58 protein-coding genes and 1 pseudogene are annotated in these 40,373 nt (G+C 62.7%); 56 read left to right on the forward strand and 3 right to left on the reverse strand.

The features are described from left to right. Positions 1-990: 990 nt before the first annotated feature. Positions 991-1,278 carry a hypothetical protein gene (locus JNC62_RS19875; RefSeq protein ID WP_374841230.1) on the reverse strand — a complete coding sequence of 96 codons (288 nt, stop codon included), beginning with the start codon at positions 1,276-1,278 and terminating at the stop codon, positions 991-993. A 30-nt stretch (positions 1,279-1,308) separates the two neighbouring features. Beyond that, a pseudogene (locus tag JNC62_RS19880) lies at positions 1,309-1,464 on the reverse strand (helix-turn-helix domain-containing protein); the annotation flags it as partial. A 177-nt stretch (positions 1,465-1,641) separates the two neighbouring features. Here JNC62_RS19880 and JNC62_RS19885 point away from each other — a divergent pair. After that, on the forward strand, positions 1,642-1,965 hold the full coding sequence (locus JNC62_RS19885) for a helix-turn-helix domain-containing protein (RefSeq protein ID WP_374841126.1): 324 nt from the start codon (positions 1,642-1,644) through the stop codon (positions 1,963-1,965). Next, positions 1,965-2,246 carry a hypothetical protein gene (locus JNC62_RS19890; protein ID WP_374841128.1) on the forward strand — a complete coding sequence of 94 codons (282 nt, stop codon included), beginning with the start codon at positions 1,965-1,967 and terminating at the stop codon, positions 2,244-2,246. The genes JNC62_RS19885 and JNC62_RS19890 overlap by 1 nt, the downstream gene beginning before the upstream one ends. Positions 2,247-2,386: 140 nt before the next feature. Here the strand turns inward: JNC62_RS19890 and JNC62_RS19895 are convergent, their stop codons facing one another. Continuing rightward, on the reverse strand, positions 2,387-2,635 hold the full coding sequence (locus tag JNC62_RS19895; RefSeq protein WP_374841130.1) for a hypothetical protein: 249 nt from the start codon (positions 2,633-2,635) through the stop codon (positions 2,387-2,389). Positions 2,636-2,756: 121 nt separating this feature from the next. Here JNC62_RS19895 and JNC62_RS19900 point away from each other — a divergent pair, with 121 nt between their 5' ends. The 54 genes from JNC62_RS19900 (at position 2,757) to JNC62_RS20165 (ending at position 40,283) form a co-directional block, all read left to right on the forward strand. Continuing rightward, positions 2,757-3,116 (forward strand): hypothetical protein, encoded by a 360-nt coding sequence (locus JNC62_RS19900; protein WP_374841132.1) that lies wholly within the window; start codon positions 2,757-2,759, stop codon positions 3,114-3,116. A gap of 2 nt (positions 3,117-3,118) precedes the next feature. Next, the gene (locus JNC62_RS19905) at positions 3,119-3,943 is read left to right on the forward strand and encodes a ParB N-terminal domain-containing protein (RefSeq protein ID WP_510186524.1); all 825 of its coding nucleotides are present in this window, start codon (positions 3,119-3,121) and stop codon (positions 3,941-3,943) included. Next, complete coding sequence (locus JNC62_RS19910; protein ID WP_374841136.1) at positions 3,940-4,398, forward strand: hypothetical protein; 459 nt, start codon at positions 3,940-3,942, stop codon at positions 4,396-4,398. Before JNC62_RS19905 ends, JNC62_RS19910 begins: the two co-directional genes overlap by 4 nt. Beyond that, on the forward strand, positions 4,398-4,625 hold the full coding sequence (locus JNC62_RS19915) for a hypothetical protein (RefSeq protein ID WP_374841138.1): 228 nt from the start codon (positions 4,398-4,400) through the stop codon (positions 4,623-4,625). Before JNC62_RS19910 ends, JNC62_RS19915 begins: the two co-directional genes overlap by 1 nt. Continuing rightward, positions 4,622-6,622 (forward strand): transposase domain-containing protein, encoded by a 2,001-nt coding sequence (locus JNC62_RS19920; protein ID WP_374841140.1) that lies wholly within the window; start codon positions 4,622-4,624, stop codon positions 6,620-6,622. Before JNC62_RS19915 ends, JNC62_RS19920 begins: the two co-directional genes overlap by 4 nt. Positions 6,623-6,686: 64 nt before the next feature. Further along, entirely contained in the window at positions 6,687-7,709 is a 1,023-nt protein-coding gene (locus JNC62_RS19925; protein ID WP_374841141.1) for an AAA family ATPase, read from the forward strand. Beyond that, entirely contained in the window at positions 7,709-7,993 is a 285-nt protein-coding gene (locus tag JNC62_RS19930) for a hypothetical protein (RefSeq protein ID WP_374841143.1), read from the forward strand. The genes JNC62_RS19925 and JNC62_RS19930 overlap by 1 nt, the downstream gene beginning before the upstream one ends. Then, entirely contained in the window at positions 7,990-8,241 is a 252-nt protein-coding gene (locus JNC62_RS19935) for a hypothetical protein (protein ID WP_374841145.1), read from the forward strand. The genes JNC62_RS19930 and JNC62_RS19935 overlap by 4 nt, the downstream gene beginning before the upstream one ends. Next, entirely contained in the window at positions 8,238-8,543 is a 306-nt protein-coding gene (locus JNC62_RS19940; protein WP_374841147.1) for a hypothetical protein, read from the forward strand. Before JNC62_RS19935 ends, JNC62_RS19940 begins: the two co-directional genes overlap by 4 nt. Continuing rightward, complete coding sequence (locus JNC62_RS19945) at positions 8,543-9,196, forward strand: DUF3164 family protein (protein ID WP_374841149.1); 654 nt, start codon at positions 8,543-8,545, stop codon at positions 9,194-9,196. The genes JNC62_RS19940 and JNC62_RS19945 overlap by 1 nt, the downstream gene beginning before the upstream one ends. A gap of 10 nt (positions 9,197-9,206) precedes the next feature. Continuing rightward, positions 9,207-9,698 carry a hypothetical protein gene (locus JNC62_RS19950; RefSeq protein ID WP_374841151.1) on the forward strand — a complete coding sequence of 164 codons (492 nt, stop codon included), beginning with the start codon at positions 9,207-9,209 and terminating at the stop codon, positions 9,696-9,698. 3 nt (positions 9,699-9,701) lie between these two features. Continuing rightward, the gene (locus tag JNC62_RS19955) at positions 9,702-9,896 is read left to right on the forward strand and encodes a hypothetical protein (RefSeq protein ID WP_374841153.1); all 195 of its coding nucleotides are present in this window, start codon (positions 9,702-9,704) and stop codon (positions 9,894-9,896) included. Next, positions 9,893-10,135 carry a hypothetical protein gene (locus tag JNC62_RS19960; protein WP_374841155.1) on the forward strand — a complete coding sequence of 81 codons (243 nt, stop codon included), beginning with the start codon at positions 9,893-9,895 and terminating at the stop codon, positions 10,133-10,135. Before JNC62_RS19955 ends, JNC62_RS19960 begins: the two co-directional genes overlap by 4 nt. After that, positions 10,132-10,782 carry a regulatory protein GemA gene (locus JNC62_RS19965; protein WP_374841157.1) on the forward strand — a complete coding sequence of 217 codons (651 nt, stop codon included), beginning with the start codon at positions 10,132-10,134 and terminating at the stop codon, positions 10,780-10,782. Before JNC62_RS19960 ends, JNC62_RS19965 begins: the two co-directional genes overlap by 4 nt. Then, positions 10,782-11,219 carry an ASCH domain-containing protein gene (locus tag JNC62_RS19970; RefSeq protein ID WP_374841159.1) on the forward strand — a complete coding sequence of 146 codons (438 nt, stop codon included), beginning with the start codon at positions 10,782-10,784 and terminating at the stop codon, positions 11,217-11,219. The genes JNC62_RS19965 and JNC62_RS19970 overlap by 1 nt, the downstream gene beginning before the upstream one ends. After that, positions 11,216-11,971 (forward strand): SAM-dependent DNA methyltransferase, encoded by a 756-nt coding sequence (locus JNC62_RS19975; RefSeq protein WP_374841160.1) that lies wholly within the window; start codon positions 11,216-11,218, stop codon positions 11,969-11,971. Before JNC62_RS19970 ends, JNC62_RS19975 begins: the two co-directional genes overlap by 4 nt. Positions 11,972-12,033: 62 nt before the next feature. Beyond that, positions 12,034-12,279, forward strand: coding sequence for a hypothetical protein (locus JNC62_RS19980; protein WP_374841162.1), 246 nt, complete (start codon positions 12,034-12,036; stop codon positions 12,277-12,279). Then, positions 12,276-12,470 (forward strand): hypothetical protein, encoded by a 195-nt coding sequence (locus JNC62_RS19985; RefSeq protein ID WP_374841164.1) that lies wholly within the window; start codon positions 12,276-12,278, stop codon positions 12,468-12,470. Before JNC62_RS19980 ends, JNC62_RS19985 begins: the two co-directional genes overlap by 4 nt. After that, positions 12,467-12,817 carry a hypothetical protein gene (locus tag JNC62_RS19990; RefSeq protein WP_374841166.1) on the forward strand — a complete coding sequence of 117 codons (351 nt, stop codon included), beginning with the start codon at positions 12,467-12,469 and terminating at the stop codon, positions 12,815-12,817. The genes JNC62_RS19985 and JNC62_RS19990 overlap by 4 nt, the downstream gene beginning before the upstream one ends. Before the next feature lie 110 nt (positions 12,818-12,927). Continuing rightward, entirely contained in the window at positions 12,928-13,770 is an 843-nt protein-coding gene (locus tag JNC62_RS19995; protein ID WP_374841168.1) for a peptidoglycan-binding protein, read from the forward strand. A 10-nt stretch (positions 13,771-13,780) separates the two neighbouring features. Then, positions 13,781-14,125, forward strand: coding sequence for a hypothetical protein (locus tag JNC62_RS20000; protein ID WP_374841169.1), 345 nt, complete (start codon positions 13,781-13,783; stop codon positions 14,123-14,125). Continuing rightward, positions 14,122-14,349 carry a TraR/DksA C4-type zinc finger protein gene (locus tag JNC62_RS20005; protein WP_374841171.1) on the forward strand — a complete coding sequence of 76 codons (228 nt, stop codon included), beginning with the start codon at positions 14,122-14,124 and terminating at the stop codon, positions 14,347-14,349. The genes JNC62_RS20000 and JNC62_RS20005 overlap by 4 nt, the downstream gene beginning before the upstream one ends. Beyond that, positions 14,346-14,675: a DUF2730 family protein gene (locus JNC62_RS20010; protein WP_374841172.1), complete on the forward strand. Its 330-nt coding sequence runs from the start codon at positions 14,346-14,348 to the stop codon at positions 14,673-14,675. The genes JNC62_RS20005 and JNC62_RS20010 overlap by 4 nt, the downstream gene beginning before the upstream one ends. Beyond that, the gene (locus tag JNC62_RS20015) at positions 14,672-14,974 is read left to right on the forward strand and encodes a VpaChn25_0724 family phage protein (protein WP_374841174.1); all 303 of its coding nucleotides are present in this window, start codon (positions 14,672-14,674) and stop codon (positions 14,972-14,974) included. The genes JNC62_RS20010 and JNC62_RS20015 overlap by 4 nt, the downstream gene beginning before the upstream one ends. 1 nt (position 14,975) lies before the next feature. Next, entirely contained in the window at positions 14,976-15,569 is a 594-nt protein-coding gene (locus JNC62_RS20020; RefSeq protein WP_374841176.1) for a DUF3486 family protein, read from the forward strand. Beyond that, positions 15,566-16,921 carry a terminase large subunit domain-containing protein gene (locus JNC62_RS20025; protein WP_374841177.1) on the forward strand — a complete coding sequence of 452 codons (1,356 nt, stop codon included), beginning with the start codon at positions 15,566-15,568 and terminating at the stop codon, positions 16,919-16,921. The genes JNC62_RS20020 and JNC62_RS20025 overlap by 4 nt, the downstream gene beginning before the upstream one ends. Beyond that, the gene (locus JNC62_RS20030) at positions 16,921-18,492 is read left to right on the forward strand and encodes a DUF935 domain-containing protein (protein WP_374841179.1); all 1,572 of its coding nucleotides are present in this window, start codon (positions 16,921-16,923) and stop codon (positions 18,490-18,492) included. The genes JNC62_RS20025 and JNC62_RS20030 overlap by 1 nt, the downstream gene beginning before the upstream one ends. A gap of 2 nt (positions 18,493-18,494) precedes the next feature. After that, complete coding sequence (locus tag JNC62_RS20035) at positions 18,495-19,715, forward strand: phage head morphogenesis protein (RefSeq protein WP_374841181.1); 1,221 nt, start codon at positions 18,495-18,497, stop codon at positions 19,713-19,715. A gap of 340 nt (positions 19,716-20,055) precedes the next feature. Continuing rightward, a complete protein-coding gene (locus JNC62_RS20040) occupies positions 20,056-21,129 on the forward strand; it encodes a phage protease (protein ID WP_374841183.1) in 1,074 nt (357 codons plus the stop codon). Then, positions 21,126-21,533: a hypothetical protein gene (locus tag JNC62_RS20045; protein ID WP_374841185.1), complete on the forward strand. Its 408-nt coding sequence runs from the start codon at positions 21,126-21,128 to the stop codon at positions 21,531-21,533. The genes JNC62_RS20040 and JNC62_RS20045 overlap by 4 nt, the downstream gene beginning before the upstream one ends. 12 nt (positions 21,534-21,545) lie before the next feature. Then, positions 21,546-22,442 carry a Mu-like prophage major head subunit gpT family protein gene (locus tag JNC62_RS20050; RefSeq protein ID WP_374841187.1) on the forward strand — a complete coding sequence of 299 codons (897 nt, stop codon included), beginning with the start codon at positions 21,546-21,548 and terminating at the stop codon, positions 22,440-22,442. A 107-nt stretch (positions 22,443-22,549) separates the two neighbouring features. Then, on the forward strand, positions 22,550-22,945 hold the full coding sequence (locus JNC62_RS20055) for an HI1506-related protein (protein WP_374841189.1): 396 nt from the start codon (positions 22,550-22,552) through the stop codon (positions 22,943-22,945). After that, positions 22,942-23,370 carry a gp436 family protein gene (locus JNC62_RS20060; protein ID WP_374841191.1) on the forward strand — a complete coding sequence of 143 codons (429 nt, stop codon included), beginning with the start codon at positions 22,942-22,944 and terminating at the stop codon, positions 23,368-23,370. The genes JNC62_RS20055 and JNC62_RS20060 overlap by 4 nt, the downstream gene beginning before the upstream one ends. Then, entirely contained in the window at positions 23,370-23,936 is a 567-nt protein-coding gene (locus JNC62_RS20065) for a phage virion morphogenesis protein (RefSeq protein WP_374841193.1), read from the forward strand. Before JNC62_RS20060 ends, JNC62_RS20065 begins: the two co-directional genes overlap by 1 nt. Further along, on the forward strand, positions 23,933-24,349 hold the full coding sequence (locus JNC62_RS20070) for a phage tail terminator protein (protein ID WP_374841195.1): 417 nt from the start codon (positions 23,933-23,935) through the stop codon (positions 24,347-24,349). Before JNC62_RS20065 ends, JNC62_RS20070 begins: the two co-directional genes overlap by 4 nt. Before the next feature lies 1 nt (position 24,350). Then, complete coding sequence (locus JNC62_RS20075; protein WP_374841196.1) at positions 24,351-24,488, forward strand: hypothetical protein; 138 nt, start codon at positions 24,351-24,353, stop codon at positions 24,486-24,488. A gap of 1 nt (position 24,489) precedes the next feature. Continuing rightward, entirely contained in the window at positions 24,490-25,416 is a 927-nt protein-coding gene (locus tag JNC62_RS20080) for a phage tail tube protein (protein WP_374841198.1), read from the forward strand. Positions 25,417-25,443: 27 nt separating this feature from the next. Next, the gene (locus tag JNC62_RS20085; protein ID WP_374841199.1) at positions 25,444-25,857 is read left to right on the forward strand and encodes a hypothetical protein; all 414 of its coding nucleotides are present in this window, start codon (positions 25,444-25,446) and stop codon (positions 25,855-25,857) included. Positions 25,858-25,955: 98 nt separating this feature from the next. Then, a complete protein-coding gene (locus JNC62_RS20090; protein ID WP_374841201.1) occupies positions 25,956-26,219 on the forward strand; it encodes a DUF1799 domain-containing protein in 264 nt (87 codons plus the stop codon). Then, entirely contained in the window at positions 26,219-28,909 is a 2,691-nt protein-coding gene (locus JNC62_RS20095; RefSeq protein ID WP_374841202.1) for a phage tail length tape measure family protein, read from the forward strand. The genes JNC62_RS20090 and JNC62_RS20095 overlap by 1 nt, the downstream gene beginning before the upstream one ends. After that, positions 28,909-29,547: a hypothetical protein gene (locus tag JNC62_RS20100; RefSeq protein WP_374841204.1), complete on the forward strand. Its 639-nt coding sequence runs from the start codon at positions 28,909-28,911 to the stop codon at positions 29,545-29,547. The genes JNC62_RS20095 and JNC62_RS20100 overlap by 1 nt, the downstream gene beginning before the upstream one ends. Positions 29,548-29,549: 2 nt before the next feature. After that, positions 29,550-30,173, forward strand: a complete 624-nt coding sequence (locus JNC62_RS20105) for a hypothetical protein (protein ID WP_374841206.1) — start codon at positions 29,550-29,552, stop codon at positions 30,171-30,173. Continuing rightward, positions 30,170-30,601, forward strand: coding sequence for a DUF6950 family protein (locus JNC62_RS20110; protein ID WP_374841208.1), 432 nt, complete (start codon positions 30,170-30,172; stop codon positions 30,599-30,601). Before JNC62_RS20105 ends, JNC62_RS20110 begins: the two co-directional genes overlap by 4 nt. Position 30,602: 1 nt before the next feature. After that, positions 30,603-33,515 (forward strand): phage tail protein, encoded by a 2,913-nt coding sequence (locus JNC62_RS20115; RefSeq protein ID WP_374841210.1) that lies wholly within the window; start codon positions 30,603-30,605, stop codon positions 33,513-33,515. A gap of 9 nt (positions 33,516-33,524) precedes the next feature. Next, positions 33,525-35,012 (forward strand): hypothetical protein, encoded by a 1,488-nt coding sequence (locus JNC62_RS20120; protein WP_374841212.1) that lies wholly within the window; start codon positions 33,525-33,527, stop codon positions 35,010-35,012. Further along, a complete protein-coding gene (locus JNC62_RS20125) occupies positions 35,009-35,248 on the forward strand; it encodes a hypothetical protein (RefSeq protein WP_374841214.1) in 240 nt (79 codons plus the stop codon). The genes JNC62_RS20120 and JNC62_RS20125 overlap by 4 nt, the downstream gene beginning before the upstream one ends. Positions 35,249-35,251: 3 nt before the next feature. Continuing rightward, a complete protein-coding gene (locus JNC62_RS20130) occupies positions 35,252-36,088 on the forward strand; it encodes a hypothetical protein (RefSeq protein WP_374841215.1) in 837 nt (278 codons plus the stop codon). A 15-nt stretch (positions 36,089-36,103) separates the two neighbouring features. Then, on the forward strand, positions 36,104-36,550 hold the full coding sequence (locus JNC62_RS20135; RefSeq protein ID WP_374841217.1) for a hypothetical protein: 447 nt from the start codon (positions 36,104-36,106) through the stop codon (positions 36,548-36,550). 11 nt (positions 36,551-36,561) lie between these two features. Further along, a complete protein-coding gene (locus JNC62_RS20140) occupies positions 36,562-37,248 on the forward strand; it encodes a hypothetical protein (RefSeq protein ID WP_374841219.1) in 687 nt (228 codons plus the stop codon). Between the two features lie 9 nt (positions 37,249-37,257). Continuing rightward, entirely contained in the window at positions 37,258-38,340 is a 1,083-nt protein-coding gene (locus JNC62_RS20145; RefSeq protein WP_374841221.1) for a hypothetical protein, read from the forward strand. Beyond that, positions 38,340-38,633, forward strand: a complete 294-nt coding sequence (locus tag JNC62_RS20150; protein ID WP_374841222.1) for a hypothetical protein — start codon at positions 38,340-38,342, stop codon at positions 38,631-38,633. The genes JNC62_RS20145 and JNC62_RS20150 overlap by 1 nt, the downstream gene beginning before the upstream one ends. 2 nt (positions 38,634-38,635) lie before the next feature. Next, on the forward strand, positions 38,636-38,965 hold the full coding sequence (locus JNC62_RS20155; protein WP_374841224.1) for a hypothetical protein: 330 nt from the start codon (positions 38,636-38,638) through the stop codon (positions 38,963-38,965). Between the two features lie 138 nt (positions 38,966-39,103). Next, a complete protein-coding gene (locus JNC62_RS20160; protein ID WP_374841226.1) occupies positions 39,104-39,901 on the forward strand; it encodes a DNA adenine methylase in 798 nt (265 codons plus the stop codon). Between the two features lie 97 nt (positions 39,902-39,998). Next, positions 39,999-40,283, forward strand: a complete 285-nt coding sequence (locus JNC62_RS20165; RefSeq protein ID WP_374841228.1) for a hypothetical protein — start codon at positions 39,999-40,001, stop codon at positions 40,281-40,283. The last annotated feature ends 90 nt before the right edge of the window (positions 40,284-40,373 follow it).

Raw genomic sequence — 40,373 nt, forward strand, 5'->3', positions numbered from 1 at the left:
TGTTGTTTGACACGAAGGACCGGAATTACCGGGAATATCTGGGATAAGGCGGGAACTGGCGCTAAAGCCCCGGAAATCAAGCGGTTCGGCGTGATCGAGGGTTGCGCCTGGCGCGGGGCGTTTTGACAGCGCAATCACCGCATATCGCTATGCACGGCGGCAACATCGTCGACGCGGCGGTCGGCTTCAAGGGACCGCTCAAAGATCACCAAAAAGCCTTTGAGGCGTCTTCAAACCATTGAAAACCAAGCAGACTGCTGCGGCCAATAAGTCGGCCCGGTTGACGCGGATCGCGGCTTTGGATCTCACCGAGACCAATTCTAGGTTTGACAATTCGTCAATCCTCCACCGGGAAACGGCGCAAAACGTTGAATTTCTTTGTCAATCTTCGAAAAACTAGCGTCGCTGTTCTCAAATCAGGTTTGCAGCCATCCGGCAATCTGCGGACGCTCGACAAGGTTTGCGCGAACAATTGGAGGTTTGCGCGTTAACCTCTCCTCTCTATAATTATCTTGGGCTTGAACACCCTGACTTCACATAGGCGCGCCGCCATAGCGGTGGCCGAACACATGCGCAGCTTGGCGGCTGGCGCATTCGCCGTGGCCTTTCGGCCGGGGGCGATGTGCCATGTCCAAGCTCCGGCTAAAAGCGCATCGGCGTGTCTGTGAAGCACGTGTTCAACCCCCGGCTCCGGCACTGACTGCCGGAACAACGCAGTGGGCCATGGCATGCAATTCGTTCCGTTGAACAGAGCTCGCGATCTCAGAAGCAACAAGACCGCTTGCCTTCAGATGGTGACGCGCCTTAGCCTTAACAGATACTTAATTGGCATTTGAGGCATTGTTGAAGTGATCGCATAAACCGTAACCGCCATTCATTTGGAAGCAGATTCTTCCTTTCCGACATCGTCGATGCTTTCCGCCTGGTTGGCCTAACCGGGACAGCTCGGCTCTGCGCCAGATTCCCCGAGGATCATACATGGTCTCACGATCATGAGGCCTCGCGTTTCCCGCTACCAGGCTTGGCATTAGCTACCCGTTCCTTGAAGCGCTCCCGCAAGACCGGGATCAACGCTGTCACCACCGCCTTGTCGCGGATATCCGCGACCATCCCCAGCAGCTGGTTATAAAGTTCGCCGGCCTCTGCAGTAACCGCCCTCGGCGGCGGCGTCTGCTTGCACTCGACGAAGACGGCCTGGACGGTGTCGTGCAGCTGCTGCAGTAGAACGATATCGACACCGGTGCTGGGCGCCGGCGCCTTCGACGGTTCGTCGAACATGTTCCCCTCCCCTGTAATCAGCCAGGTCAGGCTTACGCCGTATTTCGTCCGGTACGCAGACAGGGCGAGAGCGTCGGGAGTTCGGTCTCCTCGCTCATAATACCCGAGCATCGGCTCCGTTAGACCAACGGTTTCAGCGAAAGCCGCTCGTTGCTGAGGGAAACCCAGCTTTTCCCGAGTTTGCACGAGCCGGTCGCCCAGCGGTGTTTTCGACGGTTTCGGTTTCTTCCCCAATAATCGCTGATCTCACAAATTGGTATTTACTATCTACCAAATTGTGATATCCCTTTCTGTGTTCGCAGATTTCATCACCCCAAAAAAGGAGGCCGGCCAGGGCCTCCCATCTGGATCAAGGAATTATTTATGCATCGTGCCTCCACGAGCGACAAGACCGACCGTGCAGAACGCCGCCGACTTGAAGAGGTCGCCCGCATCCGCGCCCGCCTGACCCTTGCCAAACTCACCCTCAGAGAGATCGACAAGGCCTACAATCTTCCCGCTGGTACGGCGGGCAATGCCGTGCACGAACCGCACCTTGCCGGCGAGCGCGCCATCGCCGCGGCGCTGAAGACGCGCCCGGAATATCTGTGGCGCACGCGTTACCATTCGGACGGCCGGCGGATCACGCCGCAGCCTGCGGAAAACTATCGCCATGCCCGCCGCCAGCACGCGCAGGTGGCAGCATGATGCGTGACGCCGACAGGAACGCTGCTCTGGCCTTGCGCGACCTGCGCCGTAGGACCTCCGGTCCCGGCCGTCAGACCCGCTCTGCCGACGCCACACCCGAACAATCGCGGATCATGACCGCCGCCGATAGGGCGAAACGCACGGCCAAAATCGACGTCGTTCCTTTTGTGCCGTCGCACTCGGCTTTTTGCCGAAAGGCGGAAGTGCTTTTGCTTTGCGGCGTTCCGTTCGTCTCGTTATCCGCTGTGCTCGCCCTGGTCCTGCAGGGGGTGATGCGATGACGTTTTGCCAGCATGCAGACGAAGCATTGGCGAAGCTCATCGCCCTGCCCACCCAAGACAGTCTCGCGGCCCTCGTCGATGCTGCGCTCGCAGCCTTGGACTACAGGCAAGACGAGGAGATTGCCGCGAAGGTCCTGATCTCAATCCTTCTGCATGATGACCTTGCGGAGGCGATCGATGGCCGCCTCTAACTGCGCACCGCGCAACATGACGTCATCTGGATGCCGCATCTCCTGCAAGTGCGCGATCATGCTCTCCGGCGTGACCGCCTTTCCTTCGGCGAACAATTCCAACACCGCTTCGGCAACTGGATGCCGCCAGAACGTTGGGTCGCCTTTGAGCATTTCGGCCCGCATCTGCAGGATTTCCTCGGGTGATTTTCTCGCCATTTCAATCGTCTCCAGGTGGCTGGTTCGCGTGGGGATGACAGGTGCCGGGTCGGGTTGCCGCCCCGCCCGGCACCGCCAGCTTGTCATGAGTCGCGCGGCACAACCAAAGGGAGTTTTTCGCATGCGTAATCCCTATTCCCAGGACGAGCGCCTGACGGCGATGGTCAGCGCTGCTTTCCGCGCCAGCCGGTCGCACTTCAACCACCTTCCGATCCGCTTCCTCATCGATCCGCCAGTTGAGCTATTCGATGCCAAGCTCGCGCGGCAGATCACTATCCACATCCTGAATGTCGAGTTCGATATTCCGCGCCGCCGGCTGACGAAGCTGCTCGGCGTCGGCCGCGCCATGGTTTTGCAGTCGATCCGCACGGTCGATCAGCGCCGTCTCGAGCCGGTTTTCGAGCGGGCCTACGAGCGTATCGCAGCGCGTGCCAGGGACAATTTCTTGACGGCGCTGGCCGAAGCTTCGGAGGCCGCATAGCCATGGCCGAACTTATCCGACTGAACTTGAAGGACCTTTACCGCGGCGATCGCCTGCGGCCGGTGGACATGGACATTGCCGCCGCCATCGGCGCGTCCTTCAAAGAGCGCGGGCAGATATCGCCGATCACCGTGCGGCGCACGCCTGCGAAGAACAAGGGCGCTACGCCCTTCACCCTGATCACCGGAGGCCATCGTTGCGCTGCGGCCGATATCAACGGCTGGACGGAACTTGACGCGCTCGTCGTCGAGGCGGACGGCGCCGAAGCGCAGTTGATGGAGATCGCCGAAAACCTCTACCGCAACGAGTTGAGCGCGCTCGACCGCGCTATCTTCGTGCTGAAGTACCGCGAGCTGTGGGAGGAGCAGCACGGAAAAATAGAACGAGGCAAGTATTCCGCCGAAAAGGGCACCGAGTGCCCTTTTATATTCGCTCCTGGTCGCGAGCTTTCAAAGCAGGTTCAAGAGCGCCTGGGCTTCGGCGAAACCACCTATAAGAAGGTCACGCGGATTGGCCAGAACCTGCACCCGACCCTTCGCGCCGCCATCCGTGGCACCGAGGCCGAAACGGATCAATCGAAGCTCCTGAAGCTCGCCAAACTGCCGGCCGATGATCAGCTGCGCGTCGCGGCCTCTCTCAAGGAAAAGCCCGACCTGAAGCTCGCGCTGTCCTGGCTGAAGCCGGAGAAGCCGGCCGTCGACCCGCAAGAGGCGATCTTCCAGAAGGTTACGGCGCTGCTCGGCAAAGCCGATGACCTAACCCTGCTACGCCTTCTGAACCACATCGGCGACCTGCGCGACTTCTCTGAACTGGAGAAGGCGGCATGAAACACGATCCGTCCCAGCCCGATTTCTTCGCCGAGCCGGTCTTTCCGACCCGCTCACCCGTCGAGCGGATCGACATCGACCGTTTCCGCAGTCGCCTAAAGCGCGAGATGGCCCGCGCCATTCGGGAATGTCCTTACGACCGGCCGACCATCGCCGCCCGTATGGCGACGTATCTCGGCGTGCATTCCATCTCCAAGGCATCGCTCGACGCCTACACCGCCGAAAGCAAAGAAGGGCACGATGTCAGCCTCGTGCGCTTCAAAGCATTCGTGCGGGCGACCGGAGCGGTCTGGCTTTGGGATGTCATCGTCTCCGAGGATGGTCTCCTTCTTCTCCAGGGCGACGAAGCGCGACTGGCGGAAATCGAACGGCTTCGCCAGGAGCAGCGCGCCATCGGGGCCGAAATCCGCAAGTTGACGGCCACGCCCGTCCGGATCCGGAGAGGCGAACGCTGATGGCCGGGAAGATCTCCATCGTCGGTCAGATCGCCGAAGTCGACCGCGAAATCGCCGAGCGGGAAAAGCTCTATCCGCGCCTCGTTCGCGAGGGCCGGATGAAGGAAGAGCAGCGCGTCATGCTGATGGACCGCATCTTCGCGGTGCGTGCGACGCTGATGTTCTGCCGCGAGCACGAAGCCGACATTCGCGCCTACATGCTCGCCAAGAAGGACCGCAGCGAATGAAGGACTGGTTCACCCTCGCCGAACTCGACAAGGCCAAGCTTCCCGGCCTTCCCTGCGGCCTTCGGGAGATTTATCGGCATGCCGAGCGGCATGGCTGGCGGCTCGATCCCCGCAAGGTCCGCAAGCGTGATGCGGCAGGCGGTGGCCTCGAATTCCACTACAGCCTCCTTCCCGACGCCGCCCGCTCAAAGATCGCGTTCCTCGAGACCGCACCGACCCTTCCCGAGACGGCGGTCTCAAAGCTGCTTTGGAGACGGTTTGAGGCGCTCACAGACGCGCAGCGTGCAGTCTGCCAGAAGCGGCTCGACGCGGTGCTGGCATGGGAAGATATGCGCGCCGCCGGCATCAGCGCACGAGAGGCAACCGCCTATTGCGAAGCGAAGTTCGAAGTCGCTCGGGCTACCCTCTACGAGTGGCGGCAGATGGTGGAAGGCAAGGCCAGACAGGACTGGCTTGCCGCCCTCGCGCCAGACAACACCGGTGCAACCGGCGAAGACATGAAGGTCGAGTGCCACCCCGATGCCTGGGACGTGCTGGCATCGGATTACCTGCGCCCCGAAGCGCCGAAGTTTTCATCCTGCTATCGCCGCATGATCGACGTGGCCAATAAGAAAGGATGGGCACCGATCCCATCCGAGCGGACCTTGCGCCGCCACATGGACATCAAGGTTCCACGCGCGGTCCAGATCCTTTCCCGAAAGGGCAAGGAGGAGGCCATGAGGCTAATTCCGGCCCAGCAGCGTTCCGTCGCCCACCTGATGGCAATGCAGTATGCCAACACGGACGGCCACAAACTCGATCTGCACGTCCAGATGCCGGGCCGGGACAAGCCAACCCGCGTTTTCCTGATGGCGACGCAGGACATTTATTCGCGCAAGATCCTCTCTTGGGTGCTGACCGAGGCCGAGACCTGGGAGGCCGTGCGCACCATCATCGGCCGGATGGTCGAGGAGCACGGCATTCCCGAGCGCCTCTACATGGACAATGGCCGCGCCTTTGCCTCGAAAAAGATCTCGGGGGGAGCCCGACGCCGTAACCGCTTCAAGATCACGGAAGACGAAGTTGCCGGCCTCCTCAAGACGCTCGGCATCGACGGCCGCTTCGTGACACCGTACTCGGGTCAATCCAAGCCTATCGAGCGCGGTTGGGGCGACCTGGCCGAGGAGATCGCCAAGCATCCGGACATGGCGGGTGCCTATACCGGTCGCAGCCCGGAACATAAGCCGGAAAACTACGGCAAGTGGGCCGTTCCGATCGACCAGCTCGAAAGGCATGTCGCGGCGCGGATTGCCGAACACAATGCTCGCGCCGGGCGGAAAACCGAAACCGCCAAGGGCCGCAGCTTCGACGCCGTATTCGCCGAGAGCATGGCGGATCCGGCAAACCTCGTCCGCTTCGCGAGCCCGATGCAACGTTCGCTCTGGATGTTGACCGCCGAGACGGTCACCGCGCGCAAACCCTCCGGCGCGATCCATCTCTTTGACAACCGGTATTGGTCACGTGAGCTGAACCAGTGGATCGGAAAGAAGCTGACCGTGCGCTTCGATCCGTCTGATCTGCACGCGGCTGTCAAGGTCTACGACCCGCAGGGCCGCCTGATCTGCGAAGCAGAATGCATCGACAAAACCGGCTTCGATTGCCAGGCAGCCGCCCGCGAAACCGCTCGCGCCAAGAGCGAGTTTGCAAAGTCCGTCAAGGCACAGAAGGGCGCAGCGCGTCGCCTGAGCGATCTCCAGCTTCAGGAATTGATGGGCCGCGGCGATCGTGCGGAGACGCCGAAGGCGAAGCCAGACCGGCCAAAGGTGACGCGCCTCATCACGCGCCAGCAGGCCGTACCCTCCATGACCTCGGAGGCGATCGACGAACATGAATTCGAAGACAATTTCAGCCGGGGCCTTGCGCGCCTGGCCGGCGGCGAAGCCGCCATTCTCCCATTCCCCAAAGGGGATCGACCGGCGAGTGCAGCGTCCGGTCGCAAATGCAGAGCCGAGAAGTAAAGCGTTCGGTTCCCAAAAAAATAGCGGGCCGAAGCCCGCATCAGAGAAACTCAAGGAACCCTAAATGAAAAAGCCGATCACTACAATTCCAGACTGGAATTTTCCGACGCCCGCACAAGCGTTCGTGGACAAGCATGGCCCCGCCGAAGTGGAAAGATGGCGCAAGCTTTTGAGCCGCGTCATCGACATTGCTCGGGAGCACGGCTGGAACAAAGCCGAAGTCGGACGCCGCGCCGGCGTGAAGGATGGCACCTTCAGCCAATGGTCCAACGGGAACTATCCCGGCCTCCTTGGCAATGTAAACGACGATATCAGCAACTGGCTGGATGCGCTTGAAGAAAGCGCCGGCATTGCCGCCAGCCTCCCCGTCTCACCTAAGTTCATCCGCACCGCGACAGGCGCCGAGGTCTACAACGTCTTGCTGTATTCGCAGCTCTCGGCCGGCTTCACCATGGTGGTGCTGCCCTCCGGATCGGGAAAGACCACGGCCGCCCGGCACTTCGTCGACACCCGTCCGCATTGCTGGATTGCAACGGTCAGCCCTCACACGAAAACAGTCCATGGCCTGCTCGTCGAACTCGCAATGGAACTCGACGTCCAGGAGCACAATCCCGCCCGCCTTGTGCGCGCGATCGGCAGGCGACTGCAGCGGATCGGCGAAGGGTCGCTGCTCATCATCGACGAGGCGCAGAATCTCGTTCCGGACGCCATCAACCAGTTGCGGCACTTCGTCGATAACTACAACTGCGGTGTGGCGCTGATCGGCAACGAGGATACCGGGACGGCCTTTCTGAAGGAACGTGGGTCGATCGCCAGCCGCGCCCAGGTGGTCACCCGGTTCGACCGGCGTCTGCGGACAGAACGCGACCCGGCCGGCGATGCCAGGATGCTTATCAGTGCCTGGGGGATCGAGGACGCCGATTGCGTCAAGTTTCTTTCCGGCATCGCCTCCAAGCCCGGCGCATTGCGCAACATCGATCGTACCGTGCGTGCGGCGGCGATGATGGCGCTCGGTGCCGGCGAGGACATTTCTCTCAAGCACCTGACCGCGGCATGGCGGAACCGGGACATGGGAGAGCTGGCATGATGGCTGCCGCTCCAGAAACGAAGCTTTCGGTCGAAATCCGCTCGATCAGCGGAAAGCTCGCCAATGCCAATAAAGAGGAGTTGCCCGCCATCGGTCATCTGCTCGACAGGCTGGCCGACCTTGCCCACGCAATGGAACTGGAGCTGCAACTCCTCAGGGACATGGAGGCCGGCCGGGAATTGCGGACTGGCATACGGACGGCCATTGCAGTCCAGTTCGCCAACCCGGATGGCAGCGAGCCGAGCGACAACGTCATCTTCAGCGAATTCGGGAGGAAGGGATGAACACGCACCTTTCCGACCACCTGAAGGCGACCCGCGACAAGCTGAAGTCGCGAGAGCGTTTCGGGCTCTTCCTCACGCCCTGCGGCATCCGGAAGCTGGTGAAGCGCTTCAACACTTTCGTCGCGCTCGCCGAAGAACTGGAAGACGAACTGCATCTGCAGGAGCTGCGTGCGCATGCCGCTCGCCGGCAGAGCGCAGAGATCGTTCCTTTTCCCGGTCCTCCCGATGACGGCGGTCACGCGGCATGAGCGCCATCGACCTCACCATCGCCGTACCGAAGGACGTCCTGCTCGATCGCCTCGCACCGGATATCGACGGGATCGTGAGAGACCGGATGGCTGCGATCTCGGGGCAGACAGCGGCGAGAGAAGAGCGTCGCCGCAGCGTGGATGCTGCCCTTCATCAGGCCATCAAGAACGTCACGCGGGCAGTTGCCCGCGTCGACAACTCCAGAAACACGCGGGACGAGGTTCCCGCAATCAACGCACTTGTCGCGGCCGCCTCCGGGTTGCGCCGCGCGCACAGCGCTTTCCAGGAAGGATCGAAGTAATGGACGCCTGCATCCTCGAAGAAAAGCCGGCCATCGGCGTCACCCTCGTCAACGGTCGCGAATTCATGACCAACAGCAAGGGCGACCTGGTCGCCGCCTCTAACGTGAAGCCGGAAGACAAGCTGCAGGACGAAATGGTCCGCAAGATGATCGGTTTCGCCGCCGATCTCAGCGCGCAGATTACCCGCTTCCGCGACCACTCCATGGCCGATATCGCCGCCTTTGATGATCTGCTCGCCCAGGAATACGGCGCTAAGGTCGGCGGCAAGAAGGGAAACAAGACCTACCAGACCTTCGACGGGCTGATGAAAGTCCAGGTGCAGGTCGCCAACCTGATCGACTTCGGCCCGCAGCTGCAGATCGCCAAGTCGCTCATCGACGAGTGCCTGAACGAATGGTCGACCGACAGCCGGCCGGAAATCCAGACCATCGTCACCCGCGCCTTCAACACCGACAAGGAAGGCCAGATCAACAAGTCGGAGCTGTTCATGCTGCTGCGCCTTGATATCGACGATCCGCGCTGGGCGCGGGCGATGGATGCCATCCGCGACAGCATCCGCGTCACCGGCTCGAAGGAGTACCTGCGGTTCTATCGCCGACCGTCGATCGAGGCCCAGTGGACCGCCATTACCATCGATCTGGCCAGGGCATGAGGGCGAGACCATGCGGACAACTGTTTCCCGAGACGAAGCGATCAAGTTCCTTGAACGAGCCTGCCGCAACTGGTCCAAAGTCCCGCGGCTATCTGAAGATGATATCGCTGACGTCGCGTCCGAACTGTTGAGGTTCGTCGCGTCCTCTCCCAACACAAGAGCGGTGATCCCTCCCTCAGTCATCTACGCGGCCCTGAAGGACTGGTACGGCGAGGATGACGAATGGAGCCATAAGCAGTTCGTCGCTATGGAGAAGGTGGTGTCCAGCGCTATCGCAACGCTCCAGGGAACGCTTCCCGCTGTCTTCGCTGCCGAAGTGAACGCGGCCGAGGCTGATGCAGTCCCCATTCATATTCGAGACTTTCTCGGCAGGGTACAGGGAATTTGCATGGGTATTGCCATGTCCGGCCGAGATCATCCAAACCCGGATGGTGCGCTGATGGAACTCTACTCAGAGGCACAGGAAATCCTCTTCCCGACTGCTCTCGTGCGGGAAACCTAGAAGATGAGACACTACCGCGACCAGAAAGCGATCGCCGAAGCTATCGCCGGAATGTTCCAGGCTGAGGGCGCCCGCGTCGTCGAGCAGGACGGCGCTCTCCACGCCTTCTTCTTCGATGACGACCTCTCCGCCCCTATGCCGGTGGCAAAGGTCAACATCGACAAGCTGGCAGCTGCCATCGAAAGGCGGCTGTCATGAAACTCTGGTTGATCCTTTATGTCGGTCAGCAGATTGGCGGCACATGGGGACCGCTCCCCTACGGCTTGAACGAATGTGAACGCCGCGCCGCCGAAGGCAACGCCATCTCCGAGCAGGCCCGCGGACGGCCCGAATTGATCGGGAAGATGAAGCGTAACGGCATCAGCGCCCCTCTACAGGACTGGAAGTTCGTCTGCGAGTTCCGTTCGGAGCGTCCGGCCCTGGGAGGTCAGCCATGACCTCCGCGATCGCCGCCATCCACACCGGCTGCAAGCAGCTCGGCATCGACGAAGACGGGCGCCGCGCGATCTATGAGCGCGTCACCGGCAAACCCAGCCTCAAGCTCATGTCATCGACCGAACAGGAGGCCGTCGTCACCGAGCTGCGCCGGCTCGGCTTCACGGCCGTCGACCGTCGCGCGAACGGCCGGCAGAAGCTGACCGGCAAGTTCGCCAAGAAGCTGCAGGCGCTCTGGATCGCCGGCTGGAACCTTGGCGTCGTCCGCGATCGCGACGACGCCGCCCTGGTCGCCTTCGTCAAGCGCCAGACCGGTATCGATCACACGCGCTGGCTCACCTATGCCGACGATGCCGGCGCCGCGATCGAGGCCCTGAAAGCTTGGCTCCGGCGCGAGGCCGGCGTCAACTTCGGTAACACCAACGGCTATGACTGGCTCGCGGCCGATGGCGCGAAGATCGCCTGGGCGCAGTGGCGCATCCTCCACCCCGGTGCGTCCATGATGGTGCGGCAGGGGTTTGATGAAGCCGTCTTCAAGATCCTCGGCAGGACGAACTTCTACCTTGCCGCGGTCACGCCGAAGGAATGGCAGACGATCATGAACACCTTCGGCGAGCGCGTCCGCGCTGCCAGGAAGGCGGCCGGCTGATGGTCGCCTATTCCTTCAAGTCGTTCTTCTCGCCGCAGATCGTCGCCGGTACCAAGCGGCAGACGATCCGCGGCGATCGCGCACGGCATGCCCGCCCAGGCGAGCGCATCCAGCTCTACCAGGGCATGCGGACCAAGTACTGCACCAAGATCATCGAAGACCAGATCTGCACGGCCGTCATGCCGATCGAGATCCTGTTGAGCGATCTCATCAACGAGATCGTCGCCCGCATCGCCATCAACGGCCGGCCGCTGCGCTATCCCGAGATCGAAGAATTCGCCCGCCTGGACGGTTTCGCGCCCGAGCTGCTCACTGGCAGCCTTCCGGCGAGATTAATCGGCCGCACCGCCCGCGAAACCATGGGTCGCTTCTGGCGCCAGGCGCACGGCGACATCAGCCGCTTCCATGGCGTTCTCATCACCTGGGAGCCGGCATGACGAACGCCCGCACGTCCTCGGCGGTCATGGCCCAGCGATCGCAGCCGCGCGGCTCGCTGGATTATTTCCCGACGCCGCCCTGGGCGACGCGCGCCGTCGTGCACGAAGTTCTTTCCCGCTATGGCATCGTCGACCTGCGCGCCAAGCGCGTTCGCGACCCTTGCGCCGGCGGCGGCCACATGGTCGCCCCGCTGCGCGAGTCCTTCGGTGCCGTCGATCTTTCCGACGTTCATGATTGGGGCATCAAGCCCGAGATTCGCGACTTCACGTTCGAGACCCGCGAAACCCTTCTCGCCGATGGTCATGAAGTGCCGCACTGGATCTTCTGCAACCCGCCCTTTGAGATCGCATCCACCTTCCTTGAGCGCGCCCTTTCGATCGCGACGGAAGGTGTAGCCTTTCTCTGCCGCCTCGGCTGGATCGCCGGCCAGGCCCGTCACGACAACATTTTCGGGCCGCGTCCGCCGCGCTTCTTCTGCCCCTTTGCCGAACGGGTGCCGATGATCGAAGGCGCCTGGGACCCGGAGGCCAGCTCGGCAACCGATTACGCGTGGTTTGTCTGGCTGCTCGACGAAACCACCGAGTTTCCCGGTCGAACCGAAGTTTGGCACCTGCCGCCCGGCATGGAGGACCGTTACACCCGCGAGTCCGATCGTGCCCTTGCCACACCTGGCGAAGCTGCTCGCCGCGCCGCTGCCCGCAAGGCCAACAAGGCAGATAGCGCGCCCTCGCTTTTCGGGGGGCTGCTGTGACCGACCGCACCGACACCAGCATTGGAATTCGCAGTTCTTGCCGAACCGGAGGAAACGTCCCGATGACCGAGCTTGTCCGCGTAACCGATCATGCTGTCCTGCAGTACCTCGCCCGCGTTCATGGGCTCGATGTCGAGCATTTCCGCCAGCACATTGCCGCCCGTACGCAGACCGGCGCCAACCAGGGCGCCACCGGCGTCATCGTCGACGGCGTCAAGTTCGTCCTGAAGGGATTCGCCGTCGTCAGCGTCTATGACAAGAGCTGGCCGTCGCGCGATCTGCGCAGCAATCGCGAGGTCACGTTATGATGGCCTCGCTCCCGCTCTTTGATCGCAGCGAACTGGATGCGGTTCGAGCCGAGCGTGAAGACCTTTTGAAGAAGCTTCAAAAGGGCGGCCGGGACGCGCATTCGCGCATTCGCATGGAGTTGAAGGTCAGCCTCCTGACCGCACGCCAGGTGCGTCTCGAGTCCAAGCTCGGGATCGGGAGGAAACAGTGACCGGCGTAAAGATCCCGGCCCACCTTCAGCCCTATATCGACGCACTCGGCGAGGATCTCGGCATTGAGTTCCTGCTGTCGTTCGGCGGGTCCTATGTCTACCTCTCCGAGCGGCCGCAGGCGCGCTCGCCGGTCGTGGAGCTGCTCGGCGAGGAACTGTCGATTACGCTCGCCAGGAGCGTCGGCGCCGGCAGCTTTCGCGTGCCTGTCGGCAAGCCCTTTATCGCGCGCCATTTCCGCGCTAAGAGATGGACGATCAACGCGATCGCGCGCAAGCTGCATGTCACCGATGTGACCGTGCGCGGATGGCTGAAGCAAGCCGACACCCGCCAGCTCTCCCTCCTCTAGTCCAACCACAAACCCTTGTGGCTGTTTCGACGGCCGCCCAAAATCCATTGTGACCGCCAGACGCCGGTTCGATCCGGCCTTCAACTCTGACCGAGGCGGGAACAATGTAAATGTCCACCACCCTTGTTTCGAAGATTGGCCCGGCCGTGCTCCGTGCGCTGGCGCCGAAGGCTTCCGGCGCGAAGGCGAATTCGCAGACGGCCGTCATCGTCGGTTTCGGCGCCATGCTGCCGGAACTGCTGGCGTCGATCGACGTCACCACGCCGGTGCGCATCGCCCATTTCCTGTCGCAGACGGCCCACGAGAGCGACGGTTTCTGCACGACGGTCGAATACGCGTCGGGCGCCGCCTATGAGGGCCGCAAGGATCTCGGCAACACGCAGGCCGGCGACGGCGTTCGCTTCCGCGGCCGCGGCCCGATCCAGCTGACCGGCCGGGAGAACTATCGCCGCTTCACTGCATGGATGCGCAACCGGTTGCCCGATTGTCCAGATTTCGAGGCGCAGCCGCACCTGGTTGCCGAATGGCCATGGGCGGGATGGGCTGCCGCGTTCTTCTGGGCTGAAAACAATCTGAACGCGCTGGCCGACCGCGACGACCTGGTCGCCGTCACGAAGCGCATCAACGGCGGTCGGAACGGGCTTGCCGATCGTGGTGCGTACCTTGTCAAGGCGAAGGCCATCATTCAACCGATCGCCGCCGAGCTAATGCAGCCCGCCCAGGAGTTCCCGGTAATGTTCCGTGGATCGAAGGGCGAGCCGGTCGAGGCTCTTCAGCGCGGCCTTTCCATGTACGGCCTGCCGGTGGCGATCGACGGCGACTTTGGCCCGGCGACCGAGCTGGCCGTCAAAGCCTTCCAGCGGGCCCAGGCGCTGACTGTCGACGGCATTGCCGGCGCGAAGACCTTCGCCGCGCTGGCGCCGCACCTTCCTTTCGAACGCGATCTCCACTGAGGGACAATCCATGTTGCAGTTAATTTTGAGCCAGGTGCTTCCGCCACTCATCGACGCGCTCACGCCGATGTTGGTCGCTACGATCGCCGCGCTGCTGTTCCGCTGGACCGGCGTCCAGGTCGAAGCGAAGCACATGGCCGCGCTGCAGTCCGCGCTTGCCAACGGCGCGAAGCTGACGCTTGCCGGCCGCTCGATGGACGAGGCCATTGACTACGTCGAGCGATCCGTTCCCGATGCCCTGACCCGCTTCAAGGCTCGCGATCGACCGCGCATTGCCGAGCTGCTCGCTCCACACCTTGCCGCGCTGCCGCTGTCAGGGCCGGCTGCGCCGACGAAGGGACCGGCGGGCAAATGAACATCGGAGACTTTGCGAGAGAATTGGGCGAGGAGCGGGTCGAGCGCGAACGCGATGTAGCGATCGAGCGCGCCCGCGCCTCTCTCAAACAGGAAGGCAGCGACGACTGCGAGGATTGCGCCCGGCCAATCGGACAAGCCCGACGCAAGGCCATGCCTTCGGCAACGCGGTGCATCAGCTGCCAGGAAGACCTTGAGAGCCAGCAACGAAAGGTGGGCGCATGACCCCGGCCGAGATCTCGCAGTATTTGGGCCTCGCCCTTGCCGTCATTGCCCTACTCGGACACGCCAAGGGCTATTTTTCTTCTGGCGAGAAAAACCTCACCTCTCGCACCGAACAGGTCGAAGGCAAACTGGTCGAGCACGATCGGCGCATTCAACGGATTGAGGACGAGCTGAAGCACCTCCCGTCGAAAGACCAGGTCAACGATATCAAGCTTGCGATGTCCGACCTGAAAGGAACGGTGGCCGTCCTGGGGGAGAGTATGGCGAGCGTGTCCCGCACCGTGCACCGGCTTGAGGACTACCTGAAAGAAAGGGAACGAGCATGAGCCTCTCGTTTGAAGAACACGCCGCGCGAGACGCTCGCCTTGTCATCCTTCGCGGCCTGCATGAACAGACCGATGGTCGCCTCAATGAAGCGCTTTTGACCAAGCTTCTCGAAACCTTCGGCCACAACCGTTCTCGCGAGTGGGTGCGTACGCAGGTGCAGAAACTGAAGGAACTTGGCGCAGTCGTCGTCGTGGAGGCCGGTACCGTCCTTATCGCCTCGATTACGCGCGCCGGCATCGATCACGTCGAGCGTCGTTCCATCATCGACGGAATCGCCCGTCCTTCTCCGGAGTTGTGACGTGGGGCGCGGCCGTCCATCCAATATCGAACTCTTGCCGGAGCCTTGCGCTCCGGTCGTTGCGTGGGCGGCATCCGAGCTACAGAAGCGCGATCGGACCCAACTCGACATATATAAAGAGTTCGCCGAGCAGTTGGAGGCGATCCAGCGCGAGCATCGTGGTGAGCTGGAATTCGTCATTCCGTCATTCACCGCCTTCAATCGCTATTCGCTGAAGCTTGCTGCCCTTTCATCCCGCCTCAACCAGACCCGCGAGATCGCCGCCACGATCGCCGAGAAATTCGACGCCAAGGCGTCCGACGATTTGACGCTCATCGCGTCCGAAGCGATCAAGACGCTGGTGTTCGAACTGCTGACGAATGCCGGTGAGGCCGGAATCGATCCCAAGGGCGCCATGTCGCTCGCAAATGCATTGCACAAGGCCAGCCAGGCGCAATCGGTCTCCACGGCGCGCCGTCAGAAGGTGCAGACCGAATTCAAGGAAAAGGTCGGCGAAGTCGTGGCGGCCGTCGAGAGCGCCAAGGCGCATACGCCAGACGGTGAGGAGGTGCTGCGCAAGATCCGCGAAGACATCTACGGGATCTTCAGCCGATGAGTTCGCCGGCCGTTCCCCTCTTCGGTTACCAGAAGCGTTGGTTCATGGACCGAGCGCGCTTCAAGATCGGGAAATTTGCCCGCCAGACCGGCAAGACGTTCACCACCACGCTGGAGGTGGTCGACGACTGCTTTGAGCACGCCCTGCAGGGCAAGCGCGCCCGATGGGTGATCCTGTCCCGTGGCGAACGACAGGCGCGCGAGGCCATGAATGAAGGGATCAAGCTTCACGCCCAGGCGTACCAGCTCGGCATCGACGCGCAGGAATATGACTGGAACGGCGCCGAGGGCACCTATCGGGCGCTTGAAGTGGAGTTGCCGCACGGATCCAAGATTACCGCGCTGCCGGCGAATCCAGACACGGCCCGCGGCTTTTCCGCCAACGTCTTTCTCGACGAGTTCGCCTTCCACAAGGACAGCGGCGCCATCTGGAAGGCGCTGTTTCCGGTCATTTCGAACGGCTGGAAGCTGCGCGTCACCTCAACGCCGAATGGCAAGTCCGGAAAGTTCTATGAACTGGACACCGGCAAGGACGACACCTGGTCGCGCCATGTCGTGGATATCTACAAGGCTGTCGCCGATGGCTTGCCGCGCGATATCGACGAGTTGCGTGCCGGTATTGCCGACGATGATGCCTGGGCGCAGGAGTACGAGCTTCACTATCTCGACGAGGCGAGCGCCTGGCTGTCCTACGACCTGATCACCTCGGTCGAGGATGAAGATGCCGGAGACCCGGAAGGCTACCAGGGCAATGTCTGCTTTGTCGGCCGCGACATCGGCCGGCGCAACGACCTTCACGTCATCTACGTCTGGGAGCAGATCGGCGATGTCCTCTGGGAACGCGAGCGCGTCGAGCAGAAGCGCGCAACCTTCGCGCAGATGGACGAAGCCTTCGACGACATCATGACGCGCTATCGTGTCGGCCGCGCTTGCATCGACCAGACCGGCATGGGCGAAAAGGTCGTTGAGGACGCCCAGCGCCGCTACGGCACCCGTGTCGAAGGCGTGCTCTTTACCAGCCCGAACAAGCTGATCATGGCGACTCGAGGCAAGGAGCGATTCGAGGACCGAACCGTCCGGATCAAGATGGGCGACCCAGCCCTTCGCTCCGATCTTCACAAGCTCCGCAAGGTCGCCTCGGCCACCGGCGCGCCGCGTTTCGTTGCCGAGCGCGACGACGATCACGCCGACCGCACCTGGGCGGCATTTCTTGGTATCCATGCCGCAGACGGCGAGCGGATCGAGTACGCCTATCGGCCCGTTGCGCGTCCCGGCAGTCGCTTTGACGAACAGCGCGAGGAAGCCGGCGGCTATCGCCTGGCGAGCCTTCGCCGCTCACGAGGAATCTACTGATGGTCGAGTTCAAGCTGCTGGACGCCTATGGGCACCCGATTCCCAAAGCCGAGCTGAGGCGCGAGCACGCGGCGCCGACGACTCGCGGTGTCCGCCAGCCATCCGGCCGGCATCAGGCTCCCGGCCTCACGCCTGGCAAGCTTGCCCGCATCCTGCGATCGGCAATCGACGGCGACGCCGAGGCCTACCTCGAGCTGGCCGAGGACATGGAGGAACGCGACCTGCACTATGCTGGCGTGCTTGCCATTCGCAAGCGCCAGGTGGCTGGCCTTGAGATCAGCGTCGAGGCGGCCGGCGACGACGCCGACAGCCAGAAGGACGCTGATCTCGTCCGCGAGGTGATCGGTCGCGACAACTTCCTGGACGAGCTGGTCGATATCCTCGACGCGATCGGCAAATCGTTCTCCGCCACCGAGATCGTTTGGGACACATCCGAGGGCCAGTGGATGCCCGCCGCGCTGAAGTACCGAGACCCGCGCTGGTTCACCTTCGACCACATCGACGGCGATACGCTTCTGTTGAGAGACGTCGATGGCGACAAGCCGCTGATGCCAGGCAAATGGCTTGTCCACCGCGCCAAGGTCAAATCGGGCCTCACGATCCGCGGCGGTCTTGCCCGCTCGGTTGCCTGGACCTTTCTGTTCAAAAGCTTCACCCTGAAAGACTGGGCAATCTTCTGCGAGGCTTATGGCCAGCCGCTGCGCCTGGGAAAATGGGGAGAAGGGGCGAGCGACGAGGACAAAGACAAGCTGCTCTCCGCCGTCGCCAGCATCGGCACGGACTTTGCCGCGATCATTCCGCAGTCGATGGCGATCGAGTTCATCAAGGCAGACGTGTCCGGCTCCCATGAGCTTTACGAAAAGCGTTCTGACTGGCTCGATCGGCAGGTGTCCAAGCTCGTCCTTGGTCAGACGGCGACCACGGATGCGCAGGCGGGCGGCTATGCTGTCGGCAAGGTGCATGATGGCGTGCGCGAGGACATCGAGCGTTCCGACGCCATGCAGCTGGCCGCCACCCTCAATCGAGATCTGGTGCGGCCGCTCGTCGACTTCAACCATGGACGGCGCAAATCCTACCCCAAGATCAAGATCGGCCGCCCCGACGTCGTCGATATTGAAAAACTGGTCAACAACGTCGCGAAATTGGTGCCGCTGGGCCTCAAGGTCGGAATGACGACGATGCGTGATCGCATCGGCATCCCAGATCCGGACGCCGACGAGGAATTGCTTATGCCGTCACGCGCGGCCCCAGCCGTGCATCCGTCCGAGGAAGAGCGGCTTTCGGATAAGGACACCAAGGTTGCCGCGCAGTCCGCTGCCTTCCTGCCCCCCGCCCCACTGGATGCAATCGATCGCGCCGTCAAAGACATCGTCGATGACGGCTGGGAGCCGATGGTGCAGCCGATCGTGGCCGGCCTGGAAGATGAGCTGCTGACCGCCAGATCCGAAGAGGATGCCCGCGCCATCATCGCCCGGCGCATCGAAACCATGGGTGTGGCGAAGTTGGCCGAGGTGTTGGCCCGCGCTGCCTTTTCTGCTCGCATTGCCGGCGAGGCCGGCGAGGATCTCTGACCGTGGCCACTGCGCAGCTCGCCGCCCTTTCGCCTGAAGACGCCATCCGCTTCCTGGAAGCGCGCGGACGGACGCTCTCACCCACCTTCGCCTGGCAGGATGCCTATGCCGCCGACCACGCGGCCATGTTCACCGTGGCAAAGTCGGCCGGCTTCGACATACTTCGAGACATCCATGAAGGGCTTTCAAAGGCGCTTTCCGAAGGCCGCACGATACAACAGTTCGCGCGCGAGCTGACACCGCTGCTGAAGGCGAAGGGCTGGTGGGGCAGGCAGATGGTTGCCGATCCGCTGACCGGAGAGCAACGCCCCGTCCAGCTTGGTTCGACCCGTCGCCTGGAGACGATCTTCGATACGAACATGCGGGTCTCGTATGCGGCCGGCCACTGGGCCGGTTTCGAGCGGACCAAGAAGAGCCGCCCGTTCCTTCGCTATGTGGCGCTTCTCGACGACAGGACGCGTCCGTCGCATCGCGCCAGGCACAATCTCGTTCTGCCGGTCGACCACCCTTACTGGGAAAAATGGGCACCGCCGTGCGGGTGGAACTGCCGCTGCACGTTGCAGAACCTTTCGGCCCGCGAGATCGAACAGCTAAAGGCTGAAGGTGAGGAGCTGACGTTCGAGCCGCCAGAAGACACCTACCGCAGCTGGGTCAACAAGCGCACCGGCGAGGTGCGCGAGATCCCGGACGGCATCGATCCGGGCTGGGACTATAATCCCGGCCGGATCGGCGCTGCGGTGGCGATCAACGAGGCACTCGCAGAGAAGGTCGCAGCCGCACCGTTCGAGCTGCTGCAGCCGATGGTCGCCGAACGCCTTCGCTCCGATGCTTTCGCCCGCTTCCTCTCCCGACCGGAAGGCAGCATGCCGGTGATGCCGATCCCACCCGCGATCGCCGAGGCGCTCGGAACGGAAGCACGCGTGGCGATCCTGTCTGCCGAGACGATGGCGAAGCAGCTCCGCAACCACCCGGAAATGACGCGAGCCGACTATCTGGAGCTGCCGGCGATCGGGGGCGAGCCAACGCTAGTCTTCCAGGACGGCGCCAACACCTTTGTCCTGGTCAAGCTCGCCGACGGCCGCTGGCGCTACGTTGCCGCCAAGACGACCAAGACTGGCAAGGCGGCATTCGTCCTCTCATACCGCTATGCCAGCGATGAAAACATCAGCCGCTTGCTGTCGCGGCCGGGCGTGAAGGTCATCATCGATCGAAGGGAAAACTGATGCGCGGTGGGGCCTCCCGGAAACCCCACATTGCGATCCCGCCTTTCGGCGGTCCTACGGCAGGGAGAATAACACCGTGTCACGCGCAGGAGGGATTATCGCCTCTTGAAGGCCAATTTGCAAGAATGGCTCTCTGGCGCGCTTTCCACCCTCTCCGTGGTCGGTTGCCGCGCATTTGCCTTCGAAGGGCTTCCACGGCCTTCAAAACGGCTTCAAAATCGATCCTTGATCCCGATCGAGGGCGTGATATGTCTTTTGCAGCCGGCTGACGCGCATCTGGCGATTTAACCACAAACCGTTGTGACTGTTTCGGCCTGCGCATGCGGGGCACTTTCGCCCCATGAGCAAAGCCGTCAAATCACTCTTTCCCGAGAACGTTTCCGCGCATTCGAGCGCCATCTCCGCCGTTGACGCAACGCCGGTCGACGGTGCGTCCGGCCATTGGGTCATGCTGCTGCCGAAGGGAACCTTCTCCGGCCGAGACGGCCGCGGACCGTGGAGCGCCGGCGACGAGGCAAACCTGCAGGCGATCGTTAACGCCACTCTGAAGCGTGCCGGTTCCACCGAACTCGTCATCGACTATGACCACCAAACGATGTTTGGCGCTGTCCCAGGCGTCGGCGGCCGTGCACCTGCCGCTGGCTGGATCAAGGAATTTGAGATCCGAGACGATGGCCTCTGGGGCCGCGTCGAATGGACGGAAACGGCCGCTCAAGCAATCCGGGCCGGTGAGTACCGCTATCTGTCTCCGGTCTACCAATTCCACAAATCCGGCAAGATCGTCCACCTGCTCTCGGCGGGCCTGACGAACGTGCCGAACCTAGACCTTGCCGCGGTCGCGGCGAGCGCTGACCTCAACCAACAGGAAGAAACGATGGAAAAGATTGCGCTTGCCCTGGGCCTTTCCCAGGGAGCGAGCGAGGCCGATATCCTCGCCGCGATCAATTCTGTCCTGACCTCCACCGCGGCCATGGCCGTCGTGGTTGGCCTGGACAAGAACGCCACACCCGATGCGATCCTCACGGCGGTGCAATCCGTCAAGGCGGGCGCGCCCGACCCGGCCAAGTATGTGCCGATCGAGCAGGTAACGGCCATGCAGGCGTCGATCAAGACGCTGCAGGACACCGTCGCCGAAGACAAGGCAGAGACGGCGGTCAACAACGCCATCGCCGAAGGCAAGCTGATGCCCGCTCTGAAGGAGTGGGGCGTCGATCTCTACAAGAGCAACCCGGCCGCCTTCGAGGGCTTCGTCGGCAAGGCCCCGGTACTCACGGCCGCTCAGCGCGCCACCGCCACCCCGCCCGCCAAGGCCGAGGCCGCACTCGACGACGTCGATACGGCCGTCATGCGGCAGCTCGGCCTTTCCTCTGAGGAAATGCTGAAGTCCAAGTCCCAGCTGGAGGCAAGCCATTGAGCGCCCTTTCTGCCGATCGCAACACTCCGCGCCGCGAGGGTGAAAAGCGCGTGATCCCGGTTGCCGCTGCGACCCTGATCTATGCCGGTGCCCTCGTTGCCATCAACGCCGCGGGCAACGCCGTTCCATTCTCCGCGGCAACCGGCCTCAAGTCGGTCGGTCGCGCCGAGCGCCGCGTCAACAACACCGGCGCTGCCGGAGAACAGTCGGTCGAAGTGTCGGCCGGCATTTTCCGCTTCGCCAACTCCACCGCCGCCGATCTCATCACCAAGGCCGACATAGGTTCGGATTGCTACGGCGTCGATGATCAAACCGTGGCCAAGACGTCCGGATCGAGCAGCCGCTCGGTCGCCGGCAAAGTCTTCGACGTGGACGCCCAGGGCGTCTGGGTCCAAATTTCCTAAGGATCTGCTCAGATGGAAATCAACAGCGTTACGCTTCGATCTGCGAATGTCGGCTTCAATGCCGCATTCACCCGCGGCCTGGGCACGGCGGCCGCGCTCTACACCTCCGTTGCCACCGTCGTTCCGTCGACCACCAAGACGCAGGAATACGGCTGGCTCGGCAAGGCACCGCGGTTCCGCGAATGGCTCGGCGATCGCGTCGTCAATGCGATGGCCAAACACGGCTATTCGCTGACCAACCAGTCCTTCGAAAACACGATCGGTGTCGATCGCGATGATTTCGAAGACGACAACCTCGGCGTCTACACGCCGCTCTTCGAAGAGATGGGCAGCGCCGCGCGGACCTTCCCCGACGAACTCGTCTGGGCACTGCTGAAGGCCGGCTTCGCAACCAAGTGCTACGACGGGCAGTATTTCTTCGACACCGACCACCCGGTCCTCGACGAAGACGGCGACACCATCTCCGTAGCCAACACCGACGGCGGCTCCGGCACGCCCTGGTTCCTGATGGACGTCTCCAGGCCGCTGAAGCCGCTGATCTTCCAGGAACGCAAGAAGTTCGACAAGCTGGTGCGCATGGACAAGGAAGACGACGCCAACGTCTTCATGCGCAAGGAATTCCTCTACGGGCTCGACGGTCGGTGCCAGGTCGGCTTCGGCTTCTGGCAGCAGGCTTGGGGCTCCAAGCAGACGCTCGACGCCACCCACTATGCCACGGCCCGCGCCGCGATCGGCGGCATGAAGGGCGATTACGGCCGTCCACTCGGTCTCAACCCGCGCCTCCTGGTCGTGCCGCCGAGCCTTGAGGGCGCTGCCCGCAAGATCGTCGGCAACCAGCTGACGACCGGCGGCGAGACCAACGAATGGTATGGCACCGCCGAGGTGCTCGTCGTTCCCTGGCTGGCTTGACGGCCCAGCCAGCGTGAAACGTCGGCCGGTTCCGCAGCGGATCGGCCGGCGGCTCTTCGACAACCGCCGCAGCTGCGGCTGTTTTCCAAGAACCGAGAGGATTTCCCATGGTAAAGCCTGCAAAGCCAAAGAAGGCGACTGACCTTGCACTGGACCAGGGCACGGCGATCGCCAGCACCAATACTCCCGAGAGCGACCGCGGTGGAGAGGCCGGCGACGGGACCGGCCTCTCCGATCAGATGGAACGTATGAGCGAAGAGACATTCCGCGCTCGCTATCCTCTCACGGCGGAGCTGATCGACAGGCTTTCGCCATTTGGCAAGACCGCATGGGTCCTGCGGGTAACTTCGAAACAGGCCGGCTTCCGTCGCGGTGGATTCGCTCATCCAGCGGAACCGGTCGACCACGACCTGGCGCAGCTTCATCCCGACCAGGTCGAAGCCATTCTCGGCGAGCCAATGCTTGTTGCCGAAGTCGAAACCCCTGACGGAACCGACCGATGACCTACGTCACCAAGCAGGGTCTGATTGACCGTTTCGGCGAGCGGGAGCTGATCGAGCTTACCGACCGAACCAACATTCCCGTCTCGACGATCGACGATGTCGTTGTCGAGCGTGCCATTGGTGACGCCTCCGCTTTCGCCGATGGCTACCTGAAGAAGGTGCTCAACCTGCCTCTGCCGGCGACACCGCCCGTACTCGAAAAGGCCGTTGCCGATATCGCCCGCTACTACCTTCACGGCAAGGCGGCGGACAAGGACAGCCCGGTCAGCCGCGCGTTCAGCGAGGCGCATTCCCTCCTGCGCGACGTTTCCCGCGGCCTGGTCGAATTGACCGTCGATGGTCAATCACCGTCCGCACCTGGCGGATCGGTCCAGGCAGCCGCGCCGGCTCGCATCTTCTCTCGAGACAGCTTGAGGCACCTTTGATGCCGGGCGCACGGATCACCCTTTCTGACGAGCTGTCGCCCGCGATCAACGCGATAGCAGCTGCGGCGACCCATCCCGGCGACCTGATGGCAAGTTTCGCCGCCGCGATGCTCACCGCCACGCAGCGCCGGTTTGAGCGCGAGACAGATCCGGATGGCAGGCCATGGCCGCCGCTTGCAAAGCGCACGACCATGAAAAAGGTCCGTGGCAAGCGTCGGGGAAGTGATCACATACTGCGCGAGACAACACGGCTCTACCGCAGCCTGACAACTCGATCCGACAACCGATCGGCCGAAATCGGCACGAACCTCACCTATGCCGGCATCCACCAGTTCGGCGGCGAAATCCAGCAGTACGCCCGCAGCCAGCGTGCCTCGCTGAAGAAGATCCGCAACCGCTACCGCTTCGTCCGGCCGGGAACCAAGGGAGCCGAGGAGCGCCGCATCACGATCGGCGAACACTCGGTCAGAATTCCCGCGCGACCCTATCTCGGATTTTCCGCCGAGGATGTCGCCGCGCTCACGGCCATCGGAGAGGCTTGGCTCGCAGAGGAGGCAGCTCGTTGATCGCCTCCATTCTCGCCCGTCTTCAGCAATCCGGAACGCCGTTCCGCCTCGCCGGCAGCGCAGCTGAACTGGCCGACGTCAAGGATCGCCCCGCCCAGACACCGGCTGTCTACGTTTACGTTGCCAGGGAAAAATCGGCTCCCAACGAGCGGGTCAACGGCTTCCTGCAACGTACCGAGGTCGATCTCGGCGTCGTGATCGTCACAAGCAACCTATCGGGTAACAACAACGCGGCCGCCTCGGCCGAGCTCGACCAGGCCAAGGCTTACGTCCGCAAGCAACTGCTCGGCTTCGTTCCCGCCGGCACCGAAGAGCCGCTGGAGCATGTTGAAGGCGAATTGCAGCAGGCGCTGTCCGGCACGGTCTGGTTCGAAGACGTGTTCAGCACCGCTTACTACCTCAAGGAGGCATGACATGCAGGGACAGGGTGGATCGTACATCCGACAGAAGGACGGTTCGTTGAAGCTCGTAAGCCGGACCGATCCGCCGAAGGCCGACAAGCCGACCGATGGCAGCTCCGCCGCCGGCGCCGCAAAGAAGAAGGAAGACTGACATGGCGATGATGCTGCGCAACCGAGCGATCCTGGTTAAACCGGAAACGACCTATGGTACCGACGCCGCGCCCACGGGCGCCGCCAATGCCATGCTCATGACCAATGCGTCTCTGGAACCGCTCGTCGGCCAGGAAGCGGCGCGTGACCTGGTCTTGCCCTATATGGGGCATCAGGGCGTGATCCTGACCGGCAACCATGCGCGCCTCTCCGGTGAAATCGAGATCGCGGGCTCCGGTACGGCTGGGACCCCGCCAGCCTATGGACCGATGCTGCGCTCGTGCGGCATGGCAGAAGTGGTCGATGCCGGCGTCGACGTTCAGTATTCACCGGTCTCTTCGCTGTTCGAAAGCTGCTCGATCTACTTCAATATGGACGGCAACAACCACGTGCTGCTCGGCGCACGTGGCACGTTTACGGTCCAGCTCAATCCGTCGCAGATCCCGCGCTTCGCGTTCACCATGACCGGATTGCTCGGCACCATATCGGCGATCGCCCTGCCCACCGTCGATGTCACCGACTTCAAGACGCCGGTTCCCGTCACCAAGGCAAACACCACCGTCTCGCTCCATGGTCACGAGGGCGTCTGCGAGGGCCTGACGATCGACATGGGCAACCAGATCGAGCCCCGCTTCCTCATCAACCACGAAAGCGTGGAACAGGTCGATCGCCAGGTCACCGGCAGCGCGATCATGGAGGTCACGGCGCTGGCGACGAAAAACTGGTTGGCGATCGCCCAGGCACACACGAAGGGCGCTCTGGCAGCACAGCATGGAACAGTGGCGGGCAACATCGTCACCTTCTCCGCCGCCGCCGTCCAGATCGGCCGGCCGACGTTCGGCGAATCTCAGCGGATCATCAACAACACCCTGCCACTGATGTTCACGCCGTCCGCCGGAAACGACGAATTCAAGATCACTGTGAAGTGACCTTCACCCTGCTTTGAAAGGCCCGCAATGTTTAAGCTCTCCTCCGAACTAACCTTTCCCTGGCCGGTCAAGGTCATCGAGCCCGATCCGGTGAAAGCCGGAACTTTCGCAGAGTACGAGTTCCAGGTGACATTTGCGATCATTGCGCCTGATAAAGCGAAGGCGTCGGCCGAGGCGCGCAACGCGATCATCGCCAGGAGCACCCCCGAAAGCACCCTGGACGAACTGAAGGCCATTCAGGCCGAGCTTGAGCTGCACGACAGCAAGGCGCTGGAAGATGTCGTGCGAGGCTGGAAGGACATCGTCGGCGAAGACGACAAGCCGCTCCCCTTCACCCCTGAAAATCTCGCCACCGTTTCGCAGCACGCGCGAGTCCGCGCGGCACTCATCCGCGCCTATCAGGAGGCCATCAGCGAGGACAAGGCGCGCTTGGGAAACTGAAAGCTGCGGCCGAAGCTTGGGCTCGTGCCCGAACCGGCCGCGCCGATCGCACAAAGCCTGCAGCGCTCGATCATGAAGCGCAAAGCCAATTTGAACTGATGGGCGTGCGGATCTCGCAGCCCTCCAATTCTGGGGACGTGCTGGAAATCATGCCGACGAACTGGCGATCACTGATGGCCTTTCTGGAGTGCCAGACGCAATGGCGCGTTGCGGCCGGCATGGCTGGTCTCATCTGGCTCGGCCTTGACTACTCGGCCTGCAAGCTGGTTCTCGACAGTCTGGGTGCCCCGGCCGGCATCTTTGCTGATTTGCGCTTCCTGGAAACCTGCGCGCTTCCGATCTTGAACGAGGTAGACGCCTGATGGCCCCTCCTCTGAAGATCGCAGCGCGAATCGAGATCGATGGCAGTCAGGCGCAAGCGGGTGCCGCCGGCGCCAGACAGGCGATTGAGACGGTTGGCACCGCCGCTGCGGGCGCCGAGACCAAGCTGCAGCGATTGATCGCCGCATCGACCGGCCTGCATTCTGGACCCGCCAACGAGAACCTTCGCCGCTGGAACGGACTTCTTGCGGACGAGGCCATGTCGCTGGATCGGCTGCGGGCGAAATACAATCCGCTCTTTGCCGTTATCCAGAACTACAAAGCGGCCCAGGTCGAGATCCGGACCGCCCATGCCATGGGTGCGCTCTCGGCCGACGAGATGACAGCCGCACTGTCCCGTCAGCGCCAGGCAACGCTTGCCAGCATCGATGCGATCAAGGGGCGGAACAGGGCGATCGAGACAACGCCGCGCATCGGTGGTGCCGGCGTCGGCTCGTTTCACACGGCAAACATCGCCGCCCAGTTTCAGGACATCGCCGTGACCTCGGCCATGGGTATGTCGCCGTTGCAGATTGCCCTGCAGCAGGGCACGCAGTTGTCGATGGTATTTGAACAGCTGAAGGCCGGCGGTCAGAGCGCCGGCGCCGCGTTGGCGGCAGCATTCACCTCCATCATTAGCCCGATGTCCCTCCTGACGATAGGTGCGGTCGCTGCCGGAGCTGCTGTAATTCAATACTTCAGTTCCGTTAAGTCAGGTACGCGCACGGTCGATGACATCCTCGCCCGCCATGCAGAGAATATTGAAGCTCTCGGCCCGGCCTACAAGAAGGCATTAAAAGAGCAGCGGAACTATGCAGAGCTGAGCCCCAGCATCATCGGCGCTCGGCTCGGCGACGATGCGAAAGATGCATCCAAGAAGGCGATTGAAGAGGCTCGCAGGGCGCTTCAAGCGATCGAGATCGCCTCCAACAGTACCCGAAGCACGATCGGCGTAGTGCCGAATTTCGGCGGCCTCGAACAGCTAGCTCCGCAGTTCGAGGCGGCTCGCAACGCCATTCAGGACTACGCCGCAAGTGTTGAGGCTGGCGCGCCGAAAGTACAGGTTTTCCAGGAGCAGATCATACGGCTGCGAGACGCCGGTCAGATATCGGCGGAAGCGGCATCGGAACTGCGAAAAATGACCGATGCGGCGTTGGAGGCCGAAACAAGTCTGGCCGGTGTCAGCGGTACAATCGATCCGATACTCCAGGCCTTCAATGAACTTCAGAAGGGGATCGACAAGGTGAACCCCTTCGCCGCCAGCGGCCGCCTGGGCGAGCTAGAGAGCGAGCTGCAGGATCTGTGGCGCAATATGCGCTCCGGGCAGTTGACCGTAACCGATCTCAATCGCAAGATTGTCGCCCTCTCCTCGGCGAACCCCGATATGTCATCCGCGATCGAGGAGATTGGTCGCCTCGGTCTTGCCGCGCTTCAAGCGATGCAGAACGTCCAGGCGCTCGATGGCGCCGTGCGCACGACCTCGAAAACCGGACGGTTGCGGGCAGAGGACCAAAACCAGAAGGACCTGAACTTCTTCCTTCGCACCGACAACGACCTGAAAACGGATCTGGAAAGCCAGGCTGAGGAGCTGAAGCGCGCACGCGACAAGGCGCTGCGGTCCGGCCAGTCAGAACGCAACGCCTACCGGGACCTGATCAAAACCGCCGACGATCGCGTCCAGCAGATGAAGCTGGAAGCCGAACTGGCGGGCGTGACTGGCGTTGCTGCCGACACGCTGCGCTTCAAACTGGATCTCCTCCAGCAGTCCGAGGACAAGGGCCGCTCGCTGACGCAAAAGCAGGTGGAGGCGATCAACGCCCGCGTCGAAGCTTTCAGAAGATATGCCGAGGAGGCCGCCAAGGCGACCTTGAAGGCGGATTTGCTGTTTGAGCGCGAGCAGCTCGGCCGCTCTGCATTCGACCAGCAGATTGCCGCCGGTCTCCGCAGCTCCGGATTGCCGGTCGACTTCGACAGCTACGAGGCCGGGCTGATCCGGACGAACCTGCAGCTGGAATATGCGCGAGATCTCGTTGGTGACGTCGGCGGGACGCTTGCCTCCAGCCTGCGGCAGGGCAAGAACCTTTGGGAATCGCTCGGTGATGCGGGCGTATCGGCACTTACCCGGATCGCCGACACACTCTTGAATGACGTGCTCAACAGCCTGTTCCAGGTGCAGGGTGCCGGCGGCTCGGGTGGCGGAATTCTCGGTTCGATTTTCGGCGGAATTTTCGGGGGCGGCAGCAGCTTTTTCCCGGCCGCGCCGAAGCTCGGCGTCATGGATGCCTTCAGCGCCGGCGGTTACACCGGCCCAGGCGGTATGTTCGAACCGGCTGGCGTCGTGCACCGGGGCGAAGTCGTCTGGTCGCAACGCGATGTTTCGCGAGCGGGCGGCGTCGCCACGGTCGAGGCCATGCGGCTCGGCCTGCGTGGCTATGAACGCGGCGGCGTCGTCGGTGTCAAGCCGCTGATGCCGGCCGGCCGGGCCGACGCGGCCGCAGGCTCCGCCGGCGGCCAGATGACGCTGCTCGTGCGGCTGGGGATGGAAGCGGACGACGCTGGCAACATCAGGGCACTCATCAAGAGCGTCGTGGCCGAAGACGCGCCCGGATATGCCGTGAGGGTGGTGGAAGAATACGACACCCGCCTGCCCGATCGCGTGGCGTCGATCAACGATCGACCGAGGTGGCGCTGATGGCTTCGCTCGCGCTTTCAGTTATCTACGACCGCTTGCCGATTGCCTCGATCGAGTGGTCGATCCAACGCAACGACGAGTTCTCTGGCCTCGGCTCCGGTGACATCTGGCAAGCCGAACTTGCCGACCCGCTCTGGACCGCCGACGTGACGCTCGGGCGCGGCACGCATAACGAGCTGAAGCAGGCGGCCGCATTGATCCGCCGTCTCGATGGCGCTCGCCAGTCGTTTCTGATGTGCGATCCGCTTTCGTTGTTTCCGCAGGCCGATCCGAAGGGGACGGTCTTGGGTGCTGCTGCCGTGACCATTCGTTCGGTCGGCACGGATCGCTCGATTGCCCGCCTTGGCGGCCTGCCCTCCGGCTATGTCCTGACTGTCGGCGACAAGCTGCAGATCACGCAGGGCAGCATGATCCGGTTTCACGAGGTCTCGCAGACCGTGGCCGCCAACGGAGCCGGAAACGCCGACGTGCCCGTCCTGCCCCGGCTTGCACTCTCGCTTGCCGCCGGCGCGGTCGTGACCTTGAAAAGACCGGCCTGCCCCGTCGTGATCGAACCGGGCAGCCACAAGCCCGGCGTCGCCCGTCGCACCATCACCGATGGTGCCGCCTTCCGCGTCCTGCAGAAGAAGAGGAGCTGACCGTGCGCTATCAGTCTCCAGGAGCCCGCGACGTCCTCACCAACGCTACGACGGACGGCCTTGTCACGCGCATGGCGGTCTGGGTCTCCGCCCGCAACCGCGCCACTGGGCTGCCAGCCGAGGTCGGCGTCTGGGATGGCGACGAGGATCTCGGCCTGACTGTCATCAGCGGGGCAACCGGGGCGACCGTCACCCGAGCCTACTACGGTGGCGGCGCGCTTCTGAAGGTCAGCGACATTCCGCGCGTCTCGGACTTCACGGTGCAGACGGTCACGATCGACCTGTCGCAGATCGCCGACGCGGCGCTGGCGATCACGCGAGAGTACGATCTCCACCTGGCCGGCGTCGAGGTGCACGAGATCCTGCTGTCGCCCGCCACGGGACAGCCGGTCGGTGCCGACCTCCCAGTCTTCGTCGGTATCGTCGACGGGGCGCCGGTTCGCACGCCGCGAGTCGGCGGCGAAGGCAGTGCCGTTCTCAAGTGCGTCTCCGAGGTGATGGCGCTGCTCACCCGGACCAACCCGGAAAAAGCATCCTACGAGGCGCAGAAGCTGCGCGATGGCGACGAGTGGAACCTCTACGCCGGCGTGGTCGAGACCTGGGAAATTCCGTGGGGGACGAAATGAACGCTCCGGAACTGACCCGCCTTCCCGACTGGCGCCGTCGCTATGAAGCCGCGATCGACGACATCATGCGCACGCCGTTCGCCTGGGGAACCCATGACTGCGGACCGGGACTGGCTGGCCGGCTCGTTCTCGCCATGACAGGCACGGACCTGTCGGCACAATACGCCGGGACCTACAAGGACGCCGCCGGCGCCGCCCGGCTGATCAAGAGGCTCGGATTCAAGGATCTTGCCGGCCTCGTCGGGTCGATGCTGCCGGCCATTCACCCGAGCCGTGCCGAGATCGGCGACATCGCCGCCATCGCCGTCGACGGGCCGATCGGGCACGCACTGGGCGTCGTCAACGGCGAGCGCATTTTCGTCCTGACCGAAACCGGGATTGGCACGGTCGACCTGCTCGATGCTGCAACGTGTTTCAAGGTGGGTTGAAATGCGTTTGAAGGCCCTCATCACCCTCCTTCTTTTTCTGATCTCAGCGGCGCCTGCAGCGGCTGCCCCACTAGCCGCCGCCGCCGCCTGGGCTGGCTCGATCATCAGCGCCAGCGGTGCGGCCGCCGTTCTGATTAAGGCCGCACTCACCATCGCCATCAACGTCGGCCTCGGCCTTCTTGAGCAAGCCCGCGCCCGCAAGGCGGCTCGCAAACAGCAGCGCGGCGGGGTCACGCTGTCGATCCAGGTGGGCGACACCATCCCGCGCTCCTATCTGCTCGGCACGCGCGCAACCGCAGGCCGGCGCGTCTATATCGGCAGCTGGGGCAAGGCCGGTAAGACGCCGAACGCCTATGTCACCGACGTGATCGAACTGTCCTGCCTGCCGTCGAACGCCGGCCCGCACGGCCTGAATGCTGTGTGGATCGGCGACAAGAAGTGCAAGGTACTGTGGGATCAGCCGCACGAGGACGGGCGTGGCTATCCGGTCGAGGAATATCGCGAGGACGGTAAGGACTATCTCTGGGTCAAGTACCTGGACGGTTCTCAGACGGCCGTCGATCCGTTCCTGCTGACGACGTTCCAGGACGATTCCGACCGTCCATTCAAATCGACGATGATCGGCCGCGGTTGCCAGGTCGTCATCCTCACGGCGCGATACAATCAGGATCTCTTCCCGCAGGGCCTGCCCCAAGGGCTCTACCAACCGGAACCCATGCGGGTCTACGACCTGCGTGAAGACAGCACGAACGGTGGGTCTGGTTCCCAAAGATGGAACAGTCCTTCGACCTGGGCACCATCCGACAATCTGGCGGTGCTCATATATAATGTGATCCGCGGCATCTATTACGACGGCCGCTGGGTTCACGGCGGTCGGAACTTTGCCGCTCACCGCCTGCCGGCGTCCGCATGGATCGCAGCTGCCAACGAAGCCGATCGCCGACTGTCCGGCCGCAAACAGTTCCGCGGCGGGCTTGAGGTCTTTGTCGACGAGGAAGGGCTCGACACGATCGAGGACCTCCGTCTTGGTTGCGCCGGCCGCCTGGCTGAAGTGGGCGGGATGATCAAGCTGCTGGTCGGGGCACCGGCGGCGGCCGTCTATTCCTTCACTGACGAAGAAATCGTCGTCTCAAGCGATCAGGACTACCAGCCGTTTCCATCGGTCTCCGGCACGCACAATACAATTGCCGCTGTTTATCCAGAACCGAAACAGCGCTGGGCGGATAAGGACGCGCCGGAGCGCAGCTTGCCGTCATTGGTGGCGCGCGATGGAGGCCAGAAGCTATCAATCCCGGTGCGCTTCGACGCCGTTCCCTTCTTTGAACAGATCCAATCGCTGACCAAGACGATGCTGGACGAGGAACAGCGCTGGCGCGTTCACGAATTCGTCCTACCGCCCTCGGCAGCGGCGCTTGAGCCAAACGACGTCGTCGCCTGGTCGAGCGAGCGCAACTTCTACAGCAACAAGAAGTTTCTCGTCTGCCGCGTCGTGCGCCTTCGCGGCTGCCTGCAGCGGATCCAGCTGAAGGAAATCGACCCCTCCGACTATGACCCGCCGGACATCATCCTGCCGCCGGTAACAGGCTGGCTCGGACCGCGGCCGCTGCAGCCGCAGCAGATGACCGGCTGGATGGCCGAACCTGCCGTGATCAAGGACGCCGATGGCGTGTCGAGACGAGCGGCAATCCGCATCGGCTGCGACACGGATCTCGACGACGTCGCGAGGGTGCGCGTCCAGGTCCGGTTGAAGGCAAGCGGCGACCTCGTTTTCGACAGCGACAGCCGGACCTATGACGAGCCTTACGCCTGGCTGTTGAGCGGCTCCTGGTGCCTGCCCGTCACCGCCTTCCTGGTCCGCGGCAAATACATTCCCCAGACCAGGCGGAAAACCGCGTGGTCAGGCTGGATCGACGTCACCACGGCTGATGTCCGTTTTAGCGAACGCGACATCTATACCGACGGCATGCTCGAGGACATCCAGGACTTCGTCGAAGACGCCACCGACTGGCTTCGCGAGGGCAGCCGCGACCTGATCGACGAGGTGCACGCCATCGCACGCCTGGTCATCGAGCAGGATACCCAGAATTACACCGACAAGAAGGAGATGCAGCGCGAGCTGGTGTCGAAGACGGACCAGATCACGGCCTCGTACAAGGAGGCGATCGTTGCCGCGACCGGGCCGGGTTCGGCGCTGGTGCAGCGGATGGAGACGGCCGAAATCAACATTGGCAAGCGTGCGACGGTTTCGGCCGTCGACGCGCTGACGTTGCGCACAAAGGCGACAGAGGACGGGCTGACATCCTTCTCCGGGCAACTGACCGAGTTCAAGACCGAGCTTGGCAAGAAGGCTTCGGCGTCTGCTCTCAACGCACTGACCAACACCGTCACCCAGCAGGGCGACAAGATTACGCTGCAGGGCACTTCGATTACGAGCATCCGCAATGATCTCAAGGGCAAGGCCAGCACGGAATCGGTCTCGGTGCTGGATGGCCGCATCGACACGATCGACGGTCAGATCAAGGCTGTCTCCGATGCATTGATCTCGGTCACGGCCGCCAGCGGCGGCAAGGTCGCTGCTGCCAACTTCCGCATGCGCTCAAGTGCCGGTCCGACCGGCTTCGCGGCGCGGATCGGACTGGAGGCGCGCGCCGGCGGCGCGGGTGCCTGGCGCGCGGCGGGGATCTATCTCGACGTCCCTGAAAACACCACAAAACCGACCCGCGTCGTGATCCGCGCCGATCAGTTCGTTGTGACGGACGCCTCTGGCACCGTCAAAAACCCGTTCGTGTTTTCCGGCGGTGAAGCACGGCTGAACGTCGCCAACATCGGCACGGTCAATTCAGGTCAGATCAACAGCCTTAACGGCAAGATGAAGATCAACCTGAATGCCGGCACCATCACGATCTACAACTGAGGAGCCGACATGACCCGTACCCTGATCGGCTTCGACTATACCGACACTCCCTGCGTGAAGATCACGAAGGCCAATTTCGACCCGATCACGACGAAGGACAGTGAGCGGCATAAATTCCACTTCTCGTCGAAGTGGGCCAACAACGTCGAAATCGCCGGATTGGACACGGTCCAGGGCGGAAACTACAGCGAGTGGACCTTTCAGTTCTGGCCGCCCGGATCGACCACCAGCAACTTCAAGAAGGCGCGCTATTCCTTCGGCGACGGCGACCTCTACGCCTGGTACTGGAAAGCGTCGTTTTTCCCGAACCTGCGCTACCGCTATCCGCTTTTTTCCTTCAAGCGCAAGAACTCGAATGGCCGCTACAACATCGATGAGCGTCAAGAGTACGTGCGAGGTTATGCGAACCCTGTCGGCTGGAAGGGTGGCTTTATCGCCTGGGGGGGCTATCGAACGGGTGGATGGGAAGACCACGGATCACCCAATGACTTTCGGATTGGCGACAAGAAATACACCTGGAATTTAGGGCTGAGCACCATACAAAGCGGCGACGGTCCAGGACGCCTCGGCGTGCTGACGGTCTTCAACCTGCCCGGTGACGATGCGCCGCTCGATGGGCCCACCGGTGTCGGCAATGCTGCCGCCGGCTCCACTGCGATCGAGATTACGCCAAGCCGACTGCGTGTTGCCAAGCCCGGATACAAGGTCACCGACGGCCCGCGCTTTCTCGCGTTCTCCTCGGAAAACGCGCCCATGCAGGTCATCGCAGCGGGCGATGTGGCCGTGCCGAAGGGGACATCGTTTGTCCCGCTGCCGATTTCGGTTGCGGCCGACACGATGGTCGAGTGTGTCTTCTATGAAGGCTCGACCATCACCTATCCGATGACGACGGCCTGGGAGTTCGAGGGCGGGCTGGAATACTGGATCGCCAACGGCCGCCTGAACTTCAACAACCCGTCAGGGGCCGGCCGCTGCCGTTACATGGTGTTTGCCCACGACACCCAGGCACCGACCTCGGGCACCTATGAAGTGCTGCGCCAGTTCAACTGGCAGGGCGAGCAGCATGTCCAGTTCCTGCGGCCGGGCGCGGCTAGTCCGCCCCGCTTCGCCGACATCGCGCTCGACAGCCGCTGGCCGGCGATCCAGATCCTCAAGGAAGGCTATTTCGAGGTCGATGGCGGCGCAAAGACGAAAGAGATCACTTACAACGCCTCCGGCTTCTTCCCGTACGTCCTCTATATGGTGCACTACAAGACGAACACCTCGACACCGCGGGAGGGCGTCAGGCCGCCATTTATCCGCTACCAGCGCCTGCCGAAGGCGTTCTCCGGGGATTGTTCGTACTGCAAGTACAACGCCTCGAAGGCGACCTTCTACACCTACCGCGGCCGCCCGGCCTACACGTGGCTCGACGGCAAAAGCAGGACCCCCCGCGAGGTCGACACCGACTTCACGCCGATCGGCATCCGCTACTACGTGCTGGGGATACCGACATGAGCGCCCTTCAAACCGCATTGGAGACCCCCATGAGCGAGCGGCAGCCCGTCGCCATCGATACCGACGTTGCGTATCGCGAACAGCTCGAGCTGATCGAGTTCTATCGCAATCGGAACCTGATCCTTGCCCAGGAGAACAAGGAGCTTCGGGCCTGCCTGGCAGATGCAGCGGCAGCGAACTCCCAACCGCCGCGGACGAAGCGTATCCGGCGCGGCGCCGCAATCAAGGAGTCCTGAGGCATGGCGCTCCCGAGCTACTACAAGACCGGCACGGCAAGCGTTACGGTTGGTGCGACGGCGGTGACCGGCCAGAACACGTTCTGGAAGGGTTCCGTCTCTCCTGGCGATCAATTCGGCACGCACCGCGGGCTCTCGATCCGGATCGCCTCGGTCGACAGCGACACCAGCCTGACGCTGTCGCACCCATGGCCGCACATCTCGCAGACCGCCGGGGGTTACGAGATCCAGATCGTTGCCGATCCCGCCGCAGCCATGGCCACCACGCGGGAATTGCTCAAAAGGCTCGACGCGGGGCTCTGGCTTAACCCTGGCGCCACCGGAACGCTAGCCCAGCGCGCCGCTTACAATGCGGAGAAGCAGGGCTTTATCTACATGCGGACGGACGTGGTGCCGTTCCAGGTCAGCGTCAAGACGGCCGACACCTCCGGCGCATGGTCAGGCTGGACGAGCCTCGTCGGCCCGAAGGGCGGTGACGGCAAGGACGGCGTCTCGCCACCCGGTACGTTTTATGACGTCGCCTTTGACGCCTCAGGCCGCCCCGCTGCCAGCGAGGAGTTTGAGGTTCTGTTCGCCCGCGCGGTTGCATTCCCTGTCGGCCTCGCTGGCAGCCGGGCGCTTGTCAAGGTCGCCCCGACCGGATCGGCAGCGGTCTTCAGCATCCGCAAGAACGACGTTCAGTTCGGCACGATCACCTTTGCAGTCGGCAGCAAGGTCGGGGTTTTTGCCGGCAACGCCACCATCTTTGCGGCTGGCGACACGCTGACGCTGCGCGCACCAGCAATCCGCAACGCCGCCCTTTCGGACATTCTAGTCACCCTTTCCGGCAATCGCATCTAACCAGGAGCTTCGCCCATGGCATCCGTAACCCGCCTTTACAATCACACGACCCGAAAGCTGTTCAGCATCGACCTCGGATCGCTGCGCGTCATGCTGCTGAACGAAAACGCCGTGTTCACCGCCAGCCACACAACGCTTACCCAGGTTGCCGGCGCGGCGAACGTCAACGAGGTCCACGGCAATGGCTGGACGCAGGGTGGCGAGTATCTCGGCAACGCCGCCTGGTCGACCGTCACCGGGGACGATTCCAAGCTCGACTGTGACGATCCGGTCGTCATCGCCACCGGTGGCTCGATCGGTCCCGCCTACGGGGCGGTCATCTATGACGACAGTGATCCGGACAAGGCACCGCTGGCCTTTCTCGATTTCGACGGCGCGATCTCGGCCGGAGAAGGGACCGAGTTCAAGATCGTCATCAACCCGGCCGGGCTGTTCGTCCTCGAATACGACCAGCCGGCCTGACGGAGCGCGATATGGCGAGCGTTCACGCGATCGGAGAGGCGGCAATTGCCGAACCCGTCAGGCAGACGGGATCGGTGCTGCTTGCGCCGGCCTTTCTACGGCTGTCGGCGCCGGAAGCTGTCGTGTCCGGCGGCGCCTCTGCCAAGCTGGCTCCAGTCACACTGAAGCTGTCCGCCCCTGCCGTGGAAACGACAGGTGGCGGAGCGGTATGGCTGAAACCGGCGGTGCTGAGACTGACGGTACATCGGGTGTTCATCCGTGGTGGCTCATCGGTGCTGCTTGCGCAAGCGAAGCTAAAACTGTCCGCACCGCCGATCAGCATCCGCTCTGCCATAAGCCTCGTGCTCTCGCCGGCAACAATCCGTCTCAGCGCGCCTCCGGCAAAGGTCGCAGGCGGTGGCGCAGTCCAATTGGCCGCTGTGAACCTCAGATTGTCCGCACCCGGCATGGAGCCGGATCGCGGTGTCGCGATGCATATCGCTTCCGCGCATCTTCGGTTGAGGACACCTGCGGTCAAGATGACGGACGCCGGCATTGCCGAACTGATGCCGGGAAGACTGACGCTTTCCGCTCCAGGTGCGCGTCCGTCGACTGGTGCGCGTGTCGAACTCGCTGTCGCCACTCTCAGGCTTTCGGCACCGGTTCACGACCTGGTCGCCCGCCCGCGTCCTCCGAAATTCCGTTTCATTGCAAGCTAGCGAGGATCCATGCTGCGCTACTTCGACCGCATCGCTCAATTCACGGCCACCGCCGGCCAGGGCACGATCACCCTCGGCACGGCGATCAACAACTCCATGCTCACGCTGGCGGAAGCCGGCGCCGTTGATGGCAACGAGATCACCTATCTCCTCGAGGAGGGCGATGATTTCGAGATCGGACGGGGGGTGGTCGGTGATGGCGCTACCACCGTGACCCGCGCCGCCGTCCAGACATCCAAGATCGGCGGTGTCGTCGGCGCCAACCGGATGGAGCTGGCGGGCGGAGGCCGTTTCCGTGTTGTCGAAACGGCCGACACGTTCAATCGCTTCGAGAACAACATCGGCTACCAGGCGCTGCTGCCGGAAATCATCAAGACGGCGAGTTGGGCGGCAACGATTGCTGAGGCCGGCAAGATGCTGGTCTACAACAGCGCCGCCGGTGGTACTGTCACACTGCCGCCGGCTGCGGCGTCCAATGGCGAGGCATTCCATTATCGAGCCGCTGGCAACGGCGCGCTGACGATCGATCCGAATGGCGCCGAAACAATCGAGGGCGCTGCTACACTTGTCTTGCCGCGCGGCTGCTCCGCCCTCGTCTGGACCAACGAGGGCAAGACAGCCTGGCGTGCGATGGTTCTGCCACCGCAGTCGATCGCGCGTCTTGCCGGGCTGGCTGGGTCGTTCCAGCGGTTCACCGGGGCGGATACTGCCGTCATGCAGGCGATCGTTGGGCCGGTTTCGCAGTCTGGCGGTGTTCCGACCGGCGCAATCGTGGAACGTGGCAGCAACGCCAACGGCGAGTATGTACGCTTCGCCGACGGGACGCAGATTTGTTCGATTGTTGGCATCAAGAATGATGCAACGCTCGCGCAAGGGAGCCTGTTTCGGTCCAATGCCGGTGCGACGTGGACGTTCCCCGCGGCTTTTTCAACGACAGCAGGGCTCTCTGTCTCAGGCACAGCCGCCAGCGGCGTCCGATGGATTTCGTCGAGCCCCGTGAGCGTCAGCTCGGTGTCTATCCTGCATTATCAAGCCACATCATCTGCAGCCATGGTTGATAGCCAGTTGTCAGCAATCGGAAGGTGGTTCTGATGATTATCCAGTTTTCCCCGCAACGCCGGAGCGACAGCCTCTCCATCCAAAAGATCGGCGACGTGCTCACCATCAACGGCGAGGCGTTCGATTTCTCAGCATTACCGGACGGCGCCACAATCCCCGCCGGCGAAATCCCTTGCCCATTCATCGAAGGGGCGGTCGACCGCGTCGGCGGGCAGCTGCGCATTATTCTCGTGCTGCCTTGCGCAGCAGATGCGCCACAGACCCGCCGCTTCCCCGCGCCGATCATCGACCCGGCTGATGGCCCGATTACCCTTCCAGGAGATTGACTATGTGGACCGTTGATCACGCCAACATCATCACGGCCGAGCAGAAATCAGCCGAGCGACAAGAAGCCACCAAGAAGGCATTCGAAAACGCTATCCAAAAGCATATCGATGCAACGGCCATTCAACGGCTGTTCCGTGACGGCGTCACGCTGGCGAGCTACGTGGCTTCGACCAACCCGCAGTGGGCCGCAGAAGCGCAGGCCTTCGTTGCCTGGCGCGATGCAGTGTGGGCCTATGCCTATGCGGAATTGGAAAAGGTTCTGACCGGCCAGCGTCCGCAGCCGACCGTTGAAGCGTTTCTATCGGAAATAGACCCCATCGTCTGGCCGTAAGACCGGGCGGCCGAGGCGGGGGCACGCCTCAAGCGACGGGCCACATTTTGCGAACTGACCCGTCCGACAGCGCCAAACACAACCGTCGCACCCGTACCCTGCAGGGCGGATAAGCGATTACGTCGTGAGTTCTTAGAAATGGTAAATCTGCAACCGGTTTCGCCGGTGAATCCTGCCGCCCCCTACATCGGCGGCAAACGCATCCTGTCGAAGGCCATCATTCGCAGGATCAACGCCACGCCGCACGACGGCTATGCGGAGCCTTTTGTCGGCATGGGCGGTGTCTTCCTGCGGCGCACGATGCAGCCGCGCATGGAGGCGATCAACGACATCAGCGGCGACGTTGCGAACCTCTTCCGCATCCTCCAGCGCCACTATCCGCAGTTCATGGAGACCCTTCGCTTCCAAGTCACCAGCCGGCGAGAATACGAACGCCTGGTCAAGACCGACCCGACCACGCTCACCGACCTGGAACGCGCGGCGCGCTTCCTTTATCTCCAGCGGCTCGCCTTCGGAGGGAAGGTCAGTGGCCGGAACTTCGGTGTCGAGAAGGTCAACGGCGGGCGGTTCAACCTGTTGAAGCTTGCACCACTCCTGGAAGACATTCACGAGCGTCTGGCCGGCGTCGTAATCGAGTGCCTGCCCTGGCGCACCTTCATCGAGCGCTACGACCGGACGGGCATGCTCTTTTATCTCGATCCACCCTACTGGGGGAATGAGGACGATTATGGAAAGAACGTGTTCGGCCGGGAAGATTTCGCGCAGATGGTCGAGACGCTGAAGCACCTTCGAGGCACCTTCATTGTCTCCTTAAACGCGGTTCCAGACGTCTTCGAAACCTTCAAAGACTTCACAATCGAGGAGGTAGACTGCACCTACTCGATCAGCGGCCGGGGCCAGAACAAGGCCGTGAGAGAGGTGCTGATCTCGCCTTGACTGGAGTCGGAGGATGGAAAGCATTGGGCGCCGTGATGGCGCCCTTTTTGCTTTATGGCCCCCACGAGATATTGTCTCCCCAACGGGAGGAAACGAAATGGATGGTTTGCTAAAGGTGTTGATTGCCACCGCCTGTAGTGTGGTGATCATCGGCGGCGGTTACTACGCCTCAACCGAGTACAGGTCCTATCAGCAGGGGAAAGAGGTAGCCGACCGGATCGACAGAGCACGAAAAGAGTTGTTCGGCTTTGCGGAAGCCGCCGAGGGCGAAACTGATAAGGTCCGAGACTTCTGCCGGACCTACAACAAGGCTCTGGATCCGAGCCGCAGAGGAAGCGATGTCGCGGTCAGGAACTGTAGGGCGTTAGGATATCTCTACTGAAGCGCTGGCGATCATTTTTGACAGCCGATCCGGAATTTTTATTTTTCCAGTTTCTGCTGTCAAAATTCCGGAAATTCGCGGCGGGCTACA

Source organism: Mycoplana ramosa (assembly GCF_041930185.1).
Lineage (GTDB): Bacteria > Pseudomonadota > Alphaproteobacteria > Rhizobiales > Rhizobiaceae > Mycoplana > Mycoplana ramosa.

Bases quoted from the DNA above. Each gene is read 5' to 3' on its own strand.
- JNC62_RS19875 (WP_374841230.1), bottom strand. From the start codon at position 1,278: ATGTTCGACGAACCGTCGAAGGCGCCGGCGCCCAGCACCGGTGTCGAT.
- JNC62_RS19885 (WP_374841126.1), top strand. From the start codon at position 1,642: ATGCATCGTGCCTCCACGAGCGACAAGACCGACCGTGCAGAACGCCGC.
- JNC62_RS19890 (WP_374841128.1), top strand. From the start codon at position 1,965: ATGCGTGACGCCGACAGGAACGCTGCTCTGGCCTTGCGCGACCTGCGC.
- JNC62_RS19895 (WP_374841130.1), bottom strand. From the start codon at position 2,635: ATGGCGAGAAAATCACCCGAGGAAATCCTGCAGATGCGGGCCGAAATG.
- JNC62_RS19900 (WP_374841132.1), top strand. From the start codon at position 2,757: ATGCGTAATCCCTATTCCCAGGACGAGCGCCTGACGGCGATGGTCAGC.
- JNC62_RS19905 (WP_510186524.1), top strand. From the start codon at position 3,119: ATGGCCGAACTTATCCGACTGAACTTGAAGGACCTTTACCGCGGCGAT.
- JNC62_RS19910 (WP_374841136.1), top strand. From the start codon at position 3,940: ATGAAACACGATCCGTCCCAGCCCGATTTCTTCGCCGAGCCGGTCTTT.
- JNC62_RS19915 (WP_374841138.1), top strand. From the start codon at position 4,398: ATGGCCGGGAAGATCTCCATCGTCGGTCAGATCGCCGAAGTCGACCGC.
- JNC62_RS19920 (WP_374841140.1), top strand. From the start codon at position 4,622: ATGAAGGACTGGTTCACCCTCGCCGAACTCGACAAGGCCAAGCTTCCC.
- JNC62_RS19925 (WP_374841141.1), top strand. From the start codon at position 6,687: ATGAAAAAGCCGATCACTACAATTCCAGACTGGAATTTTCCGACGCCC.
- JNC62_RS19930 (WP_374841143.1), top strand. From the start codon at position 7,709: ATGGCTGCCGCTCCAGAAACGAAGCTTTCGGTCGAAATCCGCTCGATC.
- JNC62_RS19935 (WP_374841145.1), top strand. From the start codon at position 7,990: ATGAACACGCACCTTTCCGACCACCTGAAGGCGACCCGCGACAAGCTG.
- JNC62_RS19940 (WP_374841147.1), top strand. From the start codon at position 8,238: ATGAGCGCCATCGACCTCACCATCGCCGTACCGAAGGACGTCCTGCTC.
- JNC62_RS19945 (WP_374841149.1), top strand. From the start codon at position 8,543: ATGGACGCCTGCATCCTCGAAGAAAAGCCGGCCATCGGCGTCACCCTC.
- JNC62_RS19950 (WP_374841151.1), top strand. From the start codon at position 9,207: ATGCGGACAACTGTTTCCCGAGACGAAGCGATCAAGTTCCTTGAACGA.
- JNC62_RS19955 (WP_374841153.1), top strand. From the start codon at position 9,702: ATGAGACACTACCGCGACCAGAAAGCGATCGCCGAAGCTATCGCCGGA.
- JNC62_RS19960 (WP_374841155.1), top strand. From the start codon at position 9,893: ATGAAACTCTGGTTGATCCTTTATGTCGGTCAGCAGATTGGCGGCACA.
- JNC62_RS19965 (WP_374841157.1), top strand. From the start codon at position 10,132: ATGACCTCCGCGATCGCCGCCATCCACACCGGCTGCAAGCAGCTCGGC.
- JNC62_RS19970 (WP_374841159.1), top strand. From the start codon at position 10,782: ATGGTCGCCTATTCCTTCAAGTCGTTCTTCTCGCCGCAGATCGTCGCC.
- JNC62_RS19975 (WP_374841160.1), top strand. From the start codon at position 11,216: ATGACGAACGCCCGCACGTCCTCGGCGGTCATGGCCCAGCGATCGCAG.
- JNC62_RS19980 (WP_374841162.1), top strand. From the start codon at position 12,034: ATGACCGAGCTTGTCCGCGTAACCGATCATGCTGTCCTGCAGTACCTC.
- JNC62_RS19985 (WP_374841164.1), top strand. From the start codon at position 12,276: ATGATGGCCTCGCTCCCGCTCTTTGATCGCAGCGAACTGGATGCGGTT.
- JNC62_RS19995 (WP_374841168.1), top strand. From the start codon at position 12,928: ATGTCCACCACCCTTGTTTCGAAGATTGGCCCGGCCGTGCTCCGTGCG.
- JNC62_RS20000 (WP_374841169.1), top strand. From the start codon at position 13,781: ATGTTGCAGTTAATTTTGAGCCAGGTGCTTCCGCCACTCATCGACGCG.
- JNC62_RS20005 (WP_374841171.1), top strand. From the start codon at position 14,122: ATGAACATCGGAGACTTTGCGAGAGAATTGGGCGAGGAGCGGGTCGAG.
- JNC62_RS20010 (WP_374841172.1), top strand. From the start codon at position 14,346: ATGACCCCGGCCGAGATCTCGCAGTATTTGGGCCTCGCCCTTGCCGTC.
- JNC62_RS20015 (WP_374841174.1), top strand. From the start codon at position 14,672: ATGAGCCTCTCGTTTGAAGAACACGCCGCGCGAGACGCTCGCCTTGTC.
- JNC62_RS20025 (WP_374841177.1), top strand. From the start codon at position 15,566: ATGAGTTCGCCGGCCGTTCCCCTCTTCGGTTACCAGAAGCGTTGGTTC.
- JNC62_RS20030 (WP_374841179.1), top strand. From the start codon at position 16,921: ATGGTCGAGTTCAAGCTGCTGGACGCCTATGGGCACCCGATTCCCAAA.
- JNC62_RS20040 (WP_374841183.1), top strand. From the start codon at position 20,056: ATGAGCAAAGCCGTCAAATCACTCTTTCCCGAGAACGTTTCCGCGCAT.
- JNC62_RS20050 (WP_374841187.1), top strand. From the start codon at position 21,546: ATGGAAATCAACAGCGTTACGCTTCGATCTGCGAATGTCGGCTTCAAT.
- JNC62_RS20055 (WP_374841189.1), top strand. From the start codon at position 22,550: ATGGTAAAGCCTGCAAAGCCAAAGAAGGCGACTGACCTTGCACTGGAC.
- JNC62_RS20060 (WP_374841191.1), top strand. From the start codon at position 22,942: ATGACCTACGTCACCAAGCAGGGTCTGATTGACCGTTTCGGCGAGCGG.
- JNC62_RS20065 (WP_374841193.1), top strand. From the start codon at position 23,370: ATGCCGGGCGCACGGATCACCCTTTCTGACGAGCTGTCGCCCGCGATC.
- JNC62_RS20075 (WP_374841196.1), top strand. From the start codon at position 24,351: ATGCAGGGACAGGGTGGATCGTACATCCGACAGAAGGACGGTTCGTTG.
- JNC62_RS20080 (WP_374841198.1), top strand. From the start codon at position 24,490: ATGGCGATGATGCTGCGCAACCGAGCGATCCTGGTTAAACCGGAAACG.
- JNC62_RS20085 (WP_374841199.1), top strand. From the start codon at position 25,444: ATGTTTAAGCTCTCCTCCGAACTAACCTTTCCCTGGCCGGTCAAGGTC.
- JNC62_RS20090 (WP_374841201.1), top strand. From the start codon at position 25,956: ATGGGCGTGCGGATCTCGCAGCCCTCCAATTCTGGGGACGTGCTGGAA.
- JNC62_RS20095 (WP_374841202.1), top strand. From the start codon at position 26,219: ATGGCCCCTCCTCTGAAGATCGCAGCGCGAATCGAGATCGATGGCAGT.
- JNC62_RS20100 (WP_374841204.1), top strand. From the start codon at position 28,909: ATGGCTTCGCTCGCGCTTTCAGTTATCTACGACCGCTTGCCGATTGCC.
- JNC62_RS20110 (WP_374841208.1), top strand. From the start codon at position 30,170: ATGAACGCTCCGGAACTGACCCGCCTTCCCGACTGGCGCCGTCGCTAT.
- JNC62_RS20115 (WP_374841210.1), top strand. From the start codon at position 30,603: ATGCGTTTGAAGGCCCTCATCACCCTCCTTCTTTTTCTGATCTCAGCG.
- JNC62_RS20120 (WP_374841212.1), top strand. From the start codon at position 33,525: ATGACCCGTACCCTGATCGGCTTCGACTATACCGACACTCCCTGCGTG.
- JNC62_RS20125 (WP_374841214.1), top strand. From the start codon at position 35,009: ATGAGCGCCCTTCAAACCGCATTGGAGACCCCCATGAGCGAGCGGCAG.
- JNC62_RS20130 (WP_374841215.1), top strand. From the start codon at position 35,252: ATGGCGCTCCCGAGCTACTACAAGACCGGCACGGCAAGCGTTACGGTT.
- JNC62_RS20135 (WP_374841217.1), top strand. From the start codon at position 36,104: ATGGCATCCGTAACCCGCCTTTACAATCACACGACCCGAAAGCTGTTC.
- JNC62_RS20140 (WP_374841219.1), top strand. From the start codon at position 36,562: ATGGCGAGCGTTCACGCGATCGGAGAGGCGGCAATTGCCGAACCCGTC.
- JNC62_RS20145 (WP_374841221.1), top strand. From the start codon at position 37,258: ATGCTGCGCTACTTCGACCGCATCGCTCAATTCACGGCCACCGCCGGC.
- JNC62_RS20150 (WP_374841222.1), top strand. From the start codon at position 38,340: ATGATTATCCAGTTTTCCCCGCAACGCCGGAGCGACAGCCTCTCCATC.
- JNC62_RS20155 (WP_374841224.1), top strand. From the start codon at position 38,636: ATGTGGACCGTTGATCACGCCAACATCATCACGGCCGAGCAGAAATCA.
- JNC62_RS20160 (WP_374841226.1), top strand. From the start codon at position 39,104: ATGGTAAATCTGCAACCGGTTTCGCCGGTGAATCCTGCCGCCCCCTAC.
- JNC62_RS20165 (WP_374841228.1), top strand. From the start codon at position 39,999: ATGGATGGTTTGCTAAAGGTGTTGATTGCCACCGCCTGTAGTGTGGTG.